The sequence below is a fragment of the Pseudomonas sp. ZS1P83 genome, assembly GCF_054897825.1.
This window is the reverse complement of the sequence record NZ_CM142706.1, coordinates 2,798,995-2,853,247: the sequence shown is the minus strand read 5'-3', so window position 1 is coordinate 2,853,247 and position 54,253 is coordinate 2,798,995. Positions and strand designations below refer to the sequence as shown.

Here is a 54,253-nt window from a genome sequence, read left to right as displayed (position 1 = left end):
TACAAGCAGTCGGGTAACGGTCGGGACAAATCGCTGCACGCGTTCGACAAATACACCGAACTCAAAGCGACCTGGATCAAGCTTTAACACCTCTACAACGGCGGTCGCAGGCAGGTGCCAGCGGCCATCGGAGAAACCTATGAAACAAAGCTCTGTTAATCAAAAGCATGTAAACAGCTACTACGCCGCCACCCGCAACTTCACCGGCGACTTCCCGGCGCTGGAACAAGCGGTGGACTGCGACGTCTGCGTGATCGGCGCCGGCTACACCGGTTTGTCCTCGGCGCTGTTCCTCGCTGAAGCGGGCTACAGCGTGACCGTGCTCGAAGCCGCCAAAGTCGGTTTCGGCGCCAGCGGTCGCAACGGCGGTCAACTGGTCAACTCCTACAGCCGCGACGTCGATGTCATCGAAGAACGCTACGGCGACAAGACCGCCGAAGTCCTCGGCAGCATGATTTTCGAAGGCGCCGACATCATCCGTCAGCGCATACAACACTACGACATCCAGTGCGACTACAAGCCGGGCGGCATCTTCGCCGCGCTGAACAAAAAGCAACTCAAAGGCCTGGCCGAGCAGAAAAGCAGCTGGGAGCGTTACGGCAACAAGAACCTGAAAATGCTCGACGCGGCTGACATCAAGCGCGAAGTAGGGTGCGACAACTACGTCGGCGGCCTGCTCGACATGCAGGGCGGCCACATCCACCCGCTGAACCTGGCCCTCGGCGAAGCCTCGGCCATTATCGGCCTGGGCGGCAAAATCTACGAGCAATCGGCGGCGGTGGAAATCACCTACGGCGAACCGATCACCGTACGCACCGCCAAAGGCGTGGTGCGCGCCAAGTACCTGCTGATCGCCGGTAACGCCTACTTGCCGCAAAACCTCGACAACCGCGTCACGCGCAAAAGCATGCCGTGCGGTTCGCAAATCGTCGTCACCGAACCGTTGTCCGAAAAGGTTGCGCGCAGCCTGATCAAAAACAACTACTGCGTCGAAGACTGCAACTACCTGCTCGACTACTACCGCCTCACCGCCGACAACCGTCTGCTGTACGGCGGCGGCGTGGTCTACGGCGCCCGCGAGCCGGACGACATCGAGCAACTGATCAAGCCGAAAATCCTCAAAACCTTCCCGCAACTGAAGGACGTGAAAATCGACTACCGCTGGACCGGCAACTTCCTGCTGACCATGTCACGCATGCCGCAATTCGGCCGCATCGAAAAAAACGCCTATTACATGCAAGGCTACAGCGGCCACGGCGTCACCTGCTCGCACCTGGCCGGCAAACTGATCTCGGAAATGATCCGCGGCGACGCCGAACGCTTCGACGCCTTCGCCTCATTACCGCACATGCCAATGATCGGCGGCCGCACCTTCCAGGCCCCACTCACCGCCATGGGCGCCGCGTACTACGCACTGCGTGACCGGTTCGGCATCTAAGCGTTAACCTTACCGGCGGCCTTCAAACGTGGGGCCGCCGGCTTTTTTGCCGGCCATTTATCGAACCTGCTGAGCAACACGAACAAACGTGATTTAATAGCCGCCTTTCAAATTTCCGGGACAGGGAAGCGGTGTTTTCGCGGCCAAAAGTCGCCCGCCATCCACCCCCATAACCCTTAAGTATTCTTCGCATAAGGCTGTCATGGACACGGGCTCACGACTCAAATTAGTACGCGAAAGCTACAAACTGTCCCAGCGCGAGCTGGCCCGGCGTAGCGGCGTCACCAATGCCACCATCTCCCTGATCGAACAGAACCGCGTCAGTCCCTCCGTCAGCTCCCTGAAAAAACTGCTCGAAGGCATCCCCATGTCCTTGGCAGACTTCTTCACCTTCGACCAACCACCCCGCGAGCATCAATACGTGTTCCGCGCCAATGAACAGCCGGATCTTGGGCGTCATGGGCTGCGGTTGTTGTTGATTGGCGCTTCGGTGCCGAGCCGGCAGATGCGGCTTTTGCGGGAGCAATACGCGCCGGGGGCTAGTTCGGGGGAAGAGCCGATTGTGCACTCGGAAGGGGAGGAGTGTGGGCTCGTCACCCGTGGCACGGTTGAGCTGACGGTTGATGGGCAGATTAGTGTGCTGAATGCTGGGGATGGGTATTACTTTCCGACGACGCTGCCGCATCGGTTTCGGAATATTGGGGCGGATGAGGCGGAAATCATCAGCTCCAACACCCCGGCTAACTTCTGATCTCAACAACGGACGCCAACCTGTAGCAGATGCCGAAGGCTGCGTCCGCGGCCAACACCAATTTCCAATGGAAATCGCGGCACAGGTTTTTTTCAAAGTAAATAGACTTCACTTCATGACTGGACCATGCATCCGGCCCCTCGAATGGCTGCCAAGGGTCGATTACTGCCTGTCATGACGGGCAGTAATCGACCCGAAGCTGACATTCAGAGTAAGAAAATAAGTCAGTCCCCTTTTCCCTTTTGGTGCAGGCAGCTAACGTTTGAGTTCAGCGGCGGCCGAAGGCCGTCCGCTGGAACGAATGGTTAGACGCTTGTTGCGACAACACGGACCATACCTCCAAGCCCTGGCTCGACGTGAACGGAAAAGCCGTTCGCCTGAAGTGCCGTGGATACCCACTCTGGCGAAAGCCTGAGCTTCCGATAGGCGCTGACCCGTAGCCGCCAAGTAGAAGCAATTCGTTCATGGAGCACATCGTGCACATTGACGTAATAGGGTTCGTACTCAAGAAAGCAGGTCAAGATTCGATCGGTGTCGCTCTTTACGGAGACAAAGCGCCCTTGGCCAACAAGTGGAGATGTGTAGTCTCGGAACGTGGCGATGAACTTACCACCCGACCGCAACGATTCCGCAGCAAGAGAGAACAGCTTCTCGACGGACGCCAGTTCTGGCAGGTGAGTCAACGTGTCTCCCATGCACAAGATTAGATTTGCCTTTGCGTCGAGGTGGCGCTGAAATGACAAAAGGTCATCCTCGACCGCTCTGACGGGCAGCGCTTCAGCGTGCACCCGCAGCTCGTCAAGCAGGATAGAGGATGTGTCCACGGCGACCACCGAGCAGCCGCGGCGAGCCAATGGAATGGCGTGCATGCCGAAGCCCGCGCCGAGATCAACGGCGGTGGTTCCACTGGCTAGATTTGGGAGAACGGCTTCGATCTCGGCTTCGCCCCGAGATACGGCGGCATCAAAGCCGCCGGCCATCCACAGGTAGACAGGAGCGAGGTGGGTCTCGTAGTGATCAGCGACGGTGGCCATGAATGTGGGTTCCAAGCGTCTAACGTTCAGGTTAAGGGGCCGCGGTACGCGGTCCCAGTGAGCGGAGCGAGCGATTTGAACCGTTTGTTAGGCATTGATGCGCTTAAGGAAGCAAGCCATACCCCGCCGCAATGAGCAGCGGAGAGACCAGGAGCGTTGCCCAGAACCCTGATTTTGGAACGGCAATGACGCAAATGATTGAGGTGATGAGCACGTAGATGCCAACGATTTTGAGTAGTGCGAGGTCGCCAACTGCTACGGCATGAATGGCTGCGTGCCCGGCGAGCATGAAAAGCGGCCCCAAAATGGTAAACCAGAGTGCAGTACGCCGAACTTCATGCGTTCTGAACTGGTCGACGAAGCCGGCGCTCACGGCTTCGGCGAATGCTGTTTTGAACTTGATAATACCGAATGGAATATGGAAGACGCCCAAGGCGAACAGGGTCCATGCGACGATGTTTGACATGTCTTATGCTCCCTAACGGTAAGGTGGAATGAGTGGGCCTAACGACCGAGTTGAGGCGCGCGCATGAAGCGGGCGAAGCCCGCAAGGCGCGTCCCGCTCGAACGACTGGTTAGACCTCAGTGGGCTGCGCATGGCGACTGGGAGTTTTGCTCACGCCTCCGTGGCCATTGGCCAGCCTATTCGTGCGGCACGACGGAGATTGGATTGAACGACCAAGCGGTGGAACGGGGCGATGACAAGAATATAGAGACGACCCAGGCGGTTGTGGCAATGGACCACGGTTGACAGAGTCAGGTGATGTTTGCCTCCCGCCGACGGCTGATTGGAACAGAGGACGGAGAGCCTGAAGTCCAGGTGCTTGTCGTCTTCTCCAAGGATAACTTCGGTCGGACTTGTGCCGTAGATCCTGAAGATGCCGACGCGGCCTGTCTTGCTTTCCGCACCAAGTGACGCAAGTTGCTTGGCAGTTTTGAGGCCGAATCTGCCGACCACCGCATCTCGGACTGCCATGAGGCTGCTGACCCACGGTGCTTGTTGGGAGAAGATGAACCTCGCCAACAGTTCGGGATTGGTCGACGCTCCGGGCGGAAGCTCGATTGAGTAAGCATCAGCAAGATTCGTCGATGCGTAGGCTCTGACAATTGCCGACTCCGGAGGAAGCGATACCGGCGTTGCGCGATGCTGTTGGGTTGACATGTGTGCGATCCAGTGGTTGGGTTCTGAGGTCTAACGCGCCGTTGAGCGGCGCCGGAGCGCGGAGCGCGGAGGCGTCCGCTCCAACGGCTGGTTAGGCGTCATTCACATCGTTTCCAGCAGACGGAGATTCTTCTCTAAGTTCAATTCTTCCACCGTAACAGCAATTCCTTTTGAGTTGTCTGTGCGGAGATGAATGATCTTTTGGTACTCGGGTGAGTGGTACCAACTATTAAGCGCTTCCTTTGATTTGAATCGAATAACGACCGTCATCGAGCCTGGCTCACCCTCTAACGGTTCCGATTCGTAATCGGCTACGAGTATTTCTGCGCCGTGCGCTTCAAGCGTCGGAAAGACGGCGGGGACATAAGATTTAAAGCCTTCCGGCTTCGTGAGTTCGAAGTTGGCAACCAGATATGCGCTCATCAATTTCTCCTTGACTCGTCGTGTTACTAACTTGGTTTTGTCATTTCGTCGAGGAACCTAGCCGCTGCAGGATAATGTGACGGCTCCGTGACGCCTAACGATTAAGCTAAGGGGCCGCGGCACGCGGTCCCAGTGAGCGAAGCGAGCGATTTGAACCGCTTGTTAGGCTTGTGAACTTGAACTGCTTTTTTGGCATTTGATTGCACGGCTTTTTGTACCAGAAATACGCTTGGATGTAGCCGTCCGGGCAACACCCCTTCCTGAAGCGAAGTTGCCCACCTGAATTTTAAGTGGATACCATCGCCCTTATGCCTATGATCAGGTAGGGGACATCGCCGGACGGTTACCGACTTTCAAGCCGGACAGGGACAACCGCGCTCACTGCTCATTCCCAAGCACACGAGGTATCTGCATAGTGGAGGAATCTCGTTGTGCAAGCGGCTCTTTTTCCATATTGCGGCGTGCCTACTTAGGCTATCAGGTACGTATTCAAGTGTGGGGTTCACGGCAACTTCAGGTTCCAGGCACTAGCGCATCAGGAGCGGAGCTCGCATGGATCGTGGCGATGCCGTCCGGATAACCAATGTCCACACCTTGATGAGGTCCAGAGCCCGCTGAGCGATCAAAGCTTCCGAAGGAACAGCATGAATTAAGTGGATGTTGTTGAGGCGCCAACTTCTCCTTGTCGGATACTGAGCCCGATCAAGGCATCATAGAGCTCTTGCTGCCCAGCTGGCAGAACAGGGAGCAACGTCGCACGGCGCTTGTCGACATCGAACCAGGATTCAACCAACCATCCCACCAGATAGAGCGCCGAAAGGCATCCGCCAGCGGTTGCAATGTTCCCCTGGCAAACAAGAGGCTGGTCCACGGGCTCAAGTCCCAGAGCTTGCAAGCTCGATCGTGCATCCGGGTGTGTAGCTGCTTGGCCGCTGAGCAGCCCAAGCCGTTCGAGAATGAAGGCTCCGGCGCATATGGAGCCGATTCGCTGGCGTCTGGAATCAAGTTCAAACGACGGCAGGAAATCTGGAGCGGCAAGTGCGGCGGGTATCCCTTCCTTGCCGCTGACGAACAGTACCGCGTCGGCGTTATTGGCCTCGGAAAGCGGACCGTGCCCCGAAACAGGCAGGCCGTGCGCCGATCGCACGATAGAGCTAGAGCCCAATATTCGGACGTGCCAGTCCTCGGTGTTGCGGCCTAAAATGTCCCACATCAGGAATAGGTCGATATCAGTGAATTGGTCGAAAGCAACCAGAACGATTTTCTTCAAGGCGAGCTCCATGAAAAGTGCTGGCGTGCAAAACGCAACGGCCGTCTTTGCTGGTGTTCGCAGCGTATCAATCGGTTGCGCACCATACACAGTCTGTATGGCGCTAAATATGGAGCGAAGTAACTCGTGAGAAAACTAACTCGTAACCATTGGGTCGCGGCTGGCTTTGAGGCCCTCGACCAAATAGGGCATATTGGCGTTTCGGCCGAGAGTCTATCGCGCCGATTGAATGTAAGCGACCCATAAACCACACATGGCAAAAAACCGATGTGTGCATTTAGCGCAAGATAGTCGGGGAACAGTTCCACGGCAGCAAGGCTTCGAAGTCTTCTACCGAAGTAGCTTGTGGCAGGCGTTCAAGTACGTCGCGCAGCCACGTATAGGGCTCTTGGCCGTTGGCTTTGGCAGTTTCGACCAGGCTATAGATCTGCGCACTGGCCGTCGCGCCCTTGGGCGTGTCGCTGAACATCCAATTTTTGCGACCGATCACAAAGGGTTTTACCGCTCGCTCGGCCCTATTGTTATCAATGGGCAGGAAGCCAGCCTCGGTGTAACGCTCAAGCTTGCTCCAGTTGCTGGCCAGATAACCGACGGCTTTGCCCAAGGCACTTTGCGTCGTCACCTGGGGATGGGTTTTCTCCAGCCAGCTTTTTAGTTCTGCGAGTACCGGCAGGCTTTTTTCCTGTCGAGCGCTAAAGCGCTGGTCGTCGCTGGCCTCTTTGAGCTCGCGCTCGATGCCGTAGAGTTTATTGATCAGGTTCAGCGCGATGTCGGCTCGCCCGGTCTTACCCTTGGGCTGCACTTTTTGCGCATCGACGAACTTACGTCGCGCATGCGCCCAGCAGCCCAAACGCTCGACACCTGGCTGCGCGCCCAAGGCGTTATAGCCGGCGTAATCGTCGGTCATCAGGTAGCCGCGATAATCGGCAAGCAGGCGCAACGGCACCTCCTGCGCTCGGCTGGTGGTGTAGTCAAACAGGACAACCGGGCGCTCAAGCGGGCCGCTGGCTTGGACCCACATCCAAGACTGGCTGGTCGGATCTCGATCCGGTTCCTTCAGCACTTGTACCCGCGTTTCGTCGCAGTGGATCACCGGACTTTCCAGCAATCGGTCGCGCATCAAATTCAGCAACGGTTGCAAGTGTTCGCCGCACTGGATCACCCAGCGCGCCAAGGTTTGTCGGGGGATATCGACGCCGTGTCGGCCAAGTACTTTTTCGAACCGATACAGTGGCAAACCGTCGACGTATTTGGTGGTCAGCAGCATCGCCAGGACGCTGGGACTGGCCATGCTCTTTTCGATCAGTTGTGCCGGTTTGTCAGCAGTGACCGGTGCCGTTTCACAACCACGGCACGCGTAGACCTTGCGGATGTGTTTGATGACGCGGATCTGCATCGGCACGATTTCCAGCTGTTCGCTGGTTTCTTCGCCGATGACGTGTTTGCGGCAACCGCAAAGGCAAGTCAGTTCGTGTTCGGGCAGTTCGTGGATGACTTCAATGCGCGGCAGGTCGGCGGATAGCGGTTTGCGTTTACCGCGGCGCTGGGTCGGGGCAACGACTTCTTCGTCTTCAGCAATACCTTCTTCCAGCACGGCAACGCTTTCGGCTTCGTTGAACAGCGCCAATTGCGGTGTCTCAGCGTCGACCGTCTGCTCGGATTTGCGGCCAAATAAACGGTCACGTAGCAACTTGATCTGTTCTTTCAGATCAACAATCTGGCCCTTGTCCAACTGACGCTCACTGAGCATCTGCACAAGCATTTGCTTGAGCAGAACAGGATCATCAGGGAGCATTTCGGGCATCAAATTCATGCCCGGATTATATCCGATCAGGCGACGAATCGAGGGGTTAAAACTTGATGTGGGCGGTTGCGCCAGAGGTCAAAGCCGTCCAGTAACCAGTTCAACTCTTGCACGCTCAGCACGATAGCTTCATCGCTGAGCTCAGGTGATGTTTTGAAACGTTCGGACTCCAGGCGCTTGAGCCAAAGGCAAAAGCCGTTGCGCTCCCAATAGAGGATTTTTACTCGATTACGGTGGCGATTCAGAAAAACGAAAAGCACGGGATCGAACACCGCGACCTTGATATCCAATTCGACGAGGGCGGACAGGCCGTCGATGGATTTTCGGAAGTCCACGGGTTTGGGGTACAGATAAACTTTTTCGACTTTGGCGTCGGGACGCATCATGGTTGCGAGCTCCTGAAAGAGATCAAGAGCACAGCATCAGGCTTCAACTGGCGGCTTTGAATGTGGGTACGGTGGATCGCTTACGCCGCACTGGATCACCCAGCGCGCCAAGGTTTGTCGGGGGATATCGACGCCGTGTCGGCCAAGTACTTTTTCGAACCGATACAGTGGCAAACCGTCGACGTATTTGGTGGTCAGCAGCATCGCCAGGACGCTGGGACTGGCCATGCTCTTTTCGATCAGTTGTGCCGGTTTGTCAGCAGTGACCGGTGCCGTTTCACAACCACGGCACGCGTAGACCTTGCGGATGTGTTTGATGACGCGGATCTGCATCGGCACGATTTCCAGCTGTTCGCTGGTTTCTTCGCCGATGACGTGTTTGCGGCAACCGCAAAGGCAAGTCAGTTCGTGTTCGGGCAGTTCGTGGATGACTTCAATGCGCGGCAGGTCGGCGGATAGCGGTTTGCGTTTACCGCGGCGCTGGGTCGGGGCAACGACTTCTTCGTCTTCAGCAATACCTTCTTCCAGCACGGCAACGCTTTCGGCTTCGTTGAACAGCGCCAATTGCGGTGTCTCAGCGTCGACCGTCTGCTCGGATTTGCGGCCAAATAAACGGTCACGTAGCAACTTGATCTGTTCTTTCAGATCAACAATCTGGCCCTTGTCCAACTGACGCTCACTGAGCATCTGCACAAGCATTTGCTTGAGCAGAACAGGATCATCAGGGAGCATTTCGGGCATCAAATTCATGCCCGGATTATATCCGATCAGGCGACGAATCGAGGGGTTAAAACTTGATGTGGGCGGTTGCGCCAGAGGTCAAAGCCGTCCAGTAACCAGTTCAACTCTTGCACGCTCAGCACGATAGCTTCATCGCTGAGCTCAGGTGATGTTTTGAAACGTTCGGACTCCAGGCGCTTGAGCCAAAGGCAAAAGCCGTTGCGCTCCCAATAGAGGATTTTTACTCGATTACGGTGGCGATTCAGAAAAACGAAAAGCACGGGATCGAACACCGCGACCTTGATATCCAATTCGACGAGGGCGGACAGGCCGTCGATGGATTTTCGGAAGTCCACGGGTTTGGGGTACAGATAAACTTTTTCGACTTTGGCGTCGGGACGCATCATGGTTGCGAGCTCCTGAAAGAGATCAAGAGCACAGCATCAGGCTTCAACTGGCGGCTTTGAATGTGGGTACGGTGGATCGCTTACGATTGAATGTGACCCGCGGATCGTTCTATCACCATTTCCGCAATCGCGAAGACTTTGTCCGCACCTTGCTGACCGCTTGGGAAGAAGACTACACGGGGCGCATGCTCGCCTATGCAGCGCAGGGTCGTAGCGCGGGCGAAACCTTGAAACGCTACTTGAGTATTGCCGCTGAGAAACAACCTGGGCGGGAAGCTTCCATCCGAGCCTGGTCGCTGCACGATCCGTTGGTAGGCGAGTTCCAGCAGCGTGTTGACACAAGACGACTGGACTTCGCGATACGGACGTGCCGCCGCTTGGTCCATGTGCCAGGCGAAGCAGAAGTAATTGGTCTGGTGGCCCATCTGTGCCTGATTGGAGGTCAACAGGCAGGGCTGCGGCGTGATGCCGCTCGCTTCAACAGTTTCCTGCATCGAGCCTTTTCACTTTTCGAAGGGGCTCTTCCACCGTGGCGGGCCTAAGTCATGAGCTAAATTGGGTAACTGAATAAATAGAGGTCGCGTGCCTGCCTGGCCTGGATCAGTACAAGAGAAAGCGGTGTAGTCTTTCATCGCCCGAGTTACAGACTGAATCGCCCCTAATTTCGTAGCCACTCGATGACCGCTTCTGGCCGTTTTCTGCCTGTCGTGACCGGCAGAGAGCAGCCAGCTTCTGCTGGTCGCGACAGGTCGCAGTCGGCCACCTCTCTGCCGGTCACGACAGGAGGGACCCTGTCGGCCGTGGCCAGCGAGAACCTAGGCATGGAATACACATTCAACACCTAGGCCGGCGCCACTTCCGTGCATGAACTGCTCAATGGCGTGCAATTCGGCCTGGCTCGTCCGGAGGTGAAGTACACCAGGCACATCGACGGTGAATTCAAGACGGTCGACCAGTCCCTGCTGAACATGCAGATCGTCATAGAAATGATAGGGCGTGTGGGGCAGTTGCCGAAGCTCTGATCAGCGAAAGGACTGTTGTCACCATGCAAAAAAACGCCTATCGATCACTGATCGGCGTTTTTGTTAAAGATGCCTTTGCTGCAATGCACGCGGACGTACTGAGCTAAAAGGCATCCAGTGCATTACACATTCTCAACAGGCTCGCTCTCAGGTTTTCCGGTTGGGTTCAAGCGCTGCAACGCGACCAGGCACTGGCCACCGTCCAACAGGATCAGTTCATAGTCCTGGCCCGCCTTTGGGGTGAAACGAAAGGTTTTCTGGCAGCTATAGGAAAAGCCAGCGGAAACATGGCCCTCACTCTGAAAATTCATGGCGAAGGGCTTATCCCCTGGCACCTTCAGTTCCGTACGCGCCAGCGCTTGCCCTTCTACCCGGCGGTTACTCTCGGGCATCCCCAGGCGGCGGCCATTATTCTGGTCAGCAAAGCCTGATTCGGACACGGCCATCACCCCCGAACCGGGAACGCGCCAATCAATGCAATCGCGCCCCGGCACGCCGCGTGCCATGCCGTTGGTAATGACGCGCAAGCGCGCGGTGTCGCCCGTCGCGGGTTCGACGTAGGGCGTGGAGTAGGCCCGCATATTGGAAATATTGCCGCAGCCACTCACGGCCAACGCCATGCCTGCTATCAGAAGCGTTCTCATGGAAATCCTTTCCTCAGGGCTTAACGGCAGTGATAAGGGCTCTCGCCGCGCAGTTCCTCACCGGTCTTGTTGTCACGAATAATCACCGTAGCCCCTGGCGCGTTGAGGCAGAAGGCATTGCGTACGGGGTAAATGTTATGGCCCTCGGCGACGAAGGTGCCGAGCTTTTTTATTTGTGCGCCGGAAGCGTCGTGGGCCGTCACGGTGTATTCACCCGACATCGTCAAGCAGCCGCTCAGTGAAAGTAACAAGGTGGCGCAGATTGCATATTTCACAGGTGATTTCCCTATAGGTTTCAATGTCGACACCTTCGGAACGGGGCGGTATTTTTGCGGCTTCAGCGCGCGGACTCACAGGCTTTAAGCTCATGCCGGGTGTCCAGCGCACAGAGATCAAAGCCGTCGCGCCGGGTGTAGCCAGCGCGCTTCATGCACTCGAAGCGCTCTGCTTTTTGTTCGAGGGTAGCGTTGGGATCGATGCCGGAGCCGTTCTTTGAACCGCAAGCCAACATGGATGCGAAGACATCCTTATTGCTCGCACCGGGCTTTTCCCATAGGTCGGCTTCTGCTGTAGGAGGCTGAAAAGGTTTGCCGAAACAGGCCGTGACGAGCGGTAACAGCAACACCGCAAATGCAACAGGTTTAAGCCACATTGAAGGTTTCCTTATTTTCTAGGGCTGACAGGGACTAACACAGGCTTATTGTCTTTCATGCCGGTCCAGTACCTCATGCAAGCAGCCTCACCGTTGCCATAACAGCTATGCATCGTGGTGGCGCCGGTGAAGACATTGCCCAACTCCTTGAGCAAATTACGCCCCTCAGGAATAACGCCACCCGTATCTGGGTTATTACCCATGAAGAACAACCTGCCAACCGGATCATAGTTATGGACCTCGTATTTCAGGACCATCTTCGTGCGTTCGGTGGGATCGGTGACGGCTGAGCGGCCTGGCGACTGCGGTAATACGTGACTGCGCATGCAGCAGACCGGCACCTTGAAAGCGCTTTATCCGCAACCCGCGCTCATTGCCCCGGTGATACAGAGCACTGAAGCGGCCGTCGGCAAAAAAATGGCGTTGTATCAGGCGTGCAAGGCGTGCGCTGTGGCCAAAAGGCGTAACCCAGTCGAGAAACCACAACCGATCGCCGCTGTTCCAGTCGTCCGAAGGCAGGCTGATTGCAGGGTTTTGCAGGTACCGCTGTTCGCTGTCGGCGCTGAACCAACACCAGGAGGCATACAACACCGGGCGCCCTTGTTCGTAGCCAATGATGAACTGGCGGTTGGCGATGGCCGGCAACAGTAGAGCGTTCAATGCGTGCAACGGCGCATCGCGATGGGCCGCCGAATGCATCCACAACCACACGGCGGCGCCCAGGGCTTGAGCCTCGTTCCAGGGTTCCTCGCTGAAAGCCGGCGCCATCAGCTCAAGGTTATCGAGTTGCATGGCAAATCCTCACAGGGACCACGTCAGGCTGAAATCTGCCGTGGTGCTGGCGGTCTCGAAGCCCTTGGGTTTGCTGATGGGTTGACCGACAAACACGTCGTAAGACACTTGACGGTAGCCACCGCGCAGCCCCACCACGTAGCCGGCCAGTGCCGAGGTAGTAATTCGGAGCGGTATGAATGTCCGCTCTTGGCCGGTTGCTGCCTGTCGGGAAGGGCTGCAAACGACCCATAGCGGACACTCACCAGGACTTCTCTTCAGGCATCACTATATTCGACTCGATCTTCCTCCCCATGCTGATGCGGGGTTCGGTCGAATAGCCCAGAGATTCATAAAAGGTTTTGACACTTTCATTTGAGCTGACGATTTGCAGATTGATTTTCATGCACCCTCGCGCCGTCAAAGCACCCTCTGCATGACGGACTAGATTCATCCCTATGCCTTTTCTGCGGTGCGACGGGTGCACCGCCACCGAATACAACCATCCACGATGGCCGTCGTATCCCGCGAGAACGGTGCCAACAACTTCATTTCCTGACAGGGCCACAAAGAAAAGACCATCCGCTGCGGCCAGTTTTTTGTCGATAGCAAGGCTGGGGGTGTTATGCGCGGTTTCGTAACCGAATACGGTTTCCCAGAGTTCCACGACGCAACGGCGATGGTGTTCATTTGAGTAGTCGGCAATAGCATCCATGGTGTAGCCCTCGAATTGAAGGGGCTGACGCTAGCGCCTTGGCGTGGGTAATGTCCACTGTCTCTTTTTGGCCGAGTGCTGCCCGTCACGAAGGGCTTCAATCGACAAAAACGGTCAGCTAAATCCAATTATGGTTATCTTCTTTCGCCCGCTTCCAGTACCGGTTAACGACTATCAGGAGCAAACGAAGTCAGTTTTTCTATCGTGCCTGGTGGGTTATCGATCGAAGTCAGGATGATACGAACAGCCATAACCACACCGGCGAGAACGGCAGCAAGGCCCGATGCTTCTAAAGGTGTTGGCAGCCGACTTTGAAACAGCAAGCCGAGTAATGTAGCGAACAGTGATTCAAGGGATATCAGTTGTCCAGAAAGCACCATAGGAAGGCGATGGGACGCTGCGTTCCATGCCCAGGCTCCGGCGAGTGAGGACATCACCGCAATAACCAGGCCCCAGACGTACAGATGTCCTGCCAAGGAAACACTGAAACCAAGGATTGGCAGCTTGAGAAGGTCTAGCGCGTGCACAACCGGTAACAAGCACACGGTGCCCATTCCGGCACCGGCCATCATGAGGCCTGTCCAGATACCTGACGCATTGGCCGGGAGTTTCTCCAGGGCACTCTGGTTCAGCAAGCTGAATGCGAGCCACAAGACAACGGCGCAGACAGAAAAAATCAATCCCATCAGCCACGACCCGTGGCCCGCAATGGGTTGATTGATACTACTGATGTTCGTCAGCACAAGCCCGCCAGTCAAAAATGTCAGCGGTATCATCAGTCTGCGCCATGGAAGCGTTTTTTTCGTGGCGTTGCTGAGCAATGCCAAAAAGACTGGCACCATGCCAATAAACGCTGGAGTCAGCACGGGGCCGCCAAAAATAACACCAGCGGCAATGCAGGTGCTGTACCCGAGGTATCCGATCACGCCCAGACCGGCGGCGAGAAATTGCTGGTTGCGACGCAGGCACCGTAGCTGGGCGCGACAGAGCACCATGACCACCACACCCAGCGCACCCGCGATCAGAAACCGGATAACCATCAAATCATAGATGCTGTAGGCGCCCGTGACGTAGGGGGCTATGAAATTAAGAGCCCAGCTCAGGGTCGCGACCACGGCAAGGGTCACTCCGGCGATGATGTTTGAGTGAGCAATGATCATCAGGCATATCCGCGAGGTATTCAGCTCATGTTGCACAGCGCCAAGGGTATGCTACAAACGAGTTCTCGGTCTTGGATGCATAACGTCTGATTATGAATACACTTGGGAAGTCATTGCCGCCGCTTGCCAGTTTGCTGCCCTTTGAAGCGGCTGCTCGACTGGAAAGCTTTTCGAAGGCTGCCGATGAATTGCACATCACTCAAGCGGCGATTAGCCGCCAGATCCGTGGGCTTGAAGAAAATCTTGGGTTGAAGCTTTTTTGCCGCCGCAACCGCGCAGTCTTCCTGACGCAGGAGGGGCGTGAGCTAGGGCGCGTGGTGAGCACCGCATTGCAAAGTATCAGCGACAGTGCCGTCACCCTTCGTGAATCACCCCGCAAAAACCGTGTCGTTTTACTGTGTCAGTTGTGCGAAGCGTTCTATTGGTTGATGCCGCGCCTTTCGACGTTTCACCAGCTACACCCGGAAATCGAGATCCAGGTCGCGACATCCACCAGACCGTTGACTGAATTCAATGACCATTTTGACGTGGCCTTACAAAGTACCGGACGCCCCAGCGGCTTGCATGCTCTGGCGTTCACCGCCGCTGATGAAGTGTTTCCTGTGTGCAGTCCTCATTACCTGACTGCCCGACAGTCACTCTGGATTACCGATCTTCGCCTCCACACGCTTTTACACCATCGCGCCACGCCACCGCACTTGATGGAATGGGATACTTGGTTGCAGGCCTTTGGGCAGACATTAGAGGGTTATCCTCAGGGCTCCGTGTTTGATAGTTACCCCTTGATGCTCCAGGCCGCCGTCGAGGGGCATGGAATTGCAATGGGGTGGCGCCGAACAGCCGGGAGGCTTATTGATAGCGGTGCGCTGGTGAGACCTTGTGTAGAAAGTGTCCCTTTACCTGAAGCGATATCCGTTTTTAAACAATATGGCGCAGAAGATCGGATTGAGGTGCGCGCGCTGATTGAGTGGCTTGCAGAGGAATTACGTAGTGGAAGCTGAAAGCTCTATTCCATATCGATGACGCTGGGATACAACCGCTTCTGGCCGTTCTTTGCCGGTCGTCACTACTGCGTGTGCTGGTCAAGTTGAATACAAACGGTTGGTCAGCACAAGTGCAATTGACTGGTCAGTGGCAATGCAAATGGGTGGTCAAGTGCGCTGCAATTACGCAGCAACCCACCAGAGGGAGCCCTAGACTTTTCGATGTGAGCGACAAGGTTTCCGGCAGCGTTGTCGGTATCAGTTGTCACTCGCCGTGTTCAAAGCAGTCTCCCTGATCCATATCTTCACCATCATCGCTCCCTTGGTAGCGTTCATTGTTTGGGTTGAGCTGGTCTGAGTGGTTATCCATGCTCGATTGGTAAGCATCGTTGTTTGGGTTCAGGCTGTCGCTACGGTCATCATTCGCTGTTCTGCCCATCGTCCTTTCCTCAATGTCGTGCTGTCTGGTGCCTAGACCTCTTTAAGAGGACCGATCATAAAGATTAAAGTTGAAATTTCTTGATATCACATCTGGATTACTACGAATCGGCATTGCCCGCATCAGAGATAGCTAATCAGTTGATTGTTCACTCAGCCACGCTCCAATGCCCTCATAGAAAACCTTCGCCTGCTGTGCGAGTTCCTGGGTAGCGTAGTACGGGCGGCTTTTTCGCCCCCGTTCAGTTGTCAGTTTGATGGCGGTACTGTCGTGTTTCTTGATGCAGCAGGCGGCTGGGTAATTGCATTGACTTGACCAGCCGTTTGCATTGCCACTGACTAGCCGACTCCCGGTAAATATTTCCAGCGAGTGCAGCTCTAGAGCCCACGGATCCTAAAGCTGAAGGACTGCAATCGACCCAAAGCTGACATTGTCCTCAGTCGGCTCCAAGTCTTCTCTCGATCCAGTAGGTTGTGGGTATTCAGCGGCGCCACGATCCCTCGGGCAATTCGACCTGCCGATGGGCCGCAGCCAAGGCAACCTTCAGCCCCTCTTTATCCAGCGGTATGCAGTAGGCGGGTTTAGCCCGTTCGAATCGCCAGCTTTCATCAAGGCTGCCCGCATCTGCCGCGTCGAATCCAATCTCGTCCAGTAACTTGATCACCAGCGCTTTCGCCGCCGGATCATCCGCAGCGATCGGCAGTGCGCGTCGATCGGGCGCAGCTTTATGGCGCGAGTCCTGCACCAGGTCCTGGGCGAGGATTGCATTGAACACTTTGACCACGCTGGAGTGGGGCAGATGCTCGGCGAGCAGGCGGCTGGTGGTGGTTTCGAATCGGTCGAGAGCGGCAATGTGACCGTCGCGTTCCGGGTAGTAATTGTTGGCATCCAGCACGGTTTTGCCCTCAAGCCACTTGGCCGGCACGCTTCGGTAATGCTCAAGGGGAATTGCCACGAGTACAACTTCGCCAAATTGTGCTGCGTCCTCGATAGTGCCGACCTGACTGCCAGGAATGCCACTGAGCACGCTGCTCATGGTCTGTGGCCCACGTGAATTGCTGAGCATCGCCTCGTGTCCCGCCGCGATGACCAATTGCGCCACTGCACGTCCGATGAAGCCTGCCCCAATAATGCCGATACGCATGTCGTTGCTCCGCTGGTTGGTAAGAAGAAACCATGATGATTGCCAACCAAGGGCAGATAAATAATCATCGGCTACTTAGTCTCGTTACCAGGAGTGTTGAATGATGGATCGACTGACGAGCATGGGGGCGTTTGTGATGGCGGCGGAATCCGGCTCCTATGCCAGCGCCGCCGAGCGATTGGGCCTGTCGCCGCAGATGGTGGCCAAGCATGTTTCCGCGCTTGAGCAGCGGCTAGGTGCGCGGCTACTGAACCGTACCACCCGACGCCAGAGCCTGACTGAGTTGGGCAGCGCTTACTACGAACGCTGTAAGCACATTTTGAGCGAGGCTCAGGCTGCCGACTCCCTTGCGCAGATCATGAACGACACCCCGCGCGGCAAACTGAAAATCAGCGCTCCCGTAACGTTCGGCTCCTATAGCCTCATGCCCTTTGTGACGGAGTTTTTGCGTCAACACCCGGAGGTCGAAATCGATCTGCATTTGACCGATCGCTTCGTCGATCTGGTGGAGGAGGGTTATGAAGTGACTTTCAGGATTGGCCCATTGACCGCGTCCAGTTTGACTGCCAGGCCGTTGGCGCCTTATCGGTTGGTAGCCTGTGCGGCACCGAGCTATCTGACCGAGCGCGGAGTGCCGCAAATACCGGATGATCTGAAGAACCATGAGTGTCTGGGGTATGCCTATTGGTCCCGGCCGGCCGACCGCGAATGGGTATTCTGCAAAGGCTCCGCAGTTGAACGGGTACAAGTCGTCAGTCGATTGCAGGTCAACGAGAGCAAAGCACTGCTGTCGGCAGCACTGGACGGGTTCGGGATTGTCCTTGGACCCGATGACTTTCTTGAGCCCGCGTTGCGCGACGGCGAGTTAATTCGACTGTTAGCTGATTACGAAGCACCGAGCCGACAAATGCATTTGCTCTACACGGCCAATCGTCAGAGAACAGCCAAACTCCGGCGATTTATCGATGCTGCGCTCGCCCGCTTTGGTGCTCCTTGAGCAGGCTTTTGAGTTGTCTCAGCCACATTGACCTGTGATTGATTTCGGTCGCAGGCTACTGCTTCATTGACTGGCTGCTTTTGGCCGATTGCTGCCTGTCACAATCATCTGAATCTAGCCCCCCCCAGATCAAAAGCTAGAACTACAGCACATGATCAAGTAATAAAAACCCGCATCAATGCGGGTTTTTTTGGGTTGAAATTCGATCACTGGCCTTTGGAGGTATCAAACCCACGCTGCTCAATCACCCGAAACACATCGCTCACATCCTGGACCATGATCCGGGCGATGTTGGTGACGGTGTTGATGTCGTTTTCGGCGTAGTCGGGGAGGCTGGTGCAGGCCATGAGGTGCAGGTATTTGAGGACGGCGTTGAGGCGTTCGCTGACGCAGTTGTGGAGTTCGCGTAGCGGGGCGTCGCTGTCGATGAGGAGGACGGGGTAGTCGGTGGCGAATTGGGACATGGGGGTGAAGCGGCGAGGCGGGCTTTGGGTTGTCATGGTTTTAGTCCTAGAAAGATGAATCACAACCGTCATAACCAATTCACACAGAGAAATCGGCTGTGTCGTGGCTGACGGTACTCGGTGTCTTCTTTTTAGGGCTGCGAAACCCTGTCTCTGATGGTTGTCAGTGACGGGGCAAACTATAAGCGGCGATTTTGGTGTCTGCAAACGGGGTGTAGGACGAAAACCCCCGGTTTTGTGGCTGATCGTGGAGACTTTGTTTGGCTGCTTAGCAGTTGTGGTGTCAGACGTTGTTTAGTGTCAGATAGACCTTGCTTGCTGGATTTACGGCCGCTACGCGGCCGAACGCAGGCTTCGCCAGCTGCAGGGTTTGGGTTGATGTTTAAAAGTTCGGCAGGGTTTGGGGCGGCTTCGCCGCCCAGCGGGAGCAAGCTCCCTCGCCACAGAGGGTGGTTTCCTACGAGATTTTCGGAGCTGAAGATCAACCGAACGAAGCCTTCTGCAATTCCAACGCCGATCGGGAAGCCAGAAACGAAAAAGCCCCGATTCATCAGGGCTTTGTCCTTTTGAAATTGCGCAGTTCTCAGGTCGCTATCGCGCACCATCTGACGTCATTGTCTGGCCTGCGGTGAGTGCGGGTTGTGGTCGGTATGTTTCGGTCCCGCCAGTGCCCACGCCACCACCCCAATCAGCGGCACAAACACGATTACCACTATCCACAAGAGTTTGTTGCTCGATTTGCCTTCGGCTTTGCGCACCCTGTTGATTGCCCACAGTTCGATCAGCAAAAGAACTGCTGTCAGTACGATCCAGATTGTTTCGTTTTGCATTAGTCACCCTCCAAATAGTCTTTCAGTTAGGTGAGCGAGGGTGGGTAGGGTTCATTAAATTTTGGGGTTCTGTTGGTGAGACGTAAGCGGGGCTGCTCGCTGTCAGGGCCTCTTCGCGAGCAAGCCCGCTCCCACAGGGGATTGGGGGTTTAGTTAGATCGAGTTAGCCAGTTTTCCGGTTGAGAGGCGGCGTTTGTAGGCGGTGTCGCGGTTTGCGAGCCAGAAGTAGAGCGGCGAGGTGATGAGCAGGCCGACTAGCCAAGACAGGTCAGCGCCATTGATGTGCTCTGAAATCGGCCCGACATACAGCGGCGTGTTCATGAACGGAATCTGCACCGCAATCCCGATCGCATACGCTAACAGTGCCTGCGGGTTGTACCGGCCATAGATCCCGCCATCGACCTGGAAGATCGAGTTGATGTCGTACTGACCTTTGTGAATGGCGTAGAAGTCGATCAGGTTGATCGCGGTCCACGGCACCAGCACGACGAGCAGCACCAGCACCATGTCGACGAAGTGGCCGATGAAGTTGGCCGAGGCGCCGACGGCGGCGAAGCAGCAGGCGGCGAGGACGATGACCGAGATGATGGCGCGGCTTTTGGCGGTCGGGATCCAGCGGTAGGCGAAGGTTTGTACCAGGGTGATCAGCGACAGCACGGCGCCGTAGAGGTTGAGGGCGTTGTGGCTGATGACGCTGAGCAGGAACAGTACGAGCATCAAGGGGCCGATGGAGCCGGTGGCGAGTTTGACCGCGTCCATGGTGTCCATGCCGACCGGCGTGGCGAGGACGGCGACGGCGCCGAAGATGAACGAGAGGCTGGAGCCGAGCACGGTGCCCAGATATGTCGTCCAGAACGTTGCGGCCACGGGCACGTTGGCGGGCAGGTAGCGCGAGTAGTCGGAGACGTAGGGTGCGAAAGCGATTTGCCAGAGCGCGGCTAGCGACACGGTAGCGAGCCAACCGGAGATGTTGAAGCTGCCGCGGGTGAGGAAGTCGGCGGTCTGTACGTGGGTGAAGATGTAACCGAAGCCCAGCACGATGCCGGCGCCGAGCACCCAGGTGCCGATGCGGTTGAGCACGTGGATGAAGCGGTAGCCGATGATGCCGATGATGCCCGAACCGAGGGCGCCGATGACGATGCCTACTGGCACCGGCATGCTGTCGACCACGCCGTGCAGGGATTTGCCGGCGAGGACGATGTTGGAGGCGAAGAAGCCGATGTACATGATGCCGGCGATCAGCACCACCAGCAGTGCGCCGAGGGAGCCGAACTGGGCGCGGCTCTGGATCATCTGCGGAATGCCCATCTGCGGGCCTTGCGCCGAGTGCAGCGCCATCAACACGCCGCCGACCAGGTGACCAACGAGGATGGCGACGATGCCCCACACCAGGTTCAGGTGGAACATTTGCACGCCGAGGGCGCCGGTGACGATGGGCAACGGCGCGATGTTGCCGCCGAACCAGAGGGTAAACAGGTCGCGGGTTTTACCGTGGCGATCTTCGGGCGGCACATAGCCGATGGTGTGTTTCTCGATGAGCGGGGCTGATGTTGTTGCAGCGGTAACCATGACGGACTCCAAGGCAATTTGAGTACGTGGACGTACTTCGGTGAGCGCCGCACGGGGGCGACGCTTTTCTTGTTGGAGTTGATGATGTGCGGTGGGCGGGGAGAGATAAATTACAAAGATTGTGGGTATAGACGTTAAAAAAAGTATGCCGGTCTGCAGCCGAAAAACCTGTGGGAGCGGGCTTTTGGGGTGTTCAAATTCTTTCGCGATTCGGAGCTTGCAGGATCGTTAAAAACACCGCGAGATTTGTAGGAGCGAGGCTTGCCCGCGAAGGCGGAGTGTCAGTCGACAATGATGTTGGATGTTAGGCCGTCTTCGCGGGCAAGCCTCGCTCCTACAATGACCGCGTCAGTCAGAGATAGATGAGAGCATCCGTTGCAGCATGGCGTCGCAGGCTGTGAGTTGATCGAGGCTGACGAATTCGTCCGGTTTGTGGCCTTGATCCATGCTGCCGGGGCCGCAGACGACGGTGGGAATTCCTGCGGCGTCGAATAGACCGCCCTCGGTGCCAAACGCTACCGTTCCGAACTCTCGGGAACCGGAAAATGCAGCGATCAACTCAGCGGCTTCGCTGTGAGCATCGGTCGCCAAACCGGGATACGCCGACAACTCGCTGAAGCGGATCTCGCTCTGCTCACTCACGGCGCGCATTCGGGGCAATACCTGCTGCTTGGCGTAGGTCTTCAGCTCTCGCGCAACCTCGCTTGGGTCGTGTGAGGGCAGGGCGCGGATCTCAAAGTCGAAGCGGCAATCGGCGGGGACGATGTTCAAGGCCTTGCCGCCGGAAATCACGCCGGTTTGCACCGTGCTGAACGGCGGATCGAAACGGGCGTCGTGATGCTCAGGCGCTTTGAGCCGGTTACCAATCCGCCCCAGTTCACCGATCAGTTCGGCGGCGTATTCAATCGCGTTGACTCCGAGCGGGGCGTACGCCGAGTGGCACGCTTCACCGTGAATATCGCAGCGCATCGCCAGTTTGCCCTTATGGCCCAGCACCGGTTTGAGCTCGGTTGGCTCGCCAATGATGCAAAGCATCGGTTTGACCGGTCTCTGTTCTAACTCCGCCAGCAACGAGCGCACGCCCAGGCAACCGACTTCCTCATCGTAGGACAGCGCGATGTGCACCGGCAGCCGCAGCGTGGCGTTCACCAGCGACGGGACCAGGGCGAGTACGCAGGCGATGTAGCCTTTCATGTCCGCCGTGCCGCGACCGTACAACTTGCCGTCGCGCTCGGTGAGCTGGAACGGCGCAACAGTCCACGGCTGGCCGTCGACGGGCACCACGTCGGTGTGCCCCGACAGCACGATGCCCGGCCGATCCGCCGGGCCAATGGTCGCGAACAGATTGGCCTTGCTGCGCTGCTCGTTGTAGACCAGCTCGCAAGGCACATCGAAGCGTTCGAGGTAGTCGCGGACGAACTCGATGAGGTGCAGGTTTGATTCGCGGCTCGTGGTGTCGAACGCCACCAACGTTTTCAGCAAATCGAGGCTGTTGCTCATCGGTCGTCTCCGGCGACGCCGTAGCCAGGGGATTTGTCGGGGGCCAGGGCGCGATCGATGTAGTCCTGAACCTGAGGGCGATAGGCTTCCCAGAGTTTTTCAAGCTGGCCGATTGGATCGTGATCCGCCCAATCCACCCGCAGGTTGATGATCGGCCAGGTCAACTCGCCGACCACCACCACCGCCGCTGAATGTACCGGCCCGGCTTCTCCGCCTGCCGCGATGGCCGCTTTCATTGCAGCCAGCAAGCGGTCGGTCAGTTGGCCCTCGCCCTGCTCGAACGCCTCGACCATGGCCTCGATCACCGACCGATCCGCCAGCATGTTGCCGGCGGCCACGCATTGCTCGCCGGACACGGCATTGTGGTTGCCCAAGGTTTGCGAGCCGCTGAAGTGCGCGGTGCGGCCAAGGTGGTCAATTGCCGTGATCTGCCGATATTGGCTGTAGCCGTTGCGGGTCAGGACTTTGTCCAGTGCTTCAGCAGGCGCGAGGCCTTGCTCCATGAGGGCAAGGGTTTCCGGGCCGAGCGACGGCAAGGTGATGTTTTGTGTGGAGACGGCGCCAACACCCGGCAGCAGCCAAGGGCAACGTGCGCCGACGGCGATGCTTGAGGAACTGATCGCAATGCCGAACTGACCGGTTTCGGGGCAACGGGCTGCGATGGAGAAGGTCATGGGTTTTGCTCCTTGGTTTGCCTTGGCGAAAGGGGTGTCTGGGCGGGCCCCTTCGCGAGCAGGCTCGCTCCCACATGTGGATTTTTGTCTTACACAAATCCGTGGCCATTGAAGATCTACTGTGGGAGCGAGCCTGCTCGCGAAGGCCGCACCTCGGTCTATTTCCTTACTCAGGAATCACCGCAATCACATCAATCTCCATCAACCACTGCGGCTGCCCCAATGCCGACACCACCAACCCGGTCGAAATCGGAAACACCCCTTTAAGCCACTTGCCCACTTCCTGATACACCGGCTCGCGGTAACGCGGATCGATCAGGTAAGTCGTGGTTTTGACGATGTGGCTAAGGTCGCTGCCGGCCTCTTCCAGCAACTGTTTGACGTTGCGCATGGCTTGCTCGGTTTGCGCACGCGGATCACCGAGGCCTACCAGTTTGCCTTCGAAATCAGTGCCGACCTGACCGCGAACATAAACGGTGTTGCCGGCCCGGACGGCCTGGCACAGGTCGTTGTCCAGGCTCTGGTTTGGGTAGGTTTCTTTGGTGTTGAACATGCGAATACGGGTATGGGTTGGCGTGGACATTTGAAGCTCCTGAAAAGTCTTAAGCACTGACAGTTGTTTTATGGGCGACCGGGGCGGATTCAGCCTCGCGTTGCGCCGCATCGTGGTAGTCGAGGTACGAACGCTGGATGGCGATGTGATCAGCCACGTACTTGGCATCGTGCCAAACGCCCCAGATGAACGAAGAGCCGCGACGCGACTGCCACGGCAGGCCGAGGAAATACACGCCAGGCTCGCTCGACACGCCGCGCTGGTGCTGCGGCTTGCCGTTGGCGTCGAGGGCATCAACCTTGAGCCAGCTGTAGTCCGTGGCAAAACCGGTGGCCCAGATGATCGAAGTCACGCCGGCCTTGGCCAGGTCGAGCTCAAGAATCGGGTTAGTCACGCATTCCGGATCGGAAAAGGTAATGCGCGCTTCAGGTTCTTCCGGCAGGTCCAGGCCGTTGCGCTCGATGTAGGCATCGGCGGCATCGAGCAGGGCCAGATAGTTCTCGTCGCCGCGTGCCAGGTTGTCGCCAAGGTTCGACTGGAAGGTCGCCACGGCGCCGTTGAACGATTGGGTCAGACCCACGAGTGTCATGCCGCGATGTGCGAGACCACGGAAGTCCACCGTGCGGCCGCCATGCGCACCGCTGACAGCGATGGTGACGTGTTCCCGGCCGGGTTTCATGGCCGCCTGATCCCATTCGCCGAGCACACCCAGCCACCAGCAGAAATCACGGTTGCGATAAGCGCGGGGAGGGCGATCGTGGGCGCCGACCGAGAGGTAAACCTTCTTGCCGGCACGTTGCAATTCATCGGCAATCTGCACGCCCGACGAACCTGCGCCGACCACCAGAACAGCGCCTTCGGGCAGTTGCGCTGGATTGCGATAATCGGCCGAGTGGATCTGCAGGAATGGCTGATCTTTGGGCGCGATTGGCGGGATAACCGGCCGCTGGAAAGGTCCGGTAGCGGCCACCACGCGGCTGGCCTCGATCACGCCTTCGGAGGTTTCGATGGAGAAGCCCGGCCGACCGACATTGCGCTCAACCTTCAGCACGTCCACGCCGGTGCGGACGGGGGCGTTGAATTTCTTGGCGTAGGCTTCGAAGTAATCGGCTACACGTTCTTTCGGGGCAAAGCCGTCGGGGCTGAGGTCGTCGAACTCAAGACCGGGAAAACGATCGTGCCAGGCAGGCCCATTCGCCACCAGCGAATCCCAGCGCCCGGTGCGCCAGCGCTCGGCGATACGGTTGCGCTCCAGCACCAGGTGCGGCACGCCGAGTTTGCTCAAGTGTTCACTCATGGCCACGCCAGCCTGACCGGCGCCAACAATCAGCGTATCTGTTTTTATTTTTTCAATGGTCATCTCTATACCCTTCGAAGTTGGATTTAGGTCGGTAACGGCCTGCCATTTCTTGGGGTCAAGACTAGGGATCACCCTGGTATCGGTAAAATATTATTAAGCTGGCATTTGAGTATAAATAACTGATGCAGAGCGCTAGGCGCTGGCATCGGCTTCATGCTCGTCGGCGGGTCGAGCGGAAGCACTCCTCCGAACATACCCCATGGCTAATGGACAGCTCGAACGACAAGCGACGGGCCTGCCTTAAGATCCTCGCCGATTTGCTCAGCCGCCTCCCGCATGGAGCGGAAGTCGGTGAGGACCTCTAAGCGACATTGGAGTATTCGGCGACGGTCTTTATCAACGTTATCCAAAATCGAGATCGACCCCATAAGCTCGTCGATAAAGGGAGCCTTCTGTGCCAAGTATTCACCGATGCCGCCGGTGTTGCTCGCTTCCAGCTCAAGTTTCAAGTCTTGATACCGCTGGCGAATCATAGGGTCGTCCCTTAGCAGATCACGAAAGCGGAGCATTCTTTCGATTTGACCGTGGCCGGAGATACAAACGTGGGCTTTATGAGTTCGCACACCCTCGACATCGCGACGATAAAAGTGGTGACCTGGCGATAGATCGCTGGCTCGTGCGAACCCTAGTCCACGCATGACGTTGTCTCGGGCGGATTCGTTTCGATGTTGCGCAACCTCGATCAGGAGGTCGATCTCTGGCTTGGCTGCGAGTTCGGGAACGGCGGTACTTCCGACATGATGGATGGCAACAAGCTCAGTGCCAAACGCCTTCTCGATCTGTCCTTTGGCGCATAGGAAGAGCGCGGGCCAGCTACTGTCATAGGGGGAAATCTTGCTAGTTAGCGCCATGGTGCTTCTTCCTTGTATCCGCGGGCTTGGCAATATGGAAACTCCGAAACTGTACGTGCGCGCTGACTGGCGGTGAAGGAGCCAACAGCGAAGGCCGGATCCGGGATTGATCGGTTCTCGCGGTGGACTTATAAAGTGCTCCTCACTAATGTCCTATGCGGCAAAACTGACGCACCCCGGTTACTTAAAAGGAGATATTTATATGGAAGTACGTTGCACATCAATCGAAGAAGTTCGTCAGCACATAGACCACATCGACCGCGATGTGGTTGCACTCCTCGCCAGGCGCGGCAACCTCGTCACCCAGGCGGCGGCCTTCAAGAAAACTACTGATGATGTGCGCGCTCCAGCGCGGGTTGAACAGGTCATCAGCAAAGTGCGCGGAATGGCAAACGATTCCGGTGCCTCACCTGACGTCGTGGAGCGGGTATACAGAGCCATGATCTCTGCATTCATTGACGAAGAATTGAAAACTCACTCAGCCCTGAAAGATAAATCTTAAAGTCGTCAGCTTTCATAATCACCGAGGCTCAGCGAGGCTAGAATCTTAGCCCCGCGACGCCTATACACGGATCCTATTTTTGGCTGAGCGCCGCTATTGATACTCCCGAAGCAACGAAGGTGAGTCCTGCCCCTACGTTCAGGCCATTTACCAGCCGTGGCCTCTGACGCAAAAATCGGGACAGTGCAGTGGCAAATACACCCATAAGTGCGAATCCCACTGCCGTAAGTGCGGCGAACCATATGCCGAACACCAGCATCTGCACGCTCACTGAGCCGCGTTGTGGGTCGACGAACTGCGGAATGAAAGCAAGGACGAAAAAACCCGGCTTCGGATTGAGTGCTGCCGAGAGTAATCCCGTTAGGAAAATGCTCGGCAGTGATTGCCGAGTCGCTGGCTGGAAGCTAATCAGGTTACGAGAGCGTAGGACTTTTATGCCAAGCCAAAGTAAATAACCGGCACCGATAAGCTTGACGACCCAGAAGGCAACTGCGGACGTCTGCATAAGCAACGTCAGTCCTAGCGAAGCGGTTGCCACATGAAAGAGAATTCCCGCCCCAGATGCCATGCCCGATACGATAGCGGCTATCCTGCCCTGACTGAGTCCTCGGCCTACGGCCAGCAGATTGTCCGGGCCTGGTGCGAGTACCAATAGCAAGCACGCGGCAGTATAGGCTAGCCAAATATTGCTCGCAAACACGGCATTCTCCTTAAGCCTCACCGAGGCATCCATCCTCACGTTGCACCAGACTGTGCCCGTACCAGGTTGCAAAGTCAAAGCCACTGCAATTGAGAATATGTGTGCCGAACGGTTGCACTGCCTCATCAGTGGATGCCTGCATAAGTCACGAGACTCAGCCTTATATAGCAGTGGAACGCGGTTCGATGTGAGAGCGAAGTAAAGATGTGTTCGCCGTCCGCTTACCGATCAGGAGCTTGGGGCGCTGAAGTCCCCGCTGACTGCGCTGCTAAAATGCACGCACCAGTCCCCATTTTGGAGAACCAAGATGATCAGCAAGAACACGATTAGTCTCTGCTACGACGGCACCGCGTTGGACGCTGCAACGTTCTACGCCGAGACGTTCCTGGACAGCGTTGTCGGCGCTGTCCATCGCGCGCCTGGCGACTACCCGGCGGGCAAGCAGGGCGATGTCTTGACAGTCGAGTTCACGGTGATGGGCATCCCTTGTCTCGGACTGAACGCCGGCTCGGCGTTCAAGTACACCGAGGCTTTTTCGTTCCAGGTTGCGACCGACGACCAAGCCGAAACAGACCGCTTGTGGAACGCGATTGTCGGAAATGGCGGCCAGGAAAGTGTATGCGGCTGGTGCAAGGACAAGTGGGGATTGTCATGGCAGATCACACCACGCGTTCTGACAGCCGCGATAACCCATCCTGATCGAGCGGTGGCCAAGCGCGCGTTCGACGCCATGATGGAGATGGGAAAGATCGACATCGCTGCGATTGAAGCGGCTGTTAAACGTTAACCAGCGCCGCATGGGGCTGGGCTATAAAACTTGTAAAAAGCTATCCGTGATTGTTCCCGAAAAAGTTGTCTCTACCGGTCCGATGAGAAAGACAGGTCCCACGCCATCCCATTGAACCGTTACGGTTCCGCCATCACATTCAACCTCAACGGAATTGTCTAACAAGCCACGACGAATCCCATTAACAGCGGCGCCACAGGAGCAGGAACCTGAACCGAGCGGAATACCGCCCCCGCGCTCCCAAATGCGCAATCGAATGTGCTTTCGGTTAATGATCTGGACGAAATGCACGTTCGTCCTGAGGGGGAATAGGGGGTTGGTTTCAATTGTCGGTCCGATGGTCGCTATATCAACGGCTGTTAGATCATCCACAAAATAAGTGCAGTGCGGATTCCCCATGCTGCAAGCTGTTGGGCCATCAGCAAGTGGCAAAAAAGCAGTATCCATTTCCAGAGCCAAGGGAATATCCGACCAGCCGAAAAGTGGCTGCCCCATGCTGACGGAAATTGCGCCGGTTGAGGTTCGTTCGCAAGTAAGTAGACCACGGTTGGTTCGAAGCGCTATCGAAGTAATATTTGATTCGCGCATCAACATATCTGCGGCACCCCGCGTTGCGCTGCCACAAGCATCCAGCGTGGAGCCATCTGCATTCCAAAACATCAAGCGCGCATCTGCATCATCGCAATCGAGCACCACTGCGAGTTGATTGAATCCGACGCCTCGGTTGCGATCACCCATTCGCCGAGCCATGTTACTTGTCACAGGATTGGCTGAGTTGCGCGAGTCCACAACAACGAAGTCATCGCCATTGGCGTGCATTTTATGAAAACTCAGCGGCATAAATAGATCCTGGCGACGAGACATGTGGTGAATGTTTAAAGGCGATCAAGCCGCACTCGCCTAACTTTTGCAAGTTGGGGCTGGACGCTCAGGCAGGTCGAATGCTGCCGGTGCTGAAGCTAAGCGCTGGACTGGACTGAAACGGTAGCCGGCAGTGGGGAGATAAGCCCGGGACGACACATGGTCACTCACCCTTCAGCAACTGCAGCCGATAGCTTGAGATGCAGCCGACTTGCCTCAACGACCAGCGGGAATCTATGTCGAACACTCTCCCTTCTATCACCCGCACACCGATCGATCGTTCAAGCGTATCGCTGGCACGCGCTTCTCTGTTCAAGTTTGTGGGCCTCTTGGCGGGCGTTTTTTTCCTTGCCAGCTATTCACTTTTTTATCTTGCGCATGATTTAGACCGAACGGAGGAGGTCGAAAGTGCTTTCTACACGAAGAAGGCTATGCAATCGCTGGAAAAATCGCTAGGGACGACCGTCAAGGATTACGCATTTTGGGGCGATGCTTACAAGCACCTGCATGTTGAAATGGACGCGGACTGGGCTTACGTACGACAAAACGTCGGGACAACGCTTTACACGGATTTTGGATTTTCCGGCGTGTTTGTCATCAACGACCTCAATCGCACTGTTTACTCTGTTGTCAAGGGTGAGTTGAAATCGGTTGAAGCCCAAGCTTGGCTCGAGCAGTCCATTGACGCGATTCTCGTAAAGGCTCGGGAAGGCGCGCAAACAGAGACGCCGGCAACCGCCTTCATTGTCGTTGGAGGCGTACCGGCCTTGGTCGCGGCAGCGGCGATTACGCCGGGAACTGACCCGACAGTGGTGCCTGATGACAGGTCGCCATCGGTGTTGATGTTCGTCGACATTCTGGACAGCGCCAAACTCGAGACGATAGGCAGGGATTACGGGGTGAATGGCCTGCACGTCGCCACTTCCGATGAAATCGGCAAAACGTCTGTCTTTGCATTGGGCGAGAACGGTACTGCCGGCAGTGTGCACTGGAGTCCGTCCAGGCCAGGTCTGCGGTTATTGGGACTAGGGTTGCCATTGATCGGCATCGCCGCGCTCTTGGTGTGGTTGATGACCTGGGCCATCTTGCGTCGCACGACCGCGGGTGCACAGGCGCTTGACACCAGCTACACATCACTGCAAAGCAGTCAGGCTGCCCTCGCCACCAGCGAAGCGCGCTTTCGCGATGTCGTTGAAGCCAGCTCGGACTGGGTATGGGAAATAGACGCTGATTGGCATTTCACCTATCTATCCGAGCGATTTGAGGATGTAACAGGGCTCTCCAGGGACGCTTGGATTGGTGCGGCGATGGATGATCTGCTGAGCACCGAATTAGGTACGTTATCTCAGTGGCTCAGCATCCCGAACCGTCGCCCGGACATCAGTGTTCAGTGCCGCTACGTCGATACTGAAGGCCAAGAGCGAATCACGCGTCTTTCGGCGCGAGAAATGGCCGGTGGAGGATTCCGGGGTACTGCAACTGACGTCACCGAGGAAGTCGAAGCCCGTCGAAGAATCGAATTTCTCTCACAGCATGACGCGCTGACCGGGTTGCCTAACAGGACACGGCTTCAGGAGTTTCTTGACGGTAAACTCAAGGCTTTGCCAACAGTAAAACAACCGCTGGTCATGCTCAGTCTGGACCTGGATCGATTCAAACCGGTGAATGACCTGTTGGGGCATGCGGCAGGTGATCTGGTACTTAACGAAGTATCGAACCGTCTGGCTGATTGCGTGCGCCACGGGGACCTTGTCGCCCGGGTCGGGGGTGATGAGTTTGTCCTGATCCTGACCGATGTGAGCTCCCAGGAAGAAGTCGAGGCGCTATGTCGCCGCCTGATCGAGTCCATCGAGCGACCTATCGAGATCGATGAGCAGGAAGTGTTCGTCAGCGCCAGTATTGGCATCGCAATGGCGCCAAATGACGCTCGCGAGGCTACTGAGCTGCTTCGTTATGCGGATATCGCGTTGTACGAAGCCAAGGCCGGAGGTCGCAACACATGGCGCTTTTACGCGGGCGATATGAACGCGAAGATCATTGAGCGCCGCCGTTTGGAAAGCGACCTGCGTTTTGCGATCAAACACGGAGAGCTGCGGCTGCATTTCCAACCGCGCTATCGTATCGCTGACGGTCAGATGGTCGGTGCCGAGGCGTTGGTACGGTGGCAACATCCTGAGCGTGGATTGATATCACCCGACACGTTCATCCCCATTGCGGAAGAAAGCGGGTTGATTCTTTCCATGAGCAACTGGGTCATCGATACCGCCTGCAGGTACGCCGCGCGATGGCCGGAAAGTCTGTTCGTCTCGATTAACCTTTCGCCCATCGAATTCAAGCGAGGCAATTTGGTAGAGCGCCTCCAGAAAATATTATTCGACTCTGGAATCGATCCTGCCCGAGTAGAGCTGGAAATTACCGAAAACGTCATGCTTGAAGATGCTGAAGGCGCGCTTGAGATACTGCGTACGCTCAAACGCCTTGGCGTGCGCATATCCATGGATGACTTTGGAACAGGATATTCTTCGCTGAGCTACCTGCGCATTTTCCCATTCGATGGCCTGAAAATAGACCGCAGCTTTTTAAACAGGCTGGGTGAAAGCGAGGGTGACAAGTCGATCATCCAGGCCATCGTGGGCTTGGGCCGTGCGTTATCGCTCACCGTTACCGCAGAGGGCATTGAAACAGCCGAGCATCTGAAGTTGTTGAAAGCGGTGTCGTGTGACGAAGGTCAAGGCTATTTCTTGAGCCGGCCGCTCGATACGTGCGCGTTCAACGCTCTGGTGGGAATCATAGAAAGTACAGGTGCCAAAAGCAGCGTTTAAGGCGCAGTAGCTGACCGCGCAGGTCTCGGGCGCTTGCTTGGCTACACTGTGTGTTGATTCCTGAGTCTCGTCTGGAGCGGTGCATGAAAGTTGGCGTGATTTCCGATACCCATGGCCTGCTCCGTGTCGAAGCCCTTGCTGCCCTGGAGGGTTGTGAACGGATCATTCACGCGGGCGACATCGGCGACCCCGACATTCTCGGTCAACTGCAGTCTATCGCCCCGCTGCACGTCGTACGTGGGAACAACGACCTGGACGCCCCTTGGGCAGGACATCTCGCCGACAGTCTACGTTTCGACCTCAACGGATGGCAGGCTCTGCTGGTGCATGACATCGCCGATGTTCCGGTCGTGCTCGATGCAGGCATAAAGCTGGTGATCACCGGCCACTCGCATAAGCCACGCATTGAATGGCGCGGCGAACGGCTGTACCTCAATCCCGGCAGCGCGGGACGGCGGCGCTTCAAGCTACCGGTCACGCTGGCTCTGCTTGAGGTGCTTGAGAACAAAATTGAGCCGCGTCTGATCTCGCTACTGGAATGACCTTTCCCGGGGAGCTGACAAGTGGAAATTCGACGTCGCAGGAGCGCCAGGCCCGCCTTGACATCCTCTCTGATTTGCTCAGCCGCATTCCGTACAAGGATGTCGCGCGCGAGAAATGGAGAGTGTTCCATAGTGTGGTGCTATCAATTTGAAGTTGTTCGAAAGAGGGCTTTTGCGTTCTTGAAAGGCTACTTCGCTTTCCAGTGACCACCGCCCGACTCGCAATCAATCTTCGCCTGACTCAAATGCTCAGCGTCGTAGTAATACGTAGTCACTTGAGCATTGTCGGGAATGTTCAGCGATTTGCTGTTCTTGTCCTTGCTGGTGGAGTGAGGGTTGGCCAGCGATTCTTGCGTCAACGTCGCGATACAAGTGGCCTGAGAATGATCGGCACACTGTTCGACTTTTTTCTTGGTGCTGGCCAGCATGTCTTTACTCTCGTTGCTGCATGACCAATCGATGGCGTTCACCGGCATGCCTTCGTACTCATAGCAGCTATGAGATTCCACCACCGGAACGGAAGGGCTTTGAGAGCGGGTCAGCACGTCACAGCCTTCAGCCATGACCAGGGTGGGACTCAGGCTGGCAAGCAGAAACAGCAGTTTACTGTTCATCGGGATTTTCTCTCCAGTGGCGCTTCACTTGATCAAGGATCGCGCTTATAGGGTTTCGAAAACGCGATGAGGCGCGGGGTTCAATTCGTTTTTTGATCCGCTGTGGCAGGGGCGCAAAAAAGCGCAGGCGCCAATGGTATGCTCGCCGCGCCACGTGCTGGCAATCCAGGGAACACTCTTTAAGGAAAGGAATGGCGGATGATCGATTTCAACAACAAAGGCTTCTTCAAGCTCAAGCAAAACAACGAGTACGCGGAGCGAGTCACCGCGCTGCTGCTGGACGGCGAGCAAGTTATTGATGCCTACAAATCCATGCGCGACGGCGTGGTGTTTACCAATAAACGAATCATCGCGGTCAACGTACAAGGCATCACCGGCAGCAAAAAAGACTTCACTTCTTTACCTTACAAAAACATCGTCGCCTACTCCGTGGAAACCTCGGGCACCTTTGATTTGGACTCTGAACTGGAAATCTACTTTTCGGCGCTGGGCAAAGTGAAGTTTGAATTCACCGGGAGGACGTCGATGGTCGAGATTTCGAAGCTTATCTCAATGCATCTGTTGGGCTGAGTTTTTAGGTTTCGTGGCAACTTTTCAGAGGTAACAATGGAAGCATGAACACTGCATTGGCTGGTAGGCATTGTGTTGCTCAAACCCAACGACCGTTAAAGCGACGCTGGAAGAACGCATCGTCGCGGTGCTGCATGACGTGGTCGAAGACTGCGGCATCAGCCTTGATGGCCTGCGCAAGGAAGGGTTCAGCGAAGTCGTTCTGACAGCCATCGAATCGGTCACTAAAGTGCCGGGTGAGCCCTATGAGGCCTTCGTCGAACGCGCGGCGCAGCATCCCATTGGCCGGGTAGTCAAACTGGCGGACCTTGAAGAGAACAGCGATCTGTCACGGATAGCGCAGCCGTCGTGGGAAGACCTGGAGCGCAATGAAAAATATCGACGGGCGATTGGCGTGTTGCGCTCGTAACGAGCCGAACAAATAGACCCGTCCGCATTTCCGTCCAAAGCGGTCGATGCAACACACTTAATACGCAAGGATCGCCCTCTCCCTTGCGAAAGAGGGCGGGTGCCCGCCTAGGTGTGATGAATTTCCCGATCCTTGGTTTCCGGCAGGAAGAACGTGCCAAGAATGGCCGTCATCACGGCGATGACGATGGGGTACCACAGCCCGTAGTAGATATCACCCGTGGCCGCGACCATGGCGAATGCCACCGTGGGCAGAAAGCCGCCGAACCATCCATTGCCGATGTGGTAGGGCAGCGACATCGAGGTGTAGCGGATGCGCGCCGGGAACAGTTCCACCAGCCAGGCGGCGATCGGGCCGTAAACCATGGTCACGTAAATCACCAGGATGGTCAGGAGCAGCAGCACCATCGGATAGTTGGTCTTGGCCGGGTCGGCCTTCTCGGGGTAGCCGGCGTTCTTGAGGGCGGTGCCGAGGGTGGCGGTGAAGGCGTCGTTGCGAGTCTTGAAGTCGGCGGCCGGCATGCCGGTGCCCTCGAAGCTCGGGATCACCTTGTTGCCGATGCGGACCTGCGCGACGGCGCCAGGCTCAGCCTTCTCGTTCTTGTAGGGGATGGCCCTCTTCGCCAACACAGTCTTGGCGAGGTCGCAGGAGCTGGTGAATTTGGCCTTGCCCACCGGGTCGAACTGGAACGAGCACTGGCCGGGATCGGCGACCACCGTGACCGGGTTCTTCTCCTGCGCGATGAATACGTCGGGGTTACCGTATTGGGTCAACCCATGGAAGATCGGGAAGTAAGTCAGCGCCGCGAGGATGCAGCCGGCCATGATGATGCCCTTGCGGCCGATGCGGTCGGACAGGCTGCCGAATATGACGAAGAACGGCGTGCCGATCAGCAGCGAACCGGCAATCAGCAAGTTGGCGGTCTGGGGGTCGATCTTCAGGGTCTGCAGCAGGAAGAACAGCGCATAGAACTGCCCGGTGTACCAGACGACGGCCTGGCCGGCAGTGCCGCCGAGCAGGGCCATGATCACGATCTTGAGATTGTCCCAGCGGGCGAAGGATTCGGTCAGCGGCGCCTTGGAGGACTTGCCTTCGGCTTTCATCTTCAAGAACACCGGCGACTCGCTGAGTTGCAGGCGGATGTATACCGAGACAATCAGCAGCAGGATCGACAGCAGGAAGGGAATGCGCCAGCCCCAGGCCTCGAACGCTTCGGTGCCGAGGACAGTGCGGCAGGCGAGGATCACCAGCAACGAGAGGAACAGGCCGAGGGTCGCGGTGGTCTGGATCCACGAGGTGAAGTAGCCACGCTTGCCTTTCGGCGCATGTTCGGCCACGTAGGTGGCCGCGCCGCCGTACTCACCGCCCAGGGCCAGACCTTGCAGCAGGCGCAGGGTGATCAGGATGATCGGCGCCGCCACGCCGATGGTCGCGTAGCCGGGCAAAAAGCCCACTACGGCGGTGGAGATACCCATGATCACAATGGTGATGAGGAAGGTGTGCTTGCGCCCGATCATGTCGCCCAGTCGGCCGAACACGATGGCGCCGAAGGGGCGTACGGCGAATCCCGCGGCGAACGCGAGCAGCGCGAAGATGAAGGACGTTGTCTCATTGACGCCGGCGAAGAAGTGCTTCGCAATAATCGCGGCGAGGGAGCCGTAAAGGTAGAAGTCGTACCACTCGAACACGGTGCCCAGGGACGAGGCGAATATGACCTTGCGCTCCTCCTTGGTAACCCCGTGGTGGGGCGCGCTGCCCGTGGATGTGTTGTCAATTGCGGCCATTAGTCTTCTCCGTCGTTCTTGTTGTAGGCCGGAGTACCTCACTACCTTTTTGCCGCACCCAGGCCCTGGGGCTGATGTCGTCGGATTACGGATTGCGCGAAGCATGCACACAGGCTGACGGCCTCGCATCGCTGCAAGGTTTCTTGAAGCATAATCGGCTTCGCGCAGATATCCACTCGCCATCACGCTTAGCCCCAGGTTGACGCGCCGCTGGAGGTGCCGGGTTACGAGATGAGCAGGCTCTGGCCGGAGCGCTGCCATCGCGATCCGGCGCCTCAATGGTTGCGGGAGTTTATTGTGGGGGCGGTGTGAAGACTCAAGTCTTGATCACGTACCCATAGGCGCGAATGCGGCCCCCTTCCTGTTTCAAGTACACGCCCTGTAGTTCCGGCGTGAAGCCAGGAAGAGAGTTGATACCTTCCTCCAGCGCCAGGAAGTACTTGAGCACCGCGCCCCCCCATATTTCCCCGGGCACTACGCAGAGCACGCCGGGTGGATAGGGAAGCGCCCCTTCGGCAGCGATGCGACCCTCGGCGTCTGCCAGCGCCACCAATTCCACGTTGCCACGGATGAATTCGAACTGTGCTGCCTGAGGGTTCATGGCCTTTTTCGGGAAGTGTTCTTTGCGGAACATTGCCTTCTGCAATTGCTGGACGTTGTGGTCGCGGTAAAGGTCGTGCATCTCCTGGCAGAGTTGGCGAATGGTGTAGTTGCGATAGCGCTCTTGGTGCTGCGCATAGATGGCCGGCAACACCCGGCTCATCGGCGCGTCATCACTGATGAAACGTTCAAAGCGCGCGATCTGTGAGGCGAGATGAGTCATCTTCGCCCAGTCTTCGGCAGGGGTGAGCAGGAACAGAATCGAGTTCAGGTCGCACTTTTCCGGAACGATGCCATTCTCCCGCAGGAAGTTGGCGAGGATGCCAGCATGGATACCGAAGTCTGTGTAGCTGCCATCGACCGGGTCGATGCCTGGCGTTGTGAACAGCAACTTGCAGGGGTCGATGAAGTATTGCTTGTCGGCGTAACCGCCGAAGGCATGCCAGCGATCCTTCGGATGGAACTCGAAAAAACGGATGTCGTTGGCGATGTCCTCAGTCGGATGGTCCTGCCATGGGCGTCCGTCAATGGTGTCCGGCACAAACGGACGGACCATCGTGCACGCTTCCAGAATCAACTTGCGCGCATCAATACCGAACTTCACGCAGTCTTCCCACAGCCGCTGGCCACTGCGCCCGGAATGGATGCGCGCGTTCACATCCAGTGAGGCGAACAGCGGGTAAAAAGGGCTGGTAGACGCTTGGGACATGAAGGCGTTGTTCAGCCGTGCATGGTTGCAATAGCGAGCCTGGCCCTTGATATGGCGATCTTTCTTGTGGATCTGCGAAGCCTGGGAAAACCCCGCCTGCTGTTTGTGCACCGATTGCGTGACAAAGATACCCGGGTCGTTTTCATGCAGGTCAAGCAGCAGCGGCGAGCAATCCTTCATCATCGGGATGAACTGTTCGTAGCCCACCCACGCCGAGTCAAACAGGATGTAGTCGCACAGTTTGCCGATGCGATCGACGACTTGTCTGGCGTTGTAGATGGTGCCGTCATAGGTGCCCAGCTGAATGATCGCCAGGCGAAACGGCCGTGGCAGTTGGGCCTTGTCCGGTGCGACTTCGCTGATGAGTTCGCGCAGGTAAGCTTCTTCGAAACAATGGGCGTCAATCCCGCCGATGAACCCATAGGGGTTGCGCGCGGTTTCCAGGTAAACCGGGGTCGCCCCCGCCTGGATCAATGCACCTTGATGAATGGATTTGTGGTTGTTGCGGTCGAACAGCACCAGGTCGCCAGGCGTGAGCAACGCGTTGGTGACCACCTTGTTGGAGGCCGATGTGCCATTGAGTACGAAGTAGGTCTTGTCGGCGTTGAACACCTTCGCCGCGTGTTTTTGCGCCAGAAGTGCCGGACCTTCGTGGATCAGCAAATCACCGAGCTTGACGTCGGCGTTGCACATGTCGGCGCGAAACAGGGTCTCGCCGAAGAAGTCGAAAAACTGCCGGCCAGCCGGGTGTTTGCGGAAAAACTGGCCGCCCTGGTGGCCAGGGCAGGCGAACGTAGCGTTGGCCGATTCGGTGTAGTGCTTGAGCGCGTCGAAGAAGGGCGGCAGGAGACTTTCTTCATAGGCTTTTGCCGCTGTCTCCAGCTGGTTGCCATGGTAGTCGGCGTTGTTTCGCGAGGGGTCAAAAATGCCATTCACCTGAAGCAGTACGTCCTGCAGGTGCTTGTAGACATCCCGAGCGCGGTTGCCGGAACCGGGAGAGGCGACGAGGAAAATGGGGATATCGAAACCGGTACGCTGCAAAGCGTCCAGGGCGCCAGCCATCACATCCTCGACGGAGAACACCGCAACCGCGACATCGGTGTAGTCAGTTTGATTGAGCGAAATCACTTCTCGGGAGGTGTGGAAACAATCGAAAGCGGAATCACTGGCGGCTATTTTCAGGGCTTTCATGCGGGGGAATCTCCTAGCGGACACTCACTTGTCCGCTGTTTTTCAAGAGATCAATTTACCGAGGGAGCCTTCAAGGTCCCCTGATCCAAATCATGTCGACACTGGTTATAGACCATGTTTGGCAAGGGTTAGGGTTTTTCTACCGGCTTTCCCCAAGGGTTGCCGACAGGCGCTCGACCAGCTCTGCTTCGACAACACCTTCGTTGCCGCCTTCATGAAAAACAGCGCAACTCGCCGCGTCGTCGCCATAAATGCAGCGATAGACCGCCACTACGCTGCCCGGACCGCCGCCGGTGTGTCCGCTCAAGATCAGGCCGCCTGCCACCGCGCCCTGCATCAGTCCGAGGCCGTAACCCGCAGACATCCAGGGGCGTCCGGGAATCGGGCCGCCGAGTAGGCGTACCGTTTGCATCGCTTGCAGCAGCGCGTTTGGCAGAAGGTTGCTAGCCAGCAGACCGTCCAGACAAAGGGCGGCTTCCCCAAGTGGGCCGACGAGCAAGCCGTGATAGACCCAGCCGGGGTCGTAGGTTGGCGCGCTGCCCATGTTCACGCTCTCCAGATCGGCTGGCGTTTTCGCGAGGTGTACGCGGGATAAACCGAGGGGGGCGAACACACGCTCCGCCAGCGCTTCTTCAAGCGCGCGCCCGGTCACGCGTTCAATCAGTCGCACGACGAACAGGTAGCCGATGTTCGAATAGCGCCAACCGTTCCCCGGTGCGTAGCGCAGCCGGCTGGCATCAAGGCGTTGCAGCATTTCATCGGCCGACCAAGGCCTCTCATGGTGGGCAACGGCGTTGTGGTAGTCGGCGAGCTCGGCATAATCCGCCAGCCCGGCCTCGTGCCGCAGCAATTGGCGCAGCGTGAAGGGGCCTTCAGCCACGGTGTCGTCAAGGTCGATCAAGCCGTCACGCACCAGCGACAGCGCGGTGGCGGCGAGCACGGTTTTGGTAAAGCTCCACCAGGGCACCGCTGTATCAGGCTGTTCAGGCGTGAGAGGCGAGCCGTTCGATACAAGGGAAAAAAGCATCAGTCGACTCTGGAGAGAGGAAGGTGCGTATCGCCATTGGTTTGCGCTGTTCAGGCGTGCCCCAACGCAATCGCAAACGAGACGACGATCATGCACGCAAAGGCAAAGTTTAGATTCATGAAGTTTTCATCCAAAGCATTTGTGATGGCGCCATTTTGAACAGGTCACAAAAAAATAAAAAATTCGGCTTCATGATTTGAATCATCGAAAGAATTGATGACCGGTGGGTTTGTGTTTATCCCGCGCTTTGACTAGTCTGGCACAAACACGCAATTTCGCGCAAAAGCAGGCAGAAACATGCATGAGCAACACTCAGCCGCCGAGCTCCCTCATCTGCGCCGGCAAAAAATCCTGCTGATCCTCGAACGTGACGGCAAGGTCATGGCCTCCGAGTTGAGCCAGCATTTCGTGGTGTCCGAAGACACCATTCGCCGTGATCTGGCGGAGCTGGCCACCGCCGGGCTGGTACAGCGAGTACACGGGGGGGCACTGCCGCGACCCAAGGACACCGGCAAGGATTTTTTCACTCGCGTCGGCGAAACCGATGAAGTGAAAACACACTTGGCGCAACTCGCCGCACGCCAGGTACAGGATGGCCAGATTGTGATTTTCGATTCGGGGAGTACGACGCTGCAGATCGCCCGATCGCTACCTTCGGGCATTTCCATCACGGCCGTCACCACCTCGCCGATGATCGCGATCACCCTGGCCGAATACAAAGACATCACGGTGATTCTGGCCGGCGGGCAACTCAATCCCGCGACTATGTCATCCAGCGGGCATGAAACCCTGCGGCTGATCGAGGGCATCAAGGCTGATCTGCTGTTCACCGGGGTCTGCGCGATTCACCCGGAAGTCGGCATCAGCTCTCTGCATTTCGACGAGGTGCCGGTCAAACAGGCGATGCTCGCCAGCGCCTCCCATGTCGTTGCCGTCACCACCGCCGACAAATTGGGGGCGGTGGAGCCGTTCGTGGTCGCGCCGTGTCAGCGCATCCATACCCTGATCACCGAGCGTCATGTGGCGTCGGGCAATGTCGAGGACTATCAAAAGCTCGGGATCGAGGTGGTGCAGGCGGATACGTGAAGCGCCCCATCAGTACTTCGTGACTTGGCGGGTCGTCCAATCACTATGGATGACCCTGCAAAAAAAGGGCGTTTATGGTGTCCCGAACATCACCGTCCAATAGATCCCCGGATCACTCTTCGGATCAACCGCATACGCCGCGCCAAAGTCCCGGTACTGCGGGTTCATCAGATTCGCGCAGTGACCGGCGTTGGACACCCAGCCATCGACCACCTTGCGCACAGAGTCTTGCCCGGCAGCAATGTTCTCGCCGATCTGCCCGCCGCTGTAACCCGCCAGTTCAGCCCGGTCACCCGGCGTACGGCCATCGCGGTCCTTGTGATCGAAGTAATTGTTGTTGGCCATTGACCGGGAGTGCTCCTCGGCCGCCGTCGCGAGCGTGACGTTCCAGGTCAGTGGCGTGGTGGCGGCAAAGGATTGCGTGCCGCACTGGCGCGGCTGGGTGCGCGCGGCGTTGAGCTCGGCCAGCAGCTTCTGGCCTTCCGCCTGCCAGTCGCCCAAGCGAGCGCTCAACAGCGGTCGTGCCAGCACGATGCGCCACTCGCGGTCCTGGCGGCTCACACCGACATCGACGAACTGCGGGTCCAGCACGATCTGGCAAAAACTTTCCTGAATGGCTTTCATCGCCGACGGCGCATCGCGCGGCCCGGACAGGCTGATCGCCTGTACATTTTTCATTGGATAACCCGCGGTTGCCATCGCCTGCTGCAGATTGCCGATGCTGGTGGCGGACAGCGCCAACCGTGGATCGCCTGCCAGCGGTGGCAGTTCCTGCGAGACCTGACCCGCGCAACGCTGCACTTGGCTGCGGTAGACGTTGATCGAATCAATCAGTTGTGTCTCGTCGACTGCCGACGCATTCACGGCGAACAACAGACCCAGTGACAACGTGGCAAAACGCGTAACGGATGATTTGAAACGCATGGAAATCCCCTTGAGCTGGCTGCGCCCATGATGCGCGATTTCACCCCCGCGAGCGCAATGCCTTTTCGCGCCCAAATACAGTTTTTTTGTCCGTCTGTAGGAATGAATTTTCGCAACTACAATCAAGCAAAGTCGCCAGCGTGGCGTGCTCCCGGTTCAGTCGGAAGGGTTGATCATGCGAGTTATCTGGATAGCCGCCTGCTTCGCAATAGCCCTTGTCTTCGGTCACGCCTCTGCATCTGAGCAGGAGCAAAAAAAGGAAGTGGCTGAAGACAAGGCCGAGGTCCTTGAACAAAAAGCTGCGGACAAGGGCACCGATGTACCGGTACCCAAGTCCGAAACCATCACCACATCCGAAGTTCAGGCGGTCGATCCGGCCGGTCAGTCGCCTATGGACGATGCAATTACCTGTCTGGCCCGTTCCATTTACTGGGAAGCCAAAGGCAAATCGTCCGCCGACATGGGAGCCGTCGCCAGCGTCGTCATGAATCGACTGGGCCATGAGGGATTTCCGGACACGGTGTGCGCCGTGGTCAAGCAGGGGTCTGAAAGTAAGAATTGTCAGTTTTCGTGGTGGTGTGATGGACGCTCGGATCAGGTCCAGGAAGAAACCCAATACGCGATCGCCAAGGAAATCGCGCGCAAAGCGCTCAACAAACAACTGAACGACCGAACCCATGGCGCGATCTATTTCCACGACCGGAATGTGAAACCCAATTGGGCCAGGAAGTACATCAGGACCACCGAGACCTCGATGTTCCTCTTTTATAAGCCGCGTGGTGAGTCGGCGCGGTAGAACTACTTAACGGAGCATGCTCAAAGTTTGTAGCCGATCTGTCGCAACAGGTTCTTGCGCCACAGGATGTCTTCCTCGTCTTCAATGCCACTGGCACAGAAGCCATCCACGACGCCCAGAATCGCTCGCCCTTGTTCCGTCTCGGCGAGAATCACTTCAGTCGGATTGGCCGTTGCACAATAAATACGGCACACCTCTGGCACCATTTTGACGGTGTTCAACACGTTTAGCGGATAGAAACCATCGCCGAGGAAAATGATGAAACTATGCCCTGCGGCGATGGCTGCCGCATTCTTCTGGGCCAGTTCAATCATGGCGGAATCGGTGCCAGACCAGCGCACCAGACATTTGCCGGAAGCTTCGCAAAAAGCCACGCCAAAGCGGATGCCTGGCACGGCATTGACCAATGCTTCGTGGATGTCCTCGACGGACTTGATGAAGTGCGTCTGACCAAAAATGAAGTTCGTCGCTTCCGGTTTATCGATTTTCAACGTGATGAGTTGCATCTCGAACGCCTCCTTTCACGATGTCGTTACTCTTCAGCCTAGCGTGAGAACGAGCCGGTGTTGAGCGTCGCCGCTTTTGATACTTGAAAATACAAAACAGGCCGCGTTGGCCTATGCCAAGCAGAACCTGAAGTCCGCGCTGTCGGTCGAGGAACTGGCAGCGCCGCCAACCTCAGCCCTAGGCAGTTCAGCCGAGGTGGGGTGTACGGCATTCAAGTCTAAATATTAGTGGCGTAATTTTGATCTCGTTGAAGCCCATTTCTCACTGAGATCATCGCCATGACCCTTGTTAAAGGCGCCGCCGTACAAATCAGCCCCGTTCTTTACAGCCGTGAGGCACCGTCGACAAAGTGGTCTCATCCGAAGCTGGCGGTGACCGATACAGTGGAAGAAGTCAGTCGTTAAACGGCAGATACAAAAAAGGGGACCCTTGAAGTCCCCTTTTGCTCGTCTGGCCTTACAGTTCCATGCCCAAAAAGATCAGCGTGTTGCCATGTGCCTCAACCGCTGCGCGCTGGTTGTAGCTGTCGCGGTGCGAGCAGTTGAAGCCATGTTCGGCTTCCGGATACACGACAATTTCCACGTTATCGTTGGTATCGAAACGCTCGGCGATTTTCTCCACGGCTTCCAGTGAGATGTGGCTGTCCTGCTCACCGAAGTGCATCAGCAGCGGCACCTCGATTTCATTGGCCCGGTCCAGTTGATTCTGGATCCCGCCGCCGTAGTAGGCGATTGCCACGTCCACCAGCCCATTGGCGGCGGTGTGGTACGAGAGCAAGCCACCGAAGCAGTAACCGATAGAAGCAATGCCGCCGTCCAGGCCGGGCTGGGCTTTCAAGGCGTCGATGGCCAGTTCGATATCTTTCTGCGCCTTGCCGATGTCGGTGGCGTTCATCAATTCGACGGCGCGTTTCCAGCCGGCCTCGTCATAACCCAGTTCAATCCGTTCGCCGCTGCGCCAGAACAGGTCCGGTGCGATGACCAGATAGCCGTCGGCGGCGTATTGTTCGGCGACCGAGCGGATGTGTTCATTCACGCCGAAGATCTCCTGGATCAGCACGATCCCCGGGCCTTTGCGGGTGTGCGGAATCGCCAGGTAAGCGCCGAATTTACCTTCGGTGCTGTCGATCTCGATCCATTGGGTGGTCACGCTCATGGTGGCTCCTGTCTTCGCAAGTGAGGTGGGGTGAAGCTTATTGCGGTGGGGTGGCCCGGAAGCTTGGCAGCGCCTGAACCCGTTTCCACCAGTCATCGAAACCGTTGACCGCAAACACCTGCGGTGCATCCGGGATCATCGCCATGTAAGCACAGGCCGGTGCCAGGTAAAAGTCGCCGAAGCTCGGATCTTGCCCGGCGACAAACGGATTGTCGCTCGCCTTTCATCACCTTGACCGGCACCTGGTCGAAATTCGCGGCTTTTTCTGCAAGCAGCATCTTCACGGTACGAACATACGTGCTGCCGTTAAAACCGTAGAGAGTGAGGCTCATGGCGATTGCTCCGTTCTTGTGGAGTGCGAGGCATTATCGACGTGCTGGTGTTTAGCGATTATTACGACGCCCAAAAAGTCGAGCCAGCAGCGCATCGACGCTGAGCTTGCCGGCACCCGAGAGCAACAGCGGCATAAAGGCCGCGAGGTAGATCAGCGGCAGTTTGAAGTTACCGTGACCCTTGTGGCTGATGGCGTAACCCTGAGCAAGCTCACTCAATGTAGACCAATCGGTGGGCCAGTGAACGGCAGCGGTCGCGACGACCGTGACCACGATCAAAATGATTGCCGAGATCCGTTCCCAGGCCGACCAGTATGGCAAGGGCGCAGATCAGTTCGGCCGCTGTACACACTCTGATACGTAAACCAAACCGCAATCCTGTAATTGGATGGACTCGCCCAAGCGAGGCTGCGTTCGGCTGCGAAGCAGACGTAAACCCTGTGCACGCGATTTACCTGAACTACCGAGTCGATCGATTTCGCGACTGCTTCGCAGCCGAAGGCAGCCTCGCTGGGGCTCGACAGCTGCTACGGAGCCGATGGCAGAGCTTCTACGGGTTTGGCCGATGGCACGGTACAAAACTGTGATCCGGACCCGACCAGTGGCGTCTAGCGTCAGTGTCCCCGCAATTCTATGGGGCGAGAATTCGGAACCCGGCATGCAAGCGCTGTTGAACGAGATCCTTGACGCAGTACGTCCCCTGATCGGCCAGGGCAAGGTGGCTGACTACATTCCCGCCCTCGGCACGGTGCCGGCCGATCAGCTGGGCATTGCGGTGTATGGCAATGACGGCGAACTGTATTGCGCTGGCGATGCCCACACGCCGTTCTCGGTGCAGAGTATTTCCAAGGTGTTCAGCCTGGTGCAGGCCATCGAACACTCCGGCGAGGCCATATGGGAACGCCTGGGTCACGAGCCTTCCGGCCAACCGTTCAATTCGCTGGTGCAACTGGAGTTTGAGCGCGGGCGCCCGCGCAATCCCTTCATCAACGCCGGTGCGCTGGTGATCTGCGACATCAACCAGTCGCGCTTTGCCGCGCCGGCGTTGTCCATGCGCGATTTTGTCCGCCGGCTGTCCGGCAACCCGCAAGTCATGGTGGATGGCAAGGTCGCCGAGTCCGAATACCTGCATCGCGCGCGCAACGCCGCCATGGCTTATCTGATGCAATCGTTCGGCAATTTCCATAACGACGTCGAAGCGGTGCTGCGCAGTTACTTCAGCCATTGCGCGCTACGCATGACTTGCGTGGATCTGGCCCGGGCGTTCTGTTTCCTGGCCAACGACGGTTTCTGCAAACACAGCGGCGAACAGATTCTCAGCGCCCGCCAGACCCAGCAGGTCAACTCGATCATGGCCACCAGCGGCCTCTACGATGAAGCCGGAAACTTTGCGTACCGCGTCGGTTTGCCCGGCAAAAGCGGCGTGGGCGGGGGGATTGTCGCGGTGGTACCGGGGCAGTTCACGGTGTGCGTCTGGTCACCGGAGTTAAACACCGCCGGCAACTCCCTCGCGGGCATGGCCGCGCTGGAGTTGCTGAGTCAGCGCATTGGCTGGTCGGTGTTCTAGACACGGTGGTGCCGGGTCACAGTGGTCTTTTAGCGTAGGGGGTGACGGGCCGCCGGGTTTTCGATTCCGGTCAGGCGTGCGGTTAATGACGCTCCAGGGATTTTCCTATACATTTTCCGGCCGCCCATTGCATGGTGAAACCGCTTCATGTCTCTTGCGCTCGAACGTCTAGTCGCTGGCACGCCTATCCCTTTCGCCGGGAATCGTGTCTCTGTGGTCAGCCCCGAATTGGCCGCGCGCTTTCAGCCCGGGGACCATTTGCTGGTGGAGCAGGTCAGCGGCGAGTTGTTGCTGATCCCGGTGGCTGACCAGCAAGCGGCGGCCATTGCAATCGAGCGTGCCGAAGCGGCTTTCAGCGCAATGTCCGAGGTCTCGGATCAAGCTATCAGCGAGTTCTTTGATCGCTTTGCCCAACGCCTGGAAAACCCTGACTGCTGGGCCTTGATCGAAGCCGCCAACCTGGCCGACATCGAGCGGGCCAAGGCCCGTGGGCGTTCCACCACGCGGCTTCTGGCGGATGAACGCATGCGCTGCGACATGATCGCCGGCCTCAGGGCCTGGCGTGATGCGTCGGCCACGCGGGGCAAAGTCGTCAGTTGTGTCGAGCATGACGGCTGGAAAGTCGAGCAGGTGGTCTCGCCCCTGGGCATCGTCGCTTTCGTCTTCGAAGGCCGACCGAACGTCTTCGCCGACGCCGCCGGTGTGTTGCGCACGGGTAACACGGCGGTGCTGCGCATTGGCAGTGATGCGCTGGGCACAGCGCAAGCTATCGTCACCCACGCGCTGAATCCGGCACTGAGCGACGCCGGGTTGCCGACCGGGGCGGTGTCGCTGGTGGAAAGCGTCAATCACGCGGCCGGTTGGGCGATGTTCGCCGACCGACGCCTGTCGCTGGCGGTGGCCCGTGGTTCGGGTCGTGCCGTCAGCCAACTGGGGAGCATCGCGCAACAGGTCGGCACCGCCGTCAGCCTGCACGGTACCGGTGGCGCCTGGCTGATCGCCGACAAGGTTGCCGACGCCAAGCGCTTTGCCGCGGTGGTGCGCAATTCGCTGGATCGCAAAGTCTGCAACACCCTGAACGTCTGTCTGATCCACCGTGACCGTGTCACCGAATTGCTGCCGTTGTTCCTGGACGCGCTGCAACAGGCCGGCACCGCAAGGGGACAGGGCTGCAAATTGCACATCGTCGAAGGCAGCGAGCAGTACTTGCCGACCGATTGGCAGACCGCAAGCGTTGAGGTGTACCGCGCCGAAGGCTATCAAACCGAAGCCTTGGCCGAACCGCTGCCCGAGGATCAGTTGGGCCGCGAGTGGGAATGGGAAGAAACCCCGGAAGTCAGCCTGAAGATCGTCGATGACCTGGACAGCGCCATCGCGTTGTTCAATCGCTATAGCCCGCAGTTCACCGTGTCATTGATCAGTGAAGATGCCGAGGCTCAGGAACGCTTCTACAACGCGGTCAACGCACCTTTTGTCGGCAACGGGATTACCCGCTGGGTCGACGGGCAATACGCGCTGAACAAGCCGGAACTGGGTCTTTCGAACTGGGAAAGCGGTCGACTGTTTGCTCGCAGCGCGATTCTCTCGGGCGACGGGGTGTTCACGATCCGTAGCCGCATGACCCAGACGGATCTGTCGGTCAAACGCTGAGGCGGCACTCCGACCCCAGGCGACGGCCGCACTATACTTAATGTGCGTCTGTATTGGCGTGGCGAGCACTCCAAAACGAATCAGATGTCCCATAACGCTCGTCTGAGAGGCAGAGGGCTGCATAGCAAATGGGACGGACAGCGCATCTGATTACGTGAAGAGGGTTGCACCATGAAACTTCATTCCTTTAAACATTACTCCCATGATCTGGAAAGGGGCGTTCACGACACGTGGATTACCGCCAGAGTGAAGTCAGCCCTGGCAATGGCCGAACCAAGCCTCGGCCTGCAAATCCATGTCAAAACCCATGGGAGCACGGTGGCGTTGAGCGGTCGCGTCAACACCCATAAACAGTGTGAGCAGGCTGTTGCTCTGGCCCGTTCGGTTCAAGGAGTCGTCGAAGTCGATGCCAGAGACTTGCTGACTCACGTGTTCACGCCAGGCACTTTTCCAGAACCACCCAACGCCGAAGAGAGCACTGAAATTCGGCCTCAATCGTCAACCAAGATGGACGATAAATGACCCTGTCGATTGTGTCAGCGCAGCGCTCCCGTGAGCCGGGAGCGCTGCATCGATCGTCTCGCGGCGAGTGGATTTAAGCTTCAGGCTGCTTCTTCAACGGATCGAGCTTGAAGGGCGCAGGTGTCCGGATACTCTGCCAGCGCCACGAAACTGCGGCTGTTGGCATCCAGGGCGTCGACCGAACCGGTCTCGATGTCGTAGACCCAACCGTGCAAATTCAACAGGCCTTTCTCCTGAGCCAGGCGCACGCTTGGGTGCGTCTGGATATTGGCCAGTTGCGCGATGACATTCTCCCGAACCATTGAACTCACCTTCGCCGCATCACTCGCGTGAGGACGGGATTCGTTGATGACTTTCGCCGACTCGGCATGTTGCAACCAGCCGCTGACGGCGGGCAGGTGGTCCATGCAGGTGCACTTCGCGATGGCGGTCATGGCGCCGCAGTCCGAATGCCCGCAAATCACAATGTCAGTAACGCCCAGCACGGCGACCGCATATTCGACCGTGGCCGACACACCGCCGGGGTGCGGGCTGTAAGAGGGCACGATGTTGCCGGCGTTGCGGATCACAAACAGTTCACCGGGTTCTTGTTGGGTCAGCAGTTCTGGCACGACCCGGCTGTCGGAGCAGGTGATGAACAACGTGCCCGGATGCTGGGTGGTGGCCAGGTGTTTGAACAGGTCGGTGCGTTGCGGAAAAGCTTCCTTCTGGAACTTCAAAAAACCTTCGATGAGCGCTTTCATGGCGATGTCCTGATGCGTGAGTCGGGTTTAGCCCGCACATCAGTGCGGGCCGATGTCAATTTAGAAAGGACGCAGTGGCAGGAACTTGCCGTCGAGGGTAATCACTGCGCGGGAGCCGCCTTCCGGGTCTTCGACCTTCTTCATGTCCAGCTTGAAGTTGATCGCACTGATAATGCCGTCGCCGAATTGTTCATGAACCAGGGCTTTCAAGGTGGTGCCGTAAATCTGGATCATTTCGTAGAAGCGGTAGATGGTCGGGTCGGTCGGGACACCCGAGAGGCTGCCGCGCAACGGGATGATCTGCAGGCGGGCCACGGAGTCGGCGTCCAGCTCGAGTTTTTCGCCAATGATTTTGGCGGCGCTTTCCGGCAGTGGGTGCTGACCGAGCAGGGCGGCAGTGACGTAGGCCAGACCCAAGCCGGTGCCATCGGTCAGGTCCTGCCAGGACAGGTTTTTGCGTGCTTTTGCATCGAGGATCGACGTGGTCAGGGCCAGACTTGGGTCGTTGTAAGCGTGGGACTGTTGCATGGGTTTTCTCCTGCCGGGGTGGTATTGCTTGGGTGTGGAGCAATCTTCTGCCGATTGATCCATAGCGTCCAAGACCGATATACAATGCAGCGCATAAGCACAGCCTATAGAGGGTGATCCCCCATGCTGCTACGACATTTGCGCTATTTGCTGGCGGTGGCCGACCACGGCGGTTTCACCCGCGCCGCCGAGGCGCTTCACGTCTCGCAACCAACCCTGTCCCAACAGATCCGGCAACTGGAAGAAACCCTGGGCGTGAGCCTGTTCGACCGGACCTCGCGCACGGTCAAACCCACCGATGCGGGACAGGCCTACATCGAATGCGCTCGTCGGGTGCTGGTGGAACTGGAGGCGGGCAAACGTGCGCTGCATGACGTGAAGGACTTGTCTCGCGGCACCTTGCGGCTGGCCATGACGCCAACGTTCATGGCGTACCTGGTGGGGCCGTTGGTGCGCGATTACATGGCGCGGTTTCCGAACATCCATCTGAAGATTTTCGAGCTGTCGATGGATGACATCGAGGCCGGCCTGGTGGATGACTCACTGGACATCGCTATCGCGTTTACCCAGGTCAGAAACGCCGACATCGAGTCGATCCCGGCGTTTACCGAAACGTTGGGCGTCATGGTGGGGCGCGATCACCCGTTATACGAAAGCCAGGTCGCGTTGTCCGCTGAAGAGGTGGCGCAACTGCAATTTGCGCTGCTGGCTCCGGACTTCGTCACCCGCACCCGCATTGACGAGTACTTTGCCCAAGAGCAGATCACGCCGAAGGTGGTGATCGAGGTCAACTCGGTGAGCACCTTGCTGGAAGTCATTCGGCACACGGCCATCGCCACTATCCTTCCGGAGCCCATTGCCACCCAGGACCGTGCGTTACGCAAGATCCCGTTGCTGGGTGAGGCGCCCAAAAGAGGGGCCGCGCTGCTTCGACGCAAAAACAACTATCACAGTGCGGCGTCGGTGGCGTTTATGGAGCTGGTGTTGGGTGCAGCTACAGGTGAGTCGACGACGTCAGTCATCCATTGATTGGCACTCACCATTGGACGCCTTGCCAGTGGAGGACACCGTGACCGAGTCGTCATTTTCGAGGATGATCGCGATGATGACACCCGAACTCTTGGCTTCGAAGCCACCCTTGATGGCTTTGGTCTCGGCTTCCTTGTTGTTGATCAATACCGGTCCGTCCTGATCCGCGTGGACGACGATGTTGCCGGGGCAGTCCACATCGAATGACGGAACGCCGGAGACGCTGTTTGCATGGGCAGCACTGGCCATCACCAGCAACAGCAAACCTGTCAGATGTTTTTTCATCGCAAACCTCCAATGATCCAGTGCACACGATTAACGATAGCGTTGTTTGGTGCGCACGAGACAAACAAAAAGGCCCCGCTCGATTTAACAAGCGGGGCCTTTTTATGGAGTGGGTGTGGAATAAAACCCCTGGGAGGTATCAGGAGAACCGATCAATCACCCGAACTTCGTTCTGGTTCTGCATCGATGCCCACGCCTGTTTCAGCGTTTGCAGAACATGACCGATGAAGTCCTTGTCGGCCGCGGCTTTCTTGCCGACATAGCCTTGGCCGCGACGGTACATCTTCAGTCGGGCGAGCAAGTTCTGGTTTTTCTTGTCGAACTCCGCTTCATGGGCGTGAGGCGACAGGCAGTCGATATGTACCTGGCCCGACTTGCTGATCCACAGAATATGGCTGTCATGGCTGTCTTTTTGCGCAGCGAACAGATGAGCCAGTTCATCGATAGTGGGTTGATTGTTCAGATTCATAGTAAGCCCCTTGACCATTTGGTGATCTTTCAAAGTTGATTCGCTAATACAGGTAGCCCATCGGTTAGTTGATCCCTGGCACCGAAACCAGGACGTCAGCGGTCTACCGCCAAATTGACGGGGTCACGCGTCTGTTGCATGTAGTCGTGTTGAATAACTGCTACGCAATAGCGTCACAACGAGGAGAAGCAGCGAAAACCTTCAGGTCACTGCCGACATTTTCAGGGTCGGCCACAAGCTTCATGAGGATTGATCGCCAGCGCTTCTCGTCCTTGTACTGGACGTTCAGGCCAGGTCAGCTTCTTCAATCTGCCTTGTGGGCAGCGTGTATCCGGGAAAAACAGCTCGGCGGTCAGACGAGCTTGCTCAAACGTGTTGCCTGTACTCCCGATCGGGGAGACGTCTGCATCATGCAAGGGCAAATCGGAGGCGTCAACGGTTTTGTAGTGATTATTTTTAGTCACTACATATTGTCGGACAAAGTCGTTTGGAATTAAAAAGCAGAATGGGAAGCGTCAGTCAGGACGCTGGTAGCGATGTCTGGAATCGGTAAAAGGTGCAGGGAAAACCGTCGACCGATAGCTGATGCAGGGTGAACTCGCCATGGGTGAGATCGGCTATGACCCGGGCCCAAAACGCCCGCGCAGGCTGGTTCGCGTCGAGGTGGAAAATTTGCCATTGACCGGGGAACCGGCGCAAGAGGGTGGAAACGACAGACTTCGCGACGCCTTGGCCACGAAAGCGCCGACTGACAAAAAAGTAGCCAATGTTGTGTTCGGCGCCGTGAGTATGGGTTTCGTCATCCACCGTCACGAAACCGGCCAATTCTCCGTCGATCTTGATCAGGAACGGCCTGGTTGCGGGTTTGCGCCAGTAACCCGGTTTAGGCTGGGCATTGAAGAAGCCATGCTCCCCGAGTTTTAGCGGCAGCCACTCGCTGAAGTCATACAGATAGAACTGCATCAGGTTTTCAATCGTTTCCAGTTCGTCGCGATGGGCGGCGTGCAGTTCTATCAAGGGCATGCGGGGTGGCTCCTGAGGCGCACTCAGTGAGGGGCGAAATCGTATTTCCCACCTTTCTTCAGTGCGGCTTGATAGGCAGGGCGAGCCTGAAAGCGATTAATCCAGGCCGCTATATGAGGATAGTTGCCGAGCTTGCCTTGGGCTCTGGCGATCTCGCCGATAAAACTCATCTGGATGTCGGCGGCGCTGAATTCATCGCCCAGCAAGTAATCGGACTGGCTCAGAGCCGTGTCGAGGTAGCCCAAGTAGTTGGCCACCTCAGAATTGATCCGCGGATGCAATGGCGTGCCGGCTTCACCCAGACGCCCCACGTACAGGTTCAACATCAGCGGCAACATGGCCGAACCTTCGGCGAAATGCAGCCACTGCACGTATTCGTCGTAGGCGGAGGTGGACGGATCGGGTTGCAGGCGACCGTCGCCATGACGGCGAATCAGGTAGTCGATGATCGCGGAGGACTCGATCAGCTTCTGCGCGCCGTCCTCGACGACCGGTGATTTACCCAGGGCATTGATCGCTTTCAGTTCCGGCGGTGCCAGGTTGGTCGACGGGTCGCGTTGATAGCGTTTCAGCTCGTAAGGGATGGCCAGTTCTTCCAGCAACCAGAGAATGCGCTGGGAACGGGAGTTGTTCAGGTGATGCACGATAATCATGGTCGATGCCTTATCAGAAAATGGGGTTGCCGCTGGGCTTGAAGAACACTAGACCCTTTTAGCTCGCTTGAAGTGCCCTCATGCCTTGCTCGCCGGTTTTGCCGCGCGTTTAGTGCCCGTCGAAGGCTTGCGTTTGGCCGGCTTGCGTTTGTTTTTCCACGGCGTGGCACCGCGCCCGGCGGGACTTGCCGGTCCGCTGATGGTCAGGCTCAGGCCGGCGCAACGGGCGACCTGTTTGCTCATCCACGCGGCCTGCTTGGTGACGAATTCTTCCAGGCTCATCTCGCCGCTCTGCACCATGTCCAGCGCCTGCTCCCAAATCGCCGTGGTCCCCGGGTCGGCGATGGCACGCGGCACGGCATCGATCAGGCTGAAAGCGGCCGGGGTGGCGGCCAGGGCCTTGCCGTTCTTGATCAGATAACCACGGTCGAGCAGGCCCTGGATGATCGAGGCACGGGTCGCTTCAGTGCCGATGCCGGTAGTGTCCTTGAGTTTCTGCTTGAGTAGTGGGTCTTCCACCAGTTTGGCGACGTTCTTCATCGCCTTGATCAGATCGCCTTCGGTGAACGGTTTGGGCGGTTGCGTCCAGAGGTCCTTGAGCTTCACGTCGGCCACCGCGCAGTCACGCCCTTCGGCCAATGCCGGGAGTGTTTGCGGCGCCGGTGCTTCGCGGCCCTTGGTCGGGGCGAGGGCCTCGGGCAGGGCGCGCTTCCAGCCGGGCTCGACGATCTGCTTGCCTACAGCACGCAAGGCTTCACCGGCGCAGTCGAAGTCGGCCTGGGTCCGGTCGTATTCATGGTTGGGCAGAAACTGCGCCAGATAACGCGCGCGGATCAGGGTGTAGACCGCCCGCTGCTTACCCGCCAGTCGCTCGAGGTTTTTCGCCGCAGCGGTGGGGATGATGCCGTGGTGAGCGCTGACCTTGGCATCGTTCCAGGCCCGTGAGCGTCGCTGAGGCTCCAGGAAATCGTTCAAGGCGTTCAGTGCCGGATCCGCTTGCCTCAGCGCAGCAAGAATGCCCGGTGCTTCGCTGTGCTGACTCACGGGCAGATAACCGCAGTCGCTGCGCGGATAGGTGATGACTTTGTGGGTTTCGTACAGGGCCTGGGCGATGTCGAGGGTTTCCTGAGCGCCGAGCCCGAGCTTCTTCGAGCAGACTTCCTGCAAGGTGCCAAGATCGAATGGCAGGGGGGCTACTTCGCGCATCCGCTCGGTGCGCAGTTTGATGACCCGGGCACTCGCCGCGCTGCCGATCGCCGCCGCTGCTTGCTGCGCCAATGCCTGATTCAGGCAGCGATCCTGATCGTCGCAAACCTCGGAGGCCGCGCGCCACTGGGCGGTGAACGCGGTGCCGTCGTGCAGCAGTTGCACATCGATGGCCCAATAGGCGACCGGCACGAAATCGGCGATGCTGCGGTCGCGATCCACCACCAGGCGCAGGGTTGGCGTTTGCACCCGACCGACCGGCAATACGCCCTGATAACCGGACTGACGCCCCAACAGCGTGAACAGCCGACTCATGTTCATCCCGATCAGCCAGTCGGCCCGCGAGCGCCCAAGTGCCGAATGATAAAGACTAAAGGTCTCGGCCCCCGGCTTCAGGGCTGCCAACGCCTTGCGGATCGATGCATCGTCCAGTGCCGACAGCCATAGTCGCTGGATCGGCCCGCGATAACGGCAATGCTCCACCAGTTCCCGGGCAATCATCTCGCCCTCACGGTCGGCGTCGGTGGCAATCACCAGTTCGGTGGCCTCGCCGAGCAGCCGTTTGACCGCTTTGTACTGGCTGGCCGTGCGCGGTTTGACGGTCATCTTCCACTTCTCTGGAATGATCGGCAGATCCGCCAGCACCCAGCGCTTGTAACGCGCGTCATAGGCGTCCGGCGGCGCGGTTTCCAGCAGATGGCCGATGCACCAGGTCACCGTGACGTCCGTTCCCAGCCAGCAGCCGTCGCCCCGACGCCTGGCGCCGAGGACGGCCGCAATGTCTTTGGCCTGGGAAGGTTTTTCACAGAGGTACAGCCGCATAACCACCATCGCTCATCAACAGTCGAGAGGTGCACAGAATGGCGGCTGATGAGCAATGGGGCAATCTTTATCTGTATGGATGTACAGTTCGTGCGTTGCGATTCATTGCGCAGGC

General features: G+C 57.5%; 59 protein-coding genes and 6 pseudogenes (1 of these 65 cut by a window edge). 20 read left to right on the top strand and 45 right to left on the bottom strand.

The features are described from left to right. The 3 genes from ACYZT0_RS13595 to ACYZT0_RS13585 form a co-directional block, all read left to right on the top strand. A protein-coding gene (locus ACYZT0_RS13595; protein ID WP_462046271.1) for an aldehyde dehydrogenase crosses the window boundary here: on the top strand, positions 1-87 show its 3' end. 1,404 nt of this gene lie to the left of the window's left edge; only the last 87 of its 1,491 coding nucleotides appear in the window; its start codon lies beyond the left edge, outside the window; its stop codon occupies positions 85-87. Between the two features lie 52 nt (positions 88-139). Further along, positions 140-1,438 carry an NAD(P)/FAD-dependent oxidoreductase gene (locus tag ACYZT0_RS13590; protein WP_462046270.1) on the top strand — a complete coding sequence of 433 codons (1,299 nt, stop codon included), beginning with the start codon at positions 140-142 and terminating at the stop codon, positions 1,436-1,438. Positions 1,439-1,640: 202 nt separating this feature from the next. Continuing rightward, positions 1,641-2,189: a cupin domain-containing protein gene (locus ACYZT0_RS13585; RefSeq protein WP_282381537.1), complete on the top strand. Its 549-nt coding sequence runs from the start codon at positions 1,641-1,643 to the stop codon at positions 2,187-2,189. A 305-nt stretch (positions 2,190-2,494) separates the two neighbouring features. On the opposite strand, the gene ACYZT0_RS13580 is transcribed toward ACYZT0_RS13585, so the two are convergent. The 9 genes and pseudogenes from ACYZT0_RS13580 to tnpB (ACYZT0_RS13540) all read right to left on the bottom strand — a co-directional run bounded on the left by ACYZT0_RS13580 (position 2,495) and on the right by tnpB (ACYZT0_RS13540) (position 9,395). After that, positions 2,495-3,223 carry a class I SAM-dependent methyltransferase gene (locus ACYZT0_RS13580; protein ID WP_462046269.1) on the bottom strand — a complete coding sequence of 243 codons (729 nt, stop codon included), beginning with the start codon at positions 3,221-3,223 and terminating at the stop codon, positions 2,495-2,497. A gap of 103 nt (positions 3,224-3,326) precedes the next feature. After that, positions 3,327-3,689 (bottom strand): DUF6463 family protein, encoded by a 363-nt coding sequence (locus ACYZT0_RS13575; RefSeq protein WP_462046268.1) that lies wholly within the window; start codon positions 3,687-3,689, stop codon positions 3,327-3,329. A gap of 150 nt (positions 3,690-3,839) precedes the next feature. After that, complete coding sequence (locus ACYZT0_RS13570) at positions 3,840-4,385, bottom strand: DUF2867 domain-containing protein (RefSeq protein ID WP_462046267.1); 546 nt, start codon at positions 4,383-4,385, stop codon at positions 3,840-3,842. 102 nt (positions 4,386-4,487) lie between these two features. Further along, positions 4,488-4,808 (bottom strand): DUF1330 domain-containing protein, encoded by a 321-nt coding sequence (locus ACYZT0_RS13565; RefSeq protein ID WP_462046266.1) that lies wholly within the window; start codon positions 4,806-4,808, stop codon positions 4,488-4,490. A 649-nt stretch (positions 4,809-5,457) separates the two neighbouring features. Beyond that, positions 5,458-6,078, bottom strand: coding sequence for a DJ-1/PfpI family protein (locus ACYZT0_RS13560; protein WP_462046265.1), 621 nt, complete (start codon positions 6,076-6,078; stop codon positions 5,458-5,460). 277 nt (positions 6,079-6,355) lie between these two features. Further along, positions 6,356-7,891, bottom strand: coding sequence for an IS66 family transposase (gene tnpC / locus ACYZT0_RS13555; protein ID WP_462044750.1), 1,536 nt, complete (start codon positions 7,889-7,891; stop codon positions 6,356-6,358). Between the two features lie 17 nt (positions 7,892-7,908). Then, the gene (tnpB, locus tag ACYZT0_RS13550) at positions 7,909-8,268 is read right to left on the bottom strand and encodes an IS66 family insertion sequence element accessory protein TnpB (RefSeq protein WP_076962084.1); all 360 of its coding nucleotides are present in this window, start codon (positions 8,266-8,268) and stop codon (positions 7,909-7,911) included. Positions 8,269-8,355: 87 nt separating this feature from the next. Next, positions 8,356-9,018, bottom strand: a pseudogene (locus ACYZT0_RS13545) (transposase); the annotation flags it as partial. A gap of 17 nt (positions 9,019-9,035) precedes the next feature. Next, positions 9,036-9,395, bottom strand: a complete 360-nt coding sequence (tnpB, locus tag ACYZT0_RS13540) for an IS66 family insertion sequence element accessory protein TnpB (protein ID WP_076962084.1) — start codon at positions 9,393-9,395, stop codon at positions 9,036-9,038. A 2-nt stretch (positions 9,396-9,397) separates the two neighbouring features. On the opposite strand from tnpB (ACYZT0_RS13540), the gene ACYZT0_RS13535 reads away from it, so the two are divergent. Together ACYZT0_RS13535 and ACYZT0_RS13530 are read left to right on the top strand one after the other, a co-directional pair. Beyond that, positions 9,398-9,937, top strand: a complete 540-nt coding sequence (locus ACYZT0_RS13535) for a TetR/AcrR family transcriptional regulator (RefSeq protein WP_462046264.1) — start codon at positions 9,398-9,400, stop codon at positions 9,935-9,937. Between the two features lie 249 nt (positions 9,938-10,186). Continuing rightward, positions 10,187-10,417, top strand: a pseudogene (locus ACYZT0_RS13530) (dipeptidase); the annotation flags it as partial. A 122-nt stretch (positions 10,418-10,539) separates the two neighbouring features. On the opposite strand, the gene ACYZT0_RS13525 reads toward ACYZT0_RS13530, so the two are convergent. The 8 genes from ACYZT0_RS13525 to ACYZT0_RS13490 form a co-directional block, all read right to left on the bottom strand. Next, entirely contained in the window at positions 10,540-11,061 is a 522-nt protein-coding gene (locus ACYZT0_RS13525) for a hypothetical protein (protein WP_462046263.1), read from the bottom strand. 20 nt (positions 11,062-11,081) lie between these two features. Beyond that, positions 11,082-11,336, bottom strand: a complete 255-nt coding sequence (locus tag ACYZT0_RS13520) for a hypothetical protein (protein ID WP_462046262.1) — start codon at positions 11,334-11,336, stop codon at positions 11,082-11,084. 62 nt (positions 11,337-11,398) lie between these two features. After that, positions 11,399-11,713 carry a hypothetical protein gene (locus ACYZT0_RS13515; protein ID WP_462046261.1) on the bottom strand — a complete coding sequence of 105 codons (315 nt, stop codon included), beginning with the start codon at positions 11,711-11,713 and terminating at the stop codon, positions 11,399-11,401. An 11-nt stretch (positions 11,714-11,724) separates the two neighbouring features. Beyond that, the gene (locus ACYZT0_RS13510) at positions 11,725-11,916 is read right to left on the bottom strand and encodes a hypothetical protein (RefSeq protein WP_462046260.1); all 192 of its coding nucleotides are present in this window, start codon (positions 11,914-11,916) and stop codon (positions 11,725-11,727) included. A gap of 28 nt (positions 11,917-11,944) precedes the next feature. Further along, positions 11,945-12,505, bottom strand: a complete 561-nt coding sequence (locus ACYZT0_RS13505; protein WP_462046259.1) for a toxin-activating lysine-acyltransferase — start codon at positions 12,503-12,505, stop codon at positions 11,945-11,947. A gap of 9 nt (positions 12,506-12,514) precedes the next feature. Beyond that, positions 12,515-12,643, bottom strand: a complete 129-nt coding sequence (locus ACYZT0_RS13500) for a hypothetical protein (protein WP_462046258.1) — start codon at positions 12,641-12,643, stop codon at positions 12,515-12,517. 103 nt (positions 12,644-12,746) lie between these two features. Continuing rightward, positions 12,747-13,199, bottom strand: coding sequence for a GNAT family acetyltransferase (locus tag ACYZT0_RS13495; protein ID WP_462046257.1), 453 nt, complete (start codon positions 13,197-13,199; stop codon positions 12,747-12,749). Between the two features lie 164 nt (positions 13,200-13,363). Next, positions 13,364-14,359: a DMT family transporter gene (locus ACYZT0_RS13490; protein ID WP_462046256.1), complete on the bottom strand. Its 996-nt coding sequence runs from the start codon at positions 14,357-14,359 to the stop codon at positions 13,364-13,366. 92 nt (positions 14,360-14,451) lie between these two features. Here ACYZT0_RS13490 and ACYZT0_RS13485 point away from each other — a divergent pair, with 92 nt between their 5' ends. Beyond that, positions 14,452-15,360, top strand: coding sequence for a LysR substrate-binding domain-containing protein (locus ACYZT0_RS13485; RefSeq protein WP_462046255.1), 909 nt, complete (start codon positions 14,452-14,454; stop codon positions 15,358-15,360). Between the two features lie 247 nt (positions 15,361-15,607). On the opposite strand, the gene ACYZT0_RS13480 is transcribed toward ACYZT0_RS13485, so the two are convergent. Together ACYZT0_RS13480 and ACYZT0_RS13475 are read right to left on the bottom strand one after the other, a co-directional pair. Further along, entirely contained in the window at positions 15,608-15,781 is a 174-nt protein-coding gene (locus ACYZT0_RS13480; RefSeq protein ID WP_462046254.1) for a hypothetical protein, read from the bottom strand. A gap of 481 nt (positions 15,782-16,262) precedes the next feature. Then, positions 16,263-16,925, bottom strand: a complete 663-nt coding sequence (locus ACYZT0_RS13475) for an NADPH-dependent F420 reductase (protein WP_462046253.1) — start codon at positions 16,923-16,925, stop codon at positions 16,263-16,265. A gap of 100 nt (positions 16,926-17,025) precedes the next feature. Between ACYZT0_RS13475 and ACYZT0_RS13470 the strand changes: the two genes are divergently transcribed. Next, positions 17,026-17,922 carry a LysR family transcriptional regulator gene (locus tag ACYZT0_RS13470; protein WP_462046252.1) on the top strand — a complete coding sequence of 299 codons (897 nt, stop codon included), beginning with the start codon at positions 17,026-17,028 and terminating at the stop codon, positions 17,920-17,922. A 206-nt stretch (positions 17,923-18,128) separates the two neighbouring features. On the opposite strand, the gene ACYZT0_RS13465 is transcribed toward ACYZT0_RS13470, so the two are convergent. The 8 genes and pseudogenes from ACYZT0_RS13465 to ACYZT0_RS13430 form a co-directional block, all read right to left on the bottom strand. Next, positions 18,129-18,422, bottom strand: a complete 294-nt coding sequence (locus tag ACYZT0_RS13465; protein WP_462046251.1) for a fructose-bisphosphate aldolase — start codon at positions 18,420-18,422, stop codon at positions 18,129-18,131. A gap of 575 nt (positions 18,423-18,997) precedes the next feature. Then, positions 18,998-19,216, bottom strand: a complete 219-nt coding sequence (locus ACYZT0_RS13460; protein WP_462046250.1) for a PLD nuclease N-terminal domain-containing protein — start codon at positions 19,214-19,216, stop codon at positions 18,998-19,000. Positions 19,217-19,369: 153 nt separating this feature from the next. After that, on the bottom strand, positions 19,370-20,785 hold the full coding sequence (locus tag ACYZT0_RS13455) for a purine-cytosine permease family protein (protein WP_462046249.1): 1,416 nt from the start codon (positions 20,783-20,785) through the stop codon (positions 19,370-19,372). Positions 20,786-21,133: 348 nt separating this feature from the next. Next, on the bottom strand, positions 21,134-22,285 hold the full coding sequence (gene argE / locus ACYZT0_RS13450; protein WP_462046248.1) for an acetylornithine deacetylase: 1,152 nt from the start codon (positions 22,283-22,285) through the stop codon (positions 21,134-21,136). Beyond that, the gene (locus tag ACYZT0_RS13445; protein ID WP_462046247.1) at positions 22,282-22,959 is read right to left on the bottom strand and encodes a DUF1028 domain-containing protein; all 678 of its coding nucleotides are present in this window, start codon (positions 22,957-22,959) and stop codon (positions 22,282-22,284) included. The genes argE and ACYZT0_RS13445 overlap by 4 nt, the downstream gene beginning before the upstream one ends. A gap of 166 nt (positions 22,960-23,125) precedes the next feature. Further along, on the bottom strand, positions 23,126-23,542 hold the full coding sequence (locus ACYZT0_RS13440) for a RidA family protein (protein ID WP_201202981.1): 417 nt from the start codon (positions 23,540-23,542) through the stop codon (positions 23,126-23,128). A gap of 19 nt (positions 23,543-23,561) precedes the next feature. After that, complete coding sequence (locus ACYZT0_RS13435) at positions 23,562-24,872, bottom strand: flavin-containing monooxygenase (RefSeq protein WP_462046246.1); 1,311 nt, start codon at positions 24,870-24,872, stop codon at positions 23,562-23,564. A 377-nt stretch (positions 24,873-25,249) separates the two neighbouring features. Next, positions 25,250-25,723 (bottom strand): annotated as a pseudogene (locus ACYZT0_RS13430) (GrpB family protein); the annotation flags it as partial. Positions 25,724-25,925: 202 nt separating this feature from the next. Here ACYZT0_RS13430 and ACYZT0_RS13425 point away from each other — a divergent pair. Then, positions 25,926-26,225, top strand: a complete 300-nt coding sequence (locus ACYZT0_RS13425; RefSeq protein WP_462046562.1) for a chorismate mutase — start codon at positions 25,926-25,928, stop codon at positions 26,223-26,225. Between the two features lie 73 nt (positions 26,226-26,298). Here ACYZT0_RS13425 and ACYZT0_RS13420 read toward each other — a convergent pair whose 3' ends face one another. Continuing rightward, the gene (locus tag ACYZT0_RS13420) at positions 26,299-26,925 is read right to left on the bottom strand and encodes a LysE family translocator (RefSeq protein ID WP_462046245.1); all 627 of its coding nucleotides are present in this window, start codon (positions 26,923-26,925) and stop codon (positions 26,299-26,301) included. A 307-nt stretch (positions 26,926-27,232) separates the two neighbouring features. Here ACYZT0_RS13420 and ACYZT0_RS13415 point away from each other — a divergent pair, with 307 nt between their 5' ends. Then, entirely contained in the window at positions 27,233-27,712 is a 480-nt protein-coding gene (locus tag ACYZT0_RS13415) for a VOC family protein (protein WP_462046244.1), read from the top strand. 21 nt (positions 27,713-27,733) lie between these two features. On the opposite strand, the gene dapF is transcribed toward ACYZT0_RS13415, so the two are convergent. After that, the gene (gene dapF, locus ACYZT0_RS13410; protein WP_462046243.1) at positions 27,734-28,552 is read right to left on the bottom strand and encodes a diaminopimelate epimerase; all 819 of its coding nucleotides are present in this window, start codon (positions 28,550-28,552) and stop codon (positions 27,734-27,736) included. Positions 28,553-28,809: 257 nt separating this feature from the next. Between dapF and ACYZT0_RS13405 the strand changes: the two genes are divergently transcribed. Beyond that, complete coding sequence (locus tag ACYZT0_RS13405; RefSeq protein WP_462046242.1) at positions 28,810-31,395, top strand: bifunctional diguanylate cyclase/phosphodiesterase; 2,586 nt, start codon at positions 28,810-28,812, stop codon at positions 31,393-31,395. An 83-nt stretch (positions 31,396-31,478) separates the two neighbouring features. Beyond that, a complete protein-coding gene (locus ACYZT0_RS13400; RefSeq protein ID WP_462046241.1) occupies positions 31,479-31,937 on the top strand; it encodes a metallophosphoesterase family protein in 459 nt (152 codons plus the stop codon). A gap of 188 nt (positions 31,938-32,125) precedes the next feature. On the opposite strand, the gene ACYZT0_RS13395 is transcribed toward ACYZT0_RS13400, so the two are convergent. Next, positions 32,126-32,551 (bottom strand): hypothetical protein, encoded by a 426-nt coding sequence (locus ACYZT0_RS13395; RefSeq protein ID WP_462046240.1) that lies wholly within the window; start codon positions 32,549-32,551, stop codon positions 32,126-32,128. 198 nt (positions 32,552-32,749) lie between these two features. Here ACYZT0_RS13395 and ACYZT0_RS13390 point away from each other — a divergent pair, with 198 nt between their 5' ends. Then, complete coding sequence (locus ACYZT0_RS13390; RefSeq protein ID WP_462046239.1) at positions 32,750-33,121, top strand: PH domain-containing protein; 372 nt, start codon at positions 32,750-32,752, stop codon at positions 33,119-33,121. 103 nt (positions 33,122-33,224) lie between these two features. Continuing rightward, a pseudogene (locus ACYZT0_RS13385) lies at positions 33,225-33,530 on the top strand (GTP pyrophosphokinase); the annotation flags it as partial. Between the two features lie 107 nt (positions 33,531-33,637). On the opposite strand, the gene ACYZT0_RS13380 reads toward ACYZT0_RS13385, so the two are convergent. Next, positions 33,638-35,314 (bottom strand): MFS transporter, encoded by a 1,677-nt coding sequence (locus ACYZT0_RS13380; protein WP_462046238.1) that lies wholly within the window; start codon positions 35,312-35,314, stop codon positions 33,638-33,640. Between the two features lie 198 nt (positions 35,315-35,512). Here ACYZT0_RS13380 and ACYZT0_RS13375 point away from each other — a divergent pair. Then, positions 35,513-35,626, top strand: a pseudogene (locus tag ACYZT0_RS13375) (LysR family transcriptional regulator); the annotation flags it as partial. Between the two features lie 4 nt (positions 35,627-35,630). Here ACYZT0_RS13375 and speF read toward each other — a convergent pair. After that, on the bottom strand, positions 35,631-37,814 hold the full coding sequence (gene speF, locus ACYZT0_RS13370) for an ornithine decarboxylase SpeF (RefSeq protein WP_462046237.1): 2,184 nt from the start codon (positions 37,812-37,814) through the stop codon (positions 35,631-35,633). Between the two features lie 139 nt (positions 37,815-37,953). Then, positions 37,954-38,841 carry a serine hydrolase domain-containing protein gene (locus ACYZT0_RS13365; protein ID WP_462046236.1) on the bottom strand — a complete coding sequence of 296 codons (888 nt, stop codon included), beginning with the start codon at positions 38,839-38,841 and terminating at the stop codon, positions 37,954-37,956. Positions 38,842-39,138: 297 nt separating this feature from the next. On the opposite strand from ACYZT0_RS13365, the gene ACYZT0_RS13360 reads away from it, so the two are divergent. Next, positions 39,139-39,927 carry a DeoR/GlpR family DNA-binding transcription regulator gene (locus ACYZT0_RS13360; protein WP_462046235.1) on the top strand — a complete coding sequence of 263 codons (789 nt, stop codon included), beginning with the start codon at positions 39,139-39,141 and terminating at the stop codon, positions 39,925-39,927. Between the two features lie 72 nt (positions 39,928-39,999). Here ACYZT0_RS13360 and ACYZT0_RS13355 read toward each other — a convergent pair whose 3' ends face one another. Continuing rightward, positions 40,000-40,851 (bottom strand): CAP domain-containing protein, encoded by an 852-nt coding sequence (locus tag ACYZT0_RS13355; protein ID WP_462046234.1) that lies wholly within the window; start codon positions 40,849-40,851, stop codon positions 40,000-40,002. 175 nt (positions 40,852-41,026) lie between these two features. On the opposite strand from ACYZT0_RS13355, the gene ACYZT0_RS13350 reads away from it, so the two are divergent. Continuing rightward, positions 41,027-41,647 (top strand): cell wall hydrolase, encoded by a 621-nt coding sequence (locus ACYZT0_RS13350; protein ID WP_462046233.1) that lies wholly within the window; start codon positions 41,027-41,029, stop codon positions 41,645-41,647. Positions 41,648-41,667: 20 nt separating this feature from the next. On the opposite strand, the gene ACYZT0_RS13345 is transcribed toward ACYZT0_RS13350, so the two are convergent. The 4 genes and pseudogenes from ACYZT0_RS13345 to ACYZT0_RS13330 all read right to left on the bottom strand — a co-directional run. Beyond that, entirely contained in the window at positions 41,668-42,153 is a 486-nt protein-coding gene (locus ACYZT0_RS13345; RefSeq protein WP_462046232.1) for an adenosine-specific kinase, read from the bottom strand. A 457-nt stretch (positions 42,154-42,610) separates the two neighbouring features. Beyond that, positions 42,611-43,309 carry a dienelactone hydrolase family protein gene (locus ACYZT0_RS13340; RefSeq protein WP_462046231.1) on the bottom strand — a complete coding sequence of 233 codons (699 nt, stop codon included), beginning with the start codon at positions 43,307-43,309 and terminating at the stop codon, positions 42,611-42,613. A gap of 37 nt (positions 43,310-43,346) precedes the next feature. After that, the gene (locus ACYZT0_RS13335) at positions 43,347-43,475 is read right to left on the bottom strand and encodes a hypothetical protein (RefSeq protein WP_462046561.1); all 129 of its coding nucleotides are present in this window, start codon (positions 43,473-43,475) and stop codon (positions 43,347-43,349) included. Between the two features lie 217 nt (positions 43,476-43,692). Next, a pseudogene (locus tag ACYZT0_RS13330) lies at positions 43,693-43,981 on the bottom strand (DoxX family protein); the annotation flags it as partial. Between the two features lie 318 nt (positions 43,982-44,299). Here ACYZT0_RS13330 and glsB point away from each other — a divergent pair. From glsB to ACYZT0_RS13315, 3 genes are all read left to right on the top strand, one after another. After that, a complete protein-coding gene (gene glsB, locus ACYZT0_RS13325; protein ID WP_462046230.1) occupies positions 44,300-45,208 on the top strand; it encodes a glutaminase B in 909 nt (302 codons plus the stop codon). 147 nt (positions 45,209-45,355) lie between these two features. After that, positions 45,356-46,858, top strand: a complete 1,503-nt coding sequence (locus tag ACYZT0_RS13320) for an aldehyde dehydrogenase family protein (protein ID WP_462046229.1) — start codon at positions 45,356-45,358, stop codon at positions 46,856-46,858. Between the two features lie 171 nt (positions 46,859-47,029). Next, positions 47,030-47,380 (top strand): BON domain-containing protein, encoded by a 351-nt coding sequence (locus ACYZT0_RS13315; protein ID WP_462046228.1) that lies wholly within the window; start codon positions 47,030-47,032, stop codon positions 47,378-47,380. Between the two features lie 80 nt (positions 47,381-47,460). Here ACYZT0_RS13315 and ACYZT0_RS13310 read toward each other — a convergent pair whose 3' ends face one another. Then, complete coding sequence (locus ACYZT0_RS13310; protein WP_462046227.1) at positions 47,461-48,123, bottom strand: carbonic anhydrase; 663 nt, start codon at positions 48,121-48,123, stop codon at positions 47,461-47,463. Between the two features lie 60 nt (positions 48,124-48,183). Continuing rightward, the gene (gene cynS / locus ACYZT0_RS13305) at positions 48,184-48,651 is read right to left on the bottom strand and encodes a cyanase (protein ID WP_462046226.1); all 468 of its coding nucleotides are present in this window, start codon (positions 48,649-48,651) and stop codon (positions 48,184-48,186) included. Positions 48,652-48,774: 123 nt separating this feature from the next. Between cynS and cynR the strand changes: the two genes are divergently transcribed. Further along, a complete protein-coding gene (gene cynR, locus ACYZT0_RS13300) occupies positions 48,775-49,680 on the top strand; it encodes a transcriptional regulator CynR (RefSeq protein ID WP_462046225.1) in 906 nt (301 codons plus the stop codon). Here the strand turns inward: cynR and ACYZT0_RS13295 are convergent. From ACYZT0_RS13295 to ACYZT0_RS13275, 5 genes are all read right to left on the bottom strand, one after another. After that, on the bottom strand, positions 49,666-49,965 hold the full coding sequence (locus tag ACYZT0_RS13295; protein ID WP_462046224.1) for a hypothetical protein: 300 nt from the start codon (positions 49,963-49,965) through the stop codon (positions 49,666-49,668). The two genes, cynR and ACYZT0_RS13295, sit on opposite strands and share 15 nt — an antisense overlap. A 139-nt stretch (positions 49,966-50,104) precedes the next feature. Further along, complete coding sequence (locus ACYZT0_RS13290) at positions 50,105-50,434, bottom strand: hypothetical protein (RefSeq protein ID WP_462046223.1); 330 nt, start codon at positions 50,432-50,434, stop codon at positions 50,105-50,107. Positions 50,435-50,953: 519 nt separating this feature from the next. Beyond that, positions 50,954-51,457, bottom strand: coding sequence for a GNAT family N-acetyltransferase (locus ACYZT0_RS13285; RefSeq protein ID WP_462046222.1), 504 nt, complete (start codon positions 51,455-51,457; stop codon positions 50,954-50,956). A 23-nt stretch (positions 51,458-51,480) separates the two neighbouring features. Then, positions 51,481-52,110 carry a glutathione S-transferase family protein gene (locus tag ACYZT0_RS13280; RefSeq protein ID WP_462046221.1) on the bottom strand — a complete coding sequence of 210 codons (630 nt, stop codon included), beginning with the start codon at positions 52,108-52,110 and terminating at the stop codon, positions 51,481-51,483. Between the two features lie 78 nt (positions 52,111-52,188). After that, a complete protein-coding gene (locus ACYZT0_RS13275; RefSeq protein WP_462046220.1) occupies positions 52,189-54,138 on the bottom strand; it encodes a DNA topoisomerase III in 1,950 nt (649 codons plus the stop codon). Positions 54,139-54,253: the final 115 nt, after the last annotated feature.

What these genes read in the sequence shown, in the direction of transcription:
- ACYZT0_RS13590 (WP_462046270.1), top strand. Translation starts at nt 140, where the DNA reads ATGAAACAAAGCTCTGTTAATCAAAAGCATGTAAACAGCTACTACGCC.
- ACYZT0_RS13585 (WP_282381537.1), top strand. Translation starts at nt 1,641, where the DNA reads ATGGACACGGGCTCACGACTCAAATTAGTACGCGAAAGCTACAAACTG.
- ACYZT0_RS13580 (WP_462046269.1), bottom strand. Translation starts at nt 3,223, where the DNA reads ATGGCCACCGTCGCTGATCACTACGAGACCCACCTCGCTCCTGTCTAC.
- ACYZT0_RS13575 (WP_462046268.1), bottom strand. Translation starts at nt 3,689, where the DNA reads ATGTCAAACATCGTCGCATGGACCCTGTTCGCCTTGGGCGTCTTCCAT.
- ACYZT0_RS13570 (WP_462046267.1), bottom strand. Translation starts at nt 4,385, where the DNA reads ATGTCAACCCAACAGCATCGCGCAACGCCGGTATCGCTTCCTCCGGAG.
- ACYZT0_RS13565 (WP_462046266.1), bottom strand. Translation starts at nt 4,808, where the DNA reads ATGAGCGCATATCTGGTTGCCAACTTCGAACTCACGAAGCCGGAAGGC.
- tnpC (WP_462044750.1), bottom strand. Translation starts at nt 7,891, where the DNA reads ATGAATTTGATGCCCGAAATGCTCCCTGATGATCCTGTTCTGCTCAAG.
- tnpB (WP_076962084.1), bottom strand. Translation starts at nt 8,268, where the DNA reads ATGATGCGTCCCGACGCCAAAGTCGAAAAAGTTTATCTGTACCCCAAA.
- tnpB (WP_076962084.1), bottom strand. Translation starts at nt 9,395, where the DNA reads ATGATGCGTCCCGACGCCAAAGTCGAAAAAGTTTATCTGTACCCCAAA.
- ACYZT0_RS13525 (WP_462046263.1), bottom strand. Translation starts at nt 11,061, where the DNA reads ATGAGAACGCTTCTGATAGCAGGCATGGCGTTGGCCGTGAGTGGCTGC.
- ACYZT0_RS13515 (WP_462046261.1), bottom strand. Translation starts at nt 11,713, where the DNA reads ATGTGGCTTAAACCTGTTGCATTTGCGGTGTTGCTGTTACCGCTCGTC.
- ACYZT0_RS13510 (WP_462046260.1), bottom strand. Translation starts at nt 11,916, where the DNA reads ATGGGTAATAACCCAGATACGGGTGGCGTTATTCCTGAGGGGCGTAAT.
- ACYZT0_RS13505 (WP_462046259.1), bottom strand. Translation starts at nt 12,505, where the DNA reads ATGCAACTCGATAACCTTGAGCTGATGGCGCCGGCTTTCAGCGAGGAA.
- ACYZT0_RS13495 (WP_462046257.1), bottom strand. Translation starts at nt 13,199, where the DNA reads ATGGATGCTATTGCCGACTACTCAAATGAACACCATCGCCGTTGCGTC.
- ACYZT0_RS13490 (WP_462046256.1), bottom strand. Translation starts at nt 14,359, where the DNA reads ATGATCATTGCTCACTCAAACATCATCGCCGGAGTGACCCTTGCCGTG.
- ACYZT0_RS13485 (WP_462046255.1), top strand. Translation starts at nt 14,452, where the DNA reads ATGAATACACTTGGGAAGTCATTGCCGCCGCTTGCCAGTTTGCTGCCC.
- ACYZT0_RS13480 (WP_462046254.1), bottom strand. Translation starts at nt 15,781, where the DNA reads ATGGGCAGAACAGCGAATGATGACCGTAGCGACAGCCTGAACCCAAAC.
- ACYZT0_RS13475 (WP_462046253.1), bottom strand. Translation starts at nt 16,925, where the DNA reads ATGCGTATCGGCATTATTGGGGCAGGCTTCATCGGACGTGCAGTGGCG.
- ACYZT0_RS13470 (WP_462046252.1), top strand. Translation starts at nt 17,026, where the DNA reads ATGATGGATCGACTGACGAGCATGGGGGCGTTTGTGATGGCGGCGGAA.
- ACYZT0_RS13465 (WP_462046251.1), bottom strand. Translation starts at nt 18,422, where the DNA reads ATGACAACCCAAAGCCCGCCTCGCCGCTTCACCCCCATGTCCCAATTC.
- ACYZT0_RS13460 (WP_462046250.1), bottom strand. Translation starts at nt 19,216, where the DNA reads ATGCAAAACGAAACAATCTGGATCGTACTGACAGCAGTTCTTTTGCTG.
- ACYZT0_RS13455 (WP_462046249.1), bottom strand. Translation starts at nt 20,785, where the DNA reads ATGGTTACCGCTGCAACAACATCAGCCCCGCTCATCGAGAAACACACC.
- argE (WP_462046248.1), bottom strand. Translation starts at nt 22,285, where the DNA reads ATGAGCAACAGCCTCGATTTGCTGAAAACGTTGGTGGCGTTCGACACC.
- ACYZT0_RS13445 (WP_462046247.1), bottom strand. Translation starts at nt 22,959, where the DNA reads ATGACCTTCTCCATCGCAGCCCGTTGCCCCGAAACCGGTCAGTTCGGC.
- ACYZT0_RS13440 (WP_201202981.1), bottom strand. Translation starts at nt 23,542, where the DNA reads ATGTCCACGCCAACCCATACCCGTATTCGCATGTTCAACACCAAAGAA.
- ACYZT0_RS13435 (WP_462046246.1), bottom strand. Translation starts at nt 24,872, where the DNA reads ATGACCATTGAAAAAATAAAAACAGATACGCTGATTGTTGGCGCCGGT.
- ACYZT0_RS13425 (WP_462046562.1), top strand. Translation starts at nt 25,926, where the DNA reads ATGGAAGTACGTTGCACATCAATCGAAGAAGTTCGTCAGCACATAGAC.
- ACYZT0_RS13415 (WP_462046244.1), top strand. Translation starts at nt 27,233, where the DNA reads ATGATCAGCAAGAACACGATTAGTCTCTGCTACGACGGCACCGCGTTG.
- dapF (WP_462046243.1), bottom strand. Translation starts at nt 28,552, where the DNA reads ATGCCGCTGAGTTTTCATAAAATGCACGCCAATGGCGATGACTTCGTT.
- ACYZT0_RS13405 (WP_462046242.1), top strand. Translation starts at nt 28,810, where the DNA reads ATGTCGAACACTCTCCCTTCTATCACCCGCACACCGATCGATCGTTCA.
- ACYZT0_RS13400 (WP_462046241.1), top strand. Translation starts at nt 31,479, where the DNA reads ATGAAAGTTGGCGTGATTTCCGATACCCATGGCCTGCTCCGTGTCGAA.
- ACYZT0_RS13395 (WP_462046240.1), bottom strand. Translation starts at nt 32,551, where the DNA reads ATGAACAGTAAACTGCTGTTTCTGCTTGCCAGCCTGAGTCCCACCCTG.
- ACYZT0_RS13390 (WP_462046239.1), top strand. Translation starts at nt 32,750, where the DNA reads ATGATCGATTTCAACAACAAAGGCTTCTTCAAGCTCAAGCAAAACAAC.
- ACYZT0_RS13380 (WP_462046238.1), bottom strand. Translation starts at nt 35,314, where the DNA reads ATGGCCGCAATTGACAACACATCCACGGGCAGCGCGCCCCACCACGGG.
- speF (WP_462046237.1), bottom strand. Translation starts at nt 37,814, where the DNA reads ATGAAAGCCCTGAAAATAGCCGCCAGTGATTCCGCTTTCGATTGTTTC.
- ACYZT0_RS13365 (WP_462046236.1), bottom strand. Translation starts at nt 38,841, where the DNA reads ATGCTTTTTTCCCTTGTATCGAACGGCTCGCCTCTCACGCCTGAACAG.
- ACYZT0_RS13360 (WP_462046235.1), top strand. Translation starts at nt 39,139, where the DNA reads ATGCATGAGCAACACTCAGCCGCCGAGCTCCCTCATCTGCGCCGGCAA.
- ACYZT0_RS13355 (WP_462046234.1), bottom strand. Translation starts at nt 40,851, where the DNA reads ATGCGTTTCAAATCATCCGTTACGCGTTTTGCCACGTTGTCACTGGGT.
- ACYZT0_RS13350 (WP_462046233.1), top strand. Translation starts at nt 41,027, where the DNA reads ATGCGAGTTATCTGGATAGCCGCCTGCTTCGCAATAGCCCTTGTCTTC.
- ACYZT0_RS13345 (WP_462046232.1), bottom strand. Translation starts at nt 42,153, where the DNA reads ATGCAACTCATCACGTTGAAAATCGATAAACCGGAAGCGACGAACTTC.
- ACYZT0_RS13340 (WP_462046231.1), bottom strand. Translation starts at nt 43,309, where the DNA reads ATGAGCGTGACCACCCAATGGATCGAGATCGACAGCACCGAAGGTAAA.
- glsB (WP_462046230.1), top strand. Translation starts at nt 44,300, where the DNA reads ATGCAAGCGCTGTTGAACGAGATCCTTGACGCAGTACGTCCCCTGATC.
- ACYZT0_RS13320 (WP_462046229.1), top strand. Translation starts at nt 45,356, where the DNA reads ATGTCTCTTGCGCTCGAACGTCTAGTCGCTGGCACGCCTATCCCTTTC.
- ACYZT0_RS13315 (WP_462046228.1), top strand. Translation starts at nt 47,030, where the DNA reads ATGAAACTTCATTCCTTTAAACATTACTCCCATGATCTGGAAAGGGGC.
- ACYZT0_RS13310 (WP_462046227.1), bottom strand. Translation starts at nt 48,123, where the DNA reads ATGAAAGCGCTCATCGAAGGTTTTTTGAAGTTCCAGAAGGAAGCTTTT.
- cynS (WP_462046226.1), bottom strand. Translation starts at nt 48,651, where the DNA reads ATGCAACAGTCCCACGCTTACAACGACCCAAGTCTGGCCCTGACCACG.
- cynR (WP_462046225.1), top strand. Translation starts at nt 48,775, where the DNA reads ATGCTGCTACGACATTTGCGCTATTTGCTGGCGGTGGCCGACCACGGC.
- ACYZT0_RS13295 (WP_462046224.1), bottom strand. Translation starts at nt 49,965, where the DNA reads ATGAAAAAACATCTGACAGGTTTGCTGTTGCTGGTGATGGCCAGTGCT.
- ACYZT0_RS13290 (WP_462046223.1), bottom strand. Translation starts at nt 50,434, where the DNA reads ATGAATCTGAACAATCAACCCACTATCGATGAACTGGCTCATCTGTTC.
- ACYZT0_RS13285 (WP_462046222.1), bottom strand. Translation starts at nt 51,457, where the DNA reads ATGCCCTTGATAGAACTGCACGCCGCCCATCGCGACGAACTGGAAACG.
- ACYZT0_RS13280 (WP_462046221.1), bottom strand. Translation starts at nt 52,110, where the DNA reads ATGATTATCGTGCATCACCTGAACAACTCCCGTTCCCAGCGCATTCTC.
- ACYZT0_RS13275 (WP_462046220.1), bottom strand. Translation starts at nt 54,138, where the DNA reads ATGCGGCTGTACCTCTGTGAAAAACCTTCCCAGGCCAAAGACATTGCG.